49 protein-coding genes and 3 pseudogenes (1 of these 52 running past the window's edge) are annotated in these 57,671 nt (G+C 60.8%); 25 read left to right on the forward strand and 27 right to left on the reverse strand.

Features of this window, described 5'->3' with window-relative positions; all coding sequences use genetic code 11:
- The first annotated feature begins 264 nt into the window (after positions 1-264).
- Positions 265-2,859: a DEAD/DEAH box helicase gene (locus tag U1737_RS18650; protein WP_332797814.1), complete on the forward strand. Its 2,595-nt coding sequence runs from the start codon at positions 265-267 to the stop codon at positions 2,857-2,859.
- A 50-nt stretch (positions 2,860-2,909) separates the two neighbouring features.
- Here U1737_RS18650 and U1737_RS18655 read toward each other — a convergent pair whose 3' ends face one another.
- A complete protein-coding gene (locus U1737_RS18655) occupies positions 2,910-3,245 on the reverse strand; it encodes a hypothetical protein (protein ID WP_332797815.1) in 336 nt (111 codons plus the stop codon).
- A gap of 139 nt (positions 3,246-3,384) precedes the next feature.
- Between U1737_RS18655 and U1737_RS18660 the strand changes: the two genes are divergently transcribed.
- Positions 3,385-4,746, forward strand: coding sequence for a hypothetical protein (locus U1737_RS18660; protein ID WP_332797816.1), 1,362 nt, complete (start codon positions 3,385-3,387; stop codon positions 4,744-4,746).
- A gap of 79 nt (positions 4,747-4,825) precedes the next feature.
- Here U1737_RS18660 and U1737_RS18665 read toward each other — a convergent pair whose 3' ends face one another.
- Both U1737_RS18665 and U1737_RS18670 read right to left on the reverse strand, forming a co-directional pair.
- Complete coding sequence (locus tag U1737_RS18665) at positions 4,826-5,647, reverse strand: hypothetical protein (RefSeq protein WP_332797873.1); 822 nt, start codon at positions 5,645-5,647, stop codon at positions 4,826-4,828.
- An 80-nt stretch (positions 5,648-5,727) separates the two neighbouring features.
- Positions 5,728-8,721: a RelA/SpoT-related domain-containing protein gene (locus U1737_RS18670; protein WP_332797817.1), complete on the reverse strand. Its 2,994-nt coding sequence runs from the start codon at positions 8,719-8,721 to the stop codon at positions 5,728-5,730.
- 105 nt (positions 8,722-8,826) lie between these two features.
- On the opposite strand from U1737_RS18670, the gene U1737_RS18675 reads away from it, so the two are divergent.
- The 4 genes from U1737_RS18675 (at position 8,827) to U1737_RS18690 (ending at position 13,639) form a co-directional block, all read left to right on the forward strand.
- A complete protein-coding gene (locus tag U1737_RS18675; protein ID WP_332797818.1) occupies positions 8,827-10,401 on the forward strand; it encodes a hypothetical protein in 1,575 nt (524 codons plus the stop codon).
- Between the two features lie 406 nt (positions 10,402-10,807).
- On the forward strand, positions 10,808-11,278 hold the full coding sequence (locus U1737_RS18680) for a J domain-containing protein (protein WP_332797819.1): 471 nt from the start codon (positions 10,808-10,810) through the stop codon (positions 11,276-11,278).
- 346 nt (positions 11,279-11,624) lie between these two features.
- The gene (locus tag U1737_RS18685; RefSeq protein WP_332797820.1) at positions 11,625-12,854 is read left to right on the forward strand and encodes a diguanylate cyclase domain-containing protein; all 1,230 of its coding nucleotides are present in this window, start codon (positions 11,625-11,627) and stop codon (positions 12,852-12,854) included.
- Positions 12,851-13,639: a putative bifunctional diguanylate cyclase/phosphodiesterase gene (locus U1737_RS18690; protein WP_332797821.1), complete on the forward strand. Its 789-nt coding sequence runs from the start codon at positions 12,851-12,853 to the stop codon at positions 13,637-13,639. Before U1737_RS18685 ends, U1737_RS18690 begins: the two co-directional genes overlap by 4 nt.
- Positions 13,640-13,870: 231 nt before the next feature.
- Here U1737_RS18690 and U1737_RS18695 read toward each other — a convergent pair whose 3' ends face one another.
- Together U1737_RS18695 and hmuQ are read right to left on the reverse strand one after the other, a co-directional pair.
- A complete protein-coding gene (locus U1737_RS18695) occupies positions 13,871-15,337 on the reverse strand; it encodes an 8'-apo-carotenoid 13,14-cleaving dioxygenase (protein ID WP_332797822.1) in 1,467 nt (488 codons plus the stop codon).
- Positions 15,334-15,651, reverse strand: coding sequence for a heme-degrading protein HmuQ (gene hmuQ, locus U1737_RS18700; RefSeq protein ID WP_248525152.1), 318 nt, complete (start codon positions 15,649-15,651; stop codon positions 15,334-15,336). The genes U1737_RS18695 and hmuQ overlap by 4 nt, the downstream gene beginning before the upstream one ends.
- 651 nt (positions 15,652-16,302) lie before the next feature.
- Here hmuQ and U1737_RS18705 point away from each other — a divergent pair.
- Positions 16,303-18,183: a sensor domain-containing phosphodiesterase gene (locus tag U1737_RS18705; protein WP_332797823.1), complete on the forward strand. Its 1,881-nt coding sequence runs from the start codon at positions 16,303-16,305 to the stop codon at positions 18,181-18,183.
- Between the two features lie 757 nt (positions 18,184-18,940).
- On the opposite strand, the gene U1737_RS18710 is transcribed toward U1737_RS18705, so the two are convergent.
- The 4 genes from U1737_RS18710 to U1737_RS18725 all read right to left on the reverse strand — a co-directional run bounded on the left by U1737_RS18710 (position 18,941) and on the right by U1737_RS18725 (position 23,333).
- Complete coding sequence (locus tag U1737_RS18710) at positions 18,941-21,094, reverse strand: xanthine dehydrogenase family protein molybdopterin-binding subunit (RefSeq protein WP_332797824.1); 2,154 nt, start codon at positions 21,092-21,094, stop codon at positions 18,941-18,943.
- On the reverse strand, positions 21,091-22,110 hold the full coding sequence (locus U1737_RS18715) for an FAD binding domain-containing protein (protein WP_332797825.1): 1,020 nt from the start codon (positions 22,108-22,110) through the stop codon (positions 21,091-21,093). Before U1737_RS18715 ends, U1737_RS18710 begins: the two co-directional genes overlap by 4 nt.
- Positions 22,110-22,718: a (2Fe-2S)-binding protein gene (locus tag U1737_RS18720; protein WP_332797826.1), complete on the reverse strand. Its 609-nt coding sequence runs from the start codon at positions 22,716-22,718 to the stop codon at positions 22,110-22,112. The genes U1737_RS18715 and U1737_RS18720 overlap by 1 nt, the downstream gene beginning before the upstream one ends.
- A gap of 228 nt (positions 22,719-22,946) precedes the next feature.
- The gene (locus U1737_RS18725) at positions 22,947-23,333 is read right to left on the reverse strand and encodes a transposase (protein WP_332797874.1); all 387 of its coding nucleotides are present in this window, start codon (positions 23,331-23,333) and stop codon (positions 22,947-22,949) included.
- A gap of 221 nt (positions 23,334-23,554) precedes the next feature.
- Here U1737_RS18725 and U1737_RS18730 point away from each other — a divergent pair, with 221 nt between their 5' ends.
- From U1737_RS18730 to U1737_RS18745, 4 genes and pseudogenes are all read left to right on the forward strand, one after another.
- A complete protein-coding gene (locus U1737_RS18730) occupies positions 23,555-24,532 on the forward strand; it encodes a bifunctional methionine sulfoxide reductase B/A protein (protein WP_332797827.1) in 978 nt (325 codons plus the stop codon).
- 406 nt (positions 24,533-24,938) lie between these two features.
- Positions 24,939-25,429 (forward strand): annotated as a pseudogene (locus tag U1737_RS18735) (nucleoside deaminase).
- 282 nt (positions 25,430-25,711) lie between these two features.
- Positions 25,712-26,227, forward strand: coding sequence for a YciE/YciF ferroxidase family protein (locus U1737_RS18740; protein ID WP_248525143.1), 516 nt, complete (start codon positions 25,712-25,714; stop codon positions 26,225-26,227).
- A 65-nt stretch (positions 26,228-26,292) separates the two neighbouring features.
- Positions 26,293-26,559, forward strand: coding sequence for a hypothetical protein (locus U1737_RS18745; RefSeq protein ID WP_332797828.1), 267 nt, complete (start codon positions 26,293-26,295; stop codon positions 26,557-26,559).
- 623 nt (positions 26,560-27,182) lie between these two features.
- Here the strand turns inward: U1737_RS18745 and katG are convergent.
- The 6 genes from katG to U1737_RS18775 all read right to left on the reverse strand — a co-directional run bounded on the left by katG (position 27,183) and on the right by U1737_RS18775 (position 34,508).
- A complete protein-coding gene (gene katG, locus U1737_RS18750; protein ID WP_443027159.1) occupies positions 27,183-29,408 on the reverse strand; it encodes a catalase/peroxidase HPI in 2,226 nt (741 codons plus the stop codon).
- Positions 29,409-29,722: 314 nt separating this feature from the next.
- A complete protein-coding gene (locus U1737_RS18755; RefSeq protein WP_332797829.1) occupies positions 29,723-30,613 on the reverse strand; it encodes a hydrogen peroxide-inducible genes activator in 891 nt (296 codons plus the stop codon).
- Between the two features lie 287 nt (positions 30,614-30,900).
- Positions 30,901-32,580 (reverse strand): recombinase family protein, encoded by a 1,680-nt coding sequence (locus U1737_RS18760; RefSeq protein ID WP_332797830.1) that lies wholly within the window; start codon positions 32,578-32,580, stop codon positions 30,901-30,903.
- Positions 32,577-32,990 (reverse strand): DUF2924 domain-containing protein, encoded by a 414-nt coding sequence (locus tag U1737_RS18765; protein WP_332797831.1) that lies wholly within the window; start codon positions 32,988-32,990, stop codon positions 32,577-32,579. Before U1737_RS18765 ends, U1737_RS18760 begins: the two co-directional genes overlap by 4 nt.
- The gene (locus U1737_RS18770; RefSeq protein WP_332797832.1) at positions 32,987-33,502 is read right to left on the reverse strand and encodes a DUF3489 domain-containing protein; all 516 of its coding nucleotides are present in this window, start codon (positions 33,500-33,502) and stop codon (positions 32,987-32,989) included. Before U1737_RS18770 ends, U1737_RS18765 begins: the two co-directional genes overlap by 4 nt.
- 439 nt (positions 33,503-33,941) lie before the next feature.
- Complete coding sequence (locus U1737_RS18775) at positions 33,942-34,508, reverse strand: hypothetical protein (RefSeq protein ID WP_332797833.1); 567 nt, start codon at positions 34,506-34,508, stop codon at positions 33,942-33,944.
- Between U1737_RS18775 and U1737_RS18780 the strand changes: the two genes are divergently transcribed.
- Complete coding sequence (locus U1737_RS18780) at positions 34,493-35,152, forward strand: SOS response-associated peptidase family protein (RefSeq protein ID WP_248525130.1); 660 nt, start codon at positions 34,493-34,495, stop codon at positions 35,150-35,152. The genes U1737_RS18775 and U1737_RS18780 overlap by 16 nt on opposite strands.
- 64 nt (positions 35,153-35,216) lie before the next feature.
- On the opposite strand, the gene U1737_RS18785 is transcribed toward U1737_RS18780, so the two are convergent.
- Genes U1737_RS18785 through U1737_RS18795 form a run of 3 tightly spaced genes read right to left on the reverse strand, consistent with a single transcriptional unit; the run spans position 35,217 to position 37,165 of the window.
- Positions 35,217-36,485: a Y-family DNA polymerase gene (locus U1737_RS18785; protein ID WP_332797834.1), complete on the reverse strand. Its 1,269-nt coding sequence runs from the start codon at positions 36,483-36,485 to the stop codon at positions 35,217-35,219.
- Positions 36,482-36,958, reverse strand: coding sequence for a LexA family protein (locus U1737_RS18790; RefSeq protein WP_248525126.1), 477 nt, complete (start codon positions 36,956-36,958; stop codon positions 36,482-36,484). The genes U1737_RS18785 and U1737_RS18790 overlap by 4 nt, the downstream gene beginning before the upstream one ends.
- Before the next feature lie 3 nt (positions 36,959-36,961).
- A complete protein-coding gene (locus tag U1737_RS18795; RefSeq protein ID WP_332797835.1) occupies positions 36,962-37,165 on the reverse strand; it encodes a hypothetical protein in 204 nt (67 codons plus the stop codon).
- Between the two features lie 135 nt (positions 37,166-37,300).
- Between U1737_RS18795 and U1737_RS18800 the strand changes: the two genes are divergently transcribed.
- The 5 genes from U1737_RS18800 to U1737_RS18820 all read left to right on the forward strand — a co-directional run bounded on the left by U1737_RS18800 (position 37,301) and on the right by U1737_RS18820 (position 40,115).
- Entirely contained in the window at positions 37,301-37,537 is a 237-nt protein-coding gene (locus U1737_RS18800) for a YozE family protein (protein ID WP_332797836.1), read from the forward strand.
- 626 nt (positions 37,538-38,163) lie between these two features.
- The gene (locus U1737_RS18805; RefSeq protein WP_332797837.1) at positions 38,164-38,736 is read left to right on the forward strand and encodes a hypothetical protein; all 573 of its coding nucleotides are present in this window, start codon (positions 38,164-38,166) and stop codon (positions 38,734-38,736) included.
- 60 nt (positions 38,737-38,796) lie between these two features.
- Entirely contained in the window at positions 38,797-39,354 is a 558-nt protein-coding gene (locus U1737_RS18810) for a GDSL-type esterase/lipase family protein (RefSeq protein ID WP_332797838.1), read from the forward strand.
- 127 nt (positions 39,355-39,481) lie between these two features.
- Positions 39,482-39,667, forward strand: a complete 186-nt coding sequence (locus U1737_RS18815; RefSeq protein ID WP_248525116.1) for a hypothetical protein — start codon at positions 39,482-39,484, stop codon at positions 39,665-39,667.
- Between the two features lie 112 nt (positions 39,668-39,779).
- Complete coding sequence (locus tag U1737_RS18820) at positions 39,780-40,115, forward strand: PilZ domain-containing protein (protein ID WP_332797839.1); 336 nt, start codon at positions 39,780-39,782, stop codon at positions 40,113-40,115.
- 283 nt (positions 40,116-40,398) lie between these two features.
- Here the strand turns inward: U1737_RS18820 and U1737_RS18825 are convergent, their stop codons facing one another.
- Together U1737_RS18825 and U1737_RS18830 are read right to left on the reverse strand one after the other, a co-directional pair.
- Positions 40,399-40,848 (reverse strand): GNAT family N-acetyltransferase, encoded by a 450-nt coding sequence (locus U1737_RS18825; protein ID WP_332797840.1) that lies wholly within the window; start codon positions 40,846-40,848, stop codon positions 40,399-40,401.
- A 108-nt stretch (positions 40,849-40,956) separates the two neighbouring features.
- A complete protein-coding gene (locus tag U1737_RS18830) occupies positions 40,957-41,175 on the reverse strand; it encodes a hypothetical protein (RefSeq protein ID WP_248525112.1) in 219 nt (72 codons plus the stop codon).
- A gap of 304 nt (positions 41,176-41,479) precedes the next feature.
- On the opposite strand from U1737_RS18830, the gene U1737_RS18835 reads away from it, so the two are divergent.
- From U1737_RS18835 to U1737_RS18860, 6 genes and pseudogenes are all read left to right on the forward strand, one after another.
- Complete coding sequence (locus tag U1737_RS18835; RefSeq protein WP_332797841.1) at positions 41,480-41,983, forward strand: TIGR02594 family protein; 504 nt, start codon at positions 41,480-41,482, stop codon at positions 41,981-41,983.
- Positions 41,984-42,046: 63 nt separating this feature from the next.
- Complete coding sequence (locus U1737_RS18840) at positions 42,047-42,856, forward strand: hypothetical protein (RefSeq protein ID WP_332797842.1); 810 nt, start codon at positions 42,047-42,049, stop codon at positions 42,854-42,856.
- A gap of 146 nt (positions 42,857-43,002) precedes the next feature.
- Positions 43,003-43,161: pseudogene (locus tag U1737_RS20785) on the forward strand (IS6 family transposase); the annotation flags it as partial.
- A gap of 195 nt (positions 43,162-43,356) precedes the next feature.
- The gene (locus U1737_RS18850; RefSeq protein WP_248525107.1) at positions 43,357-43,584 is read left to right on the forward strand and encodes a hypothetical protein; all 228 of its coding nucleotides are present in this window, start codon (positions 43,357-43,359) and stop codon (positions 43,582-43,584) included.
- 14 nt (positions 43,585-43,598) lie between these two features.
- Positions 43,599-43,784, forward strand: a complete 186-nt coding sequence (locus U1737_RS18855; RefSeq protein WP_332797843.1) for a hypothetical protein — start codon at positions 43,599-43,601, stop codon at positions 43,782-43,784.
- 151 nt (positions 43,785-43,935) lie between these two features.
- A complete protein-coding gene (locus tag U1737_RS18860; RefSeq protein WP_332797844.1) occupies positions 43,936-44,205 on the forward strand; it encodes a hypothetical protein in 270 nt (89 codons plus the stop codon).
- Positions 44,206-44,377: 172 nt separating this feature from the next.
- On the opposite strand, the gene U1737_RS18865 is transcribed toward U1737_RS18860, so the two are convergent.
- The 4 genes from U1737_RS18865 to U1737_RS18880 all read right to left on the reverse strand — a co-directional run bounded on the left by U1737_RS18865 (position 44,378) and on the right by U1737_RS18880 (position 50,463).
- A complete protein-coding gene (locus U1737_RS18865) occupies positions 44,378-44,809 on the reverse strand; it encodes a response regulator transcription factor (protein WP_332797845.1) in 432 nt (143 codons plus the stop codon).
- Between the two features lie 54 nt (positions 44,810-44,863).
- Positions 44,864-45,259, reverse strand: a complete 396-nt coding sequence (locus U1737_RS18870) for a response regulator transcription factor (RefSeq protein WP_248525103.1) — start codon at positions 45,257-45,259, stop codon at positions 44,864-44,866.
- Positions 45,260-45,409: 150 nt separating this feature from the next.
- Positions 45,410-49,267 carry a PAS domain S-box protein gene (locus tag U1737_RS18875; RefSeq protein WP_332797846.1) on the reverse strand — a complete coding sequence of 1,286 codons (3,858 nt, stop codon included), beginning with the start codon at positions 49,265-49,267 and terminating at the stop codon, positions 45,410-45,412.
- Between the two features lie 452 nt (positions 49,268-49,719).
- Complete coding sequence (locus U1737_RS18880; protein WP_332797847.1) at positions 49,720-50,463, reverse strand: hypothetical protein; 744 nt, start codon at positions 50,461-50,463, stop codon at positions 49,720-49,722.
- A gap of 934 nt (positions 50,464-51,397) precedes the next feature.
- Between U1737_RS18880 and U1737_RS18885 the strand changes: the two are divergent.
- Positions 51,398-51,762: pseudogene (locus U1737_RS18885) on the forward strand (DDE-type integrase/transposase/recombinase); the annotation flags it as partial.
- Between the two features lie 782 nt (positions 51,763-52,544).
- Positions 52,545-53,375: a 23S rRNA (adenine(2030)-N(6))-methyltransferase RlmJ gene (locus U1737_RS18890; RefSeq protein WP_332797876.1), complete on the forward strand. Its 831-nt coding sequence runs from the start codon at positions 52,545-52,547 to the stop codon at positions 53,373-53,375.
- A 203-nt stretch (positions 53,376-53,578) separates the two neighbouring features.
- Here the strand turns inward: U1737_RS18890 and U1737_RS18895 are convergent, their stop codons facing one another.
- The 3 genes from U1737_RS18895 to U1737_RS18905 all read right to left on the reverse strand — a co-directional run.
- A complete protein-coding gene (locus U1737_RS18895) occupies positions 53,579-54,529 on the reverse strand; it encodes a PepSY-associated TM helix domain-containing protein (protein ID WP_332797849.1) in 951 nt (316 codons plus the stop codon).
- Between the two features lie 109 nt (positions 54,530-54,638).
- Positions 54,639-56,771, reverse strand: a complete 2,133-nt coding sequence (locus U1737_RS18900) for a TonB-dependent receptor (RefSeq protein WP_332797850.1) — start codon at positions 56,769-56,771, stop codon at positions 54,639-54,641.
- Positions 56,772-56,930: 159 nt separating this feature from the next.
- Positions 56,931-57,671, reverse strand: the 3' portion of a protein-coding gene (locus U1737_RS18905) for a LuxR C-terminal-related transcriptional regulator (RefSeq protein ID WP_332797851.1). 357 nt of this gene lie beyond the right edge of the window; only the last 741 of its 1,098 coding nucleotides appear in the window; its start codon lies beyond the right edge, outside the window; it ends in the stop codon at positions 56,931-56,933.

The raw sequence follows: 57,671 nt of genomic DNA on the forward strand, positions 1-57,671 counted from the left end.
CGAAAACCATCCGTACCGCCCGCTCGCGGACTTCGGGCGCAAACTTGTTCGTCGTCTTGCTCGTCATGGCTCCACCTTCTCAGGAGTTGGAGCCTCCGACAAACCCGGCGCGGTTCACGCAATCTGCCGCCATGAGCCGCCTTTCTCCTGCTCAAAAGTCTCCTCGGCCACTTCATTCCGGTCTGTTCTCTGCCGATGTTCAAATTGCGGGTGGTCGGTACCGTCTATAGAAGATGCTGGGAACCAATCAGGATGTTGCGGCGGATGGCTTTTAAGAAAAACACTCCAACTCTCAGCGCGCCGGATTCGCCCGCCAAACTGTTCCACACCCTCACTCGGCGCAAGCTTCCAGACGTCATGACCCATCAGCGTGATATGCTGACCGCCTATGGCGAAGACATGGTAGATGAGACGGACGTCGCTCTCCAGCTCCCCACCGGCAGCGGGAAAACCTTGGTCGGTCTGCTGATCGCGGAATGGCGTCGGCGCAAGTTCAAGGAGCGCGTCGTCTACCTTTGCCCGACGCGACAGCTCGTCAACCAGACCGTCGACCAAGCGCAGAACCGTTACGGCATTGACGTCGTAGGCTTCACCAGCTCGAAACGCGGTTACTCCGCCGCCGCCAAGTCGGACTACACAACCGGCAGCAAGGTCGCCGTCACGACCTATTCCAGCCTCTTCAATGTCAGCCCTTTCTTCACTAATCCGGACGTGGTCATTATCGACGACGCCCATGCCGCTGAGAACTACATCGCCAAGATGTGGTCGCTCGAAATACCGGCCGGCGACGAGGATCATGCCGCGCTTCATGCCGCGATCAGCGGCCTGCTGCGCCCTTATCTCACCAGCCAATCGCACGCGCGGCTGACCGGCGAGTGGCGCGACCCTTCCGATGCGAACTGGGTGGATAAGCTGCCCTCCACCGTCCTCCAGCAGATCGCGCCGCAGCTCACCGCCATTCTGGACGCTAACTCCGACGCCAGCGATGATGTGACCTTTCGCTGGCGGTTGCTGCGCGACCATCTGCAGGCGTGCCATGTGTATCTGGCATCCCGCGAAATCCTCATTCGTCCTCTAATCCCGCCGGTTTGGACGCATGCTCCCTTCGCCGCTGCGAAGCAGCGCATCTACATGTCGGCGACGCTGGGCGCTGGCGGCGACCTCGAAAGGCTGACCGGCACCGCATCGATTGAACGGGTGCCTGCACCGGAAGGCTTTCGGTCGACCGGCGTCGGACGCCGCTTCTTCATCTTTCCGGGCCTGTCGCTGGAGCCGGCCGAATGCGAAAAACAGCGCCTCAAAATGCAGAAGCTCGCCGGACGATCCGTCGTCCTGACGCCGAACGAAGCCGCGGCTGCCGCCATTCGCGCGCAAGTCGAAGAGTTGGACGGCTTCGAAATCTTCAACGCGGCCGACATTGAGGATTCCAAGGAGGCTTTCGTGAATGCCGACAAGGCGGCCGCGATCATGGCCGGCCGCTTCGACGGTATCGACTTCCCGAACGACGAATGCCGCCTGTTATGCCTGGATGGCCTTCCGAAGGCGACCAACGCGCAGGAACGCTTTCTGATGACCAAGATGAGCGCCTCGGCGCTCTTCAACGAACGGCTTCAGACGCGCGTGCTGCAGGCCGCCGGCCGCTGCACCCGCGCGCTGCAGGATCGCTCGGCCGTGTTCGTCACCGGCCATGAGCTACTGGAATATCTCGCCGACGACCGGAACTGGGAACACTTCCATCCCGAGCTTCAGGCCGAACTCGCCTTCGGCGTCGAGCAATCGAAGGACGTCGAAACCGGCGACCTCATCGCGAACTTCAAGAGCTTTCTCGCCAACAAGAATGACTGGGCGGAGGCAAACGCGGCGATCCTCGACGACGCGCAGAACTACACGCAAACTCCTTATCCCGCGATGGACATTCTGGAAGACGTAGTCGCCCACGAAATCCGTTACCAGAAAGCGCTGTGGATGGGCGACGCCGGTACGGCGTTGATTGAAGCGCGCGCCATCACGGCGAAGCTAACCGCGCCTGAGCTGCGCGGCTATCGTGCCTTGTGGCATTATCTCGCCGGTGCGGCCGCTTGGTCGATGTCCAAAGCACCCAATGATGCGCACCAGCAGGCTGCACGCGAGCAATTCAGTGAAGCCATGAAAGCAGCGCCCCAAGTCGGCTGGCTATCGCGGCTCGCCAAGGCGGAGTCAGCCGATGAGGCCGCCGAAGCCGAAATCGTCGATCAGGATGCCATAACTCAGGTCGAGCGGCTCGAAACGGTGCTGCTCGCGATGGGAACGGCGAACGATCGTGCGTTCGAGAAGAAGGCCAAGCGCATCCTCAAGAATCTCGGTAAGCCTGAAACCTTCGAGGAGGGGCAGCGCGAATTGGGCGAGCTTCTCGGATTTACGGCGGGAAATGAAGAGTCCGACGCGGCCCCCGACCCATGGTGGCTTGGGGAAACCAAGGGAATTGTGTTCGAGGATCATGCAGGCGGTAGCGCGACGACAGTCTTCGGTGCCGAGAAGGCCAAACAGGCGGCGTTGCACCCCGACTGGATCAAGGAGAACGTGCCGGGAGCCGATGAATTGGCGATTGCCACGATCCTCATCACACCCTGCATCAAGGCCGGCATCGGCGCGAAACCCGCCTTGAAGAAGGTTCTCTACTGGTCCCTCAACGACTTCCAGACTTGGGCGAAGGGCGCCATCAACACGGTCCGGGAACTCAAAGCCAAGCTGCCGCCGCATAGCGATCTGTTCTGGAAAGAAGAGGCTAAAGATCGTCTCCATAAGGACGGACTGACCCAGACAACGATCGTTGATCACCTAGAAACAGCCTATGACGCAATGGAATTTATCGGCAAATAACCTGCGCGCCTCCGTAGTTCCGGCATCGGCCCACGGCCTCTATCTAGAAATTACCTCTTCGCATCGCCTGGAATCGTGACCACGGGGAAGAGCTGGCCGTCCCGTTGCGCGACGACATGCACCGCACAGTGGAATGCCGGATGGGCATAGCTTTGGACGATCCCGTTGATAAAGTCCTGGCTGCAGCCGTCCAGCGTCGCCGGCCGGCCTTCCGCCGCAACGCACCCCCGTTCGGTTTCGGTCAAACCCAGGATGATGAAACCACCGCCGTGATTGGCCAGCGCCAGCGCGGCCTTCGCGAACGTCGCTTTCGCCTCGTTGTCACCGCGCAGATCGAGCCAGTTCTTAATCTCGAGATCAAGATCTTCGCGTGGATCGATCAGCAAGTCGGCGAGGCGCTCGGGGGAAAATCGGATCGGCATCAAAACCGTTCATAGCATGCGATTTGCGATTGCAGGCATGACCTATCAGATTGGGCCGTCAATATGATTGGCCAAGCATCCTCCAAAGGGCATGGTCGGAGCCATGACCATCGTGTTTTTCGACCCTGCATCGTTACATCCTGGCGCGGCGAGTGCAATCGACCGTGAGGGACAAGCGCTGATCGATGCACGCGAGGTCGGGACGCTGACCCATGGCTCGCCGTCCTTCAGAAGCCGGCGGGAAGTCAAAGGCGCGATCACCGACGATGATCTCGTCGGCGAACCGCTGTTCACCTGGTCGAATCTGGCGGGGCAAACCGTCGGGCGCTATTTCCCGAGGAACGGCCAACTCGTTGCGCTGCGCGAGAACGGATACCGCCTGCTCCGTCGCCTCGTCGAGAAAGTCGCCGCCGCCAAGCCCTTTTCGAGCGGCCTGTCCGATCAGTTCCTTGAAGTCGAGATCTTCAAATGGTGGCGCGCGACGGTCAGGGAAGAGGCAAGGAATCCTCTATCCGCCCATTTGCTGACGGTATGCGCGGAAGCAGTCGCGCCGCGCAGGCTACTGATTCCGCTCTCCAACCTCGAGATCGAACGTCCCTTTCAGCTTGGCGATGTGCTGGTCACCCCCCTCGGTTCGCGCCTTTTCGATGACTTTGGCGCCGATGGCGTAGCGCGCTTTCCCGAGGCAGCATCGGAAATCCGTGCCGAAGCACTTAGGATGCGGCAGGAATATGGTCATCTGACCGCTGTCTGTGTCGATGTCATTGGAGAGCGAGAATTCGCCAACCAGCGCGCCCGTGCCGTCGCTTTCGACATGGCCGACTTCTTCCGGTTCATGTCGCCGGCCGCCGCCTCGCGAAACATCGTCTTCGCCTGCTTTCCTTATGGTTGCGAGCATGAGCCCTCTACGACCGTGATCGAGGTGGCTGACGACAAGATGGCGCACTTTTCGGAAGGGGCACTCAATCAAGGTTTCTTCCGGTGGAAGCTGAGCTTCAACGAACTCGACGGCCATATGAAGGATGGCTTCCGAAACTGCGCGGTCTTTTTTGGCGAGGCTCCGCCGACGGGATTCGAGCGCCGCGTGAAAACCGCGATCTCGGCTTATGCGCAGGGCATTGCCGCGACCGACATTCGCAATCGCCTCATCTATGCCATGTCGGCTGCCGAGCATCTTCTGTTGCGGGACGATAATGAGCCGATCCAATCGAATGTGGGCGAACGCATGGCGTTCCTGATTGCCAGCGAAGCCGATAAACGGCGCGAGATCGTCGCAAATTTCAAGAAGGCTTACGGCTTTCGCTCACGGCAGGTCCATCACCTCGCGATGATCAATGATGAGGATGTGCTGGATCGCTTTTTCGAGCACATGTTCATGCTGCTAACTGCCGCGATGGACAATATGCCGCGCTACAGAGAGCATGCAGATTTCCTCGATGCCTTGGACCGCATCAAGTTCAGCTGAAGGCTGATGCCATAACCGGTCCGATGACTAGTGAAAGTCCCGACCCTCGATGATGGACGCACTCATTGCAGCGCTAGCATTATCCACCGCCTTGAAAGTGGGCCTGTATGTCGATGCGCGGTCTCCCCACAACGACAAGGTGAGGAGGTGACCCGAGATCGGCCCAGAATTGCATGAACACGACAATCAAACCCGCCGCCGTCCCCAAGGACGATGGTGTCTCCCCCATCGTAATCTTGAAGGAGTGTCCAGTCGCACCTTCGAGGCTGGCAACGCCCGCCATGTCACCGATAAATTCACCCAAATCATCGGACCGATTGAGAATGAGGTCTGTCAGGAAAGGTTCGAAGGCGTCCGGACCGAGCTCGGCAGCGACAAAGGCATGCGCCGTTTTGGCGAGAACGCGCAGGTAGTGACGTCGATTAACGTCGGCCGGTTTGAAACCAACGTGAGCGACGCCAAGCTCCGCCGCAGCTGCTTTCAAGATCGGATCAGCTCGGTTGGCCTCCACGTAGCGCCACGGGCGGCCCTCGGCATCGGCCGGCTTGATCCGTTCGCCGATAATGCGAGGTGGCGGGGACTGCCATAAATTGAGGATCAACGGTCCATCTTCGATGGCAATCTCCCGATTGCCGAGGTCGCGGACGTACCGCCCGGCCTCATCATGTTCCACTAGTGGCAGGGTGATGGATTTTGGGCCGTCCCGCTTATTTCGTGTCGGGGCTTCGACCATTGCCCGGAATACCCCAAGCTGCTTCTTGAGGACTTCCTGTTCGTAGCGCTGAATGACCTTCTGGCATTCATCGCAGCACGCGCCTTCCAGGATCGTGGCGTTCTTGCCGATCGCGTAAGGAATGACGTGCTCTTCGGTGAGCACCACGCCCGCGGCGCCGCAATAGATGCACTTTCAGGGGGACGGCAAACGACGCGCCGGGGTGTGGTCGATATCGTGTCGCGCAAGATCATGGCTTCGCGTGCGCCTCATTCTTCAAAAGCGATTTTGCGCAACGCGACGGAGCGGTCGGCGCGGCGTCGTTCCATAGCGAGCTGGTTGTCTGCCGACTTGATGAAGCGAGCCGCGAACGCACGAACTGCCTCATTTTCATCGGTGGCCCATTCGGCGACCAGCGCCTTGCGCGCTTCCTGCGCTTCAACGCTGCCATATTCGCCCGTGAGGACGCCGCTTGAATCGATGACGATATCGACGATGTGGAGGAGCCCGTCGTCGGCGGGCAAACGCCCGACGATCGCGCGCAATAGCGGGTGCAGAAACTGTTCACCCTTGAACGCACGCAGCACGGACAGGACGAACTCGATCCCCTCGCGGTTGTCTTCGATTTGACTGTAGAGCAGCGGATAGAGCGGATGCTCGAGATTAGGAAATAACTCAGCGATGAGACGGCCACCGCGGAACTGAGCCAAGCTCGGATCGGCATCGAACCAGCGTCGCGCCGCCGCGACGATTTCAGCCGGTGCGGAAGCCAGCGGCTCCCGGAGATAGTGCAGGCCGTAAGGTAGATCTTCGTACTGAAAATCATCGCTATCACGTTCACGAACGAACCGCTCGCCAATGAGATCGATTACGGCCTGAACGTGCTCACGCGCGACCACGGCCAGGAGCGCTTCCCCGTTCGTCCCAAGTCGCGGCAATTCGACCAGCAGTTTCAACAGCGGCACGACTTGTTGTGCCGACAGGCCCTTGAGCAGCCCGAGCTGATTCCAGTTGAACAGGCCGCCCGCCCACCCAAACAAGCGACGGCTCGAAAGCGATTGGGCGGCCGGCAGGAAAATGTGATCGAACAACCCGTCCGGATGGTTCGCCGATTGGCGCGCGGCAGCGATCGTGGCGTTGTGAAGAACCTGATCGTCCTCCGCAGCAATAGCCTTTACCGTAATCGTCGCAAGCAGATCAAACCGAAACGCCTCGGCAAACTGAAGATACCAAGCAATTGACGAAAGATGCCTGTCCTCCTCGACCCATGCCTCGATTAACGGCAGCACCACGTTGCTATGCCCCGCGTCCGACAGCCCATGCAGCATGCCCGGAAGCCAATCGGCGAGCCGGTCGCTCAACCGCGGCAACCAGGCGAGCAATATCTCCGGTTGCGCCGCGGCGAGCTTCTTGATGAATTCCTGCAAGCCCAAGAACGTCGCCATGTCGTCGCTATGTGTTTCGACAAACCGTTCGAGCCGCCCAAGCCACGCGTCGGCGGTCTCCGCGCCAACGCTAGCAACTAGCGCATCGATCTTGGCGGAGCGCTCTTTCGCTGCCGCCTGATAATCGAACCCGGGATTTGCCCACATGATCGGCATTACGCTGTCGTGCCCGACGAGCGCCCGATATCGATCGAGGTCGGCATCTCCGTCGAGCACCGCGCGACACGCGGCGATGGCGTCGAGGAGGCGGTGTTGCGCCGCCGTCAATACGGGGTTGTCCGCCATCGCCGGCGGCAAGGCGTTATAGGAATAATATCGATGGTGTAGATCGACTTCGACCCGTCGCTTCGCTTCCAAACCAAGGTCGGGCAGGATCGAGGTAAAAAACCCGACTACTCGCGCGAGGTCGTCCATGATGACCTCGCCGAGCGAGTCGGTATAGCCGGCGTGGTTTGGCGTATTGCCGGCCGCCAGCATGGCATAGCGGACGTCTCGGCTCTCTCGCCCCTCGCCGAGTAGACCGTGCAGGCGTTCGAGCTGTTGAAGGGCGTCGCGCCGCACCGCCTTGAGGCTTTCGGTCACGGCCACCGACCTGGTGTGCAGCGTCATCGATTCAGCCTGCCAGCTTGTCCCGGTTACGGTGCTCGATAGTGCCTCGCGCAATATGATAGTGACCGTCGGCGTCGCTGCGACGAACGCGGCATCGTCGAGGTCCGCGATGCGGTCGACCAAGAGCCGCTGGAGCCCCGGCCCGCCCTGTTTCCAAGCGCGACAGTCATGCTGCGCGAAGCGCCGAGTGAGATCGTCGATAGGCTTGCGTTCGTCTTCGCTGGACATGGCTTGGCGCATCTTGACCAACGCGTCGAACATGCGTTCGGGACACGCATACAGCAAGTAGCCGCTCTCTAGGATGCGGCTGATTTTAGTTATCACAGCATCACTTTTCACCCCTGGGTATTCGCGATGGAAGGCGATGTTCGGGACATCGGGCATCGCGGGCGACCGGATGACCGCGTCCGATAAGGTGACGATGATTTCGGGAGCGGCGGCGATATAGTCGTCGTAATTGGGCAGCACGTAATTCGAGAACTTCTCGACGGTGTCGTCGAGACAGTTCCGATCGGTGCAGGCGCGGATCGCACCCAGCGCGTCGGCGTCGAAGATCGCCTTGCCGTCGCGCAGCAGAGCGTAATCGCCTGCTATCTTGTCGAACGCGTAACCCGCTGGCTGTAGAAATTCCTGCATGACCTTGCGAAGCCGCTTGCGCATCGCCTCGACCTTGGCACCGCCGAAGCCGACATCGGTCATCGGCTTGTAGATGGTGTCATGCGCCATCTCTGCCCAAGCGTGGTCGAGAATGGTCTGCACCTGAATCTCGCAGCGCAGGCCCGCGAACCGGCGGTACTCGGGCAGCGCGCAGCGAGCATCGCTATGCGTCACGACCCAATTCTCCGAGATGAAGAACTCCGCGCCGCCTTCTTTGCTGTCGGGATAGTGAATCTTCGAGCGTTCGTAATCGACCGTGAAATTTTCCCGAAGAATACGACTCTGCCCAAAGCGGCTAACGTCGCCATTCGTGTAAAATATTAATCGGCACCCGGAGACGTCCTTGGCGATGTCGCCAATCGCCGCGTCCGCCGTCGCTGCGGCCTTAGCCAGTTTGGAACGCAGTGATGCCACGGATTTGGCGCGGTGCTGGATGTTCTGGAGCCGCAGGTCGTCATGCTCCGCAACAGCAGCTTGGAGGATTGCCGCCACGGCCTCGGCGAAATCCACGTAGAGTGCGCGTCCGCCATTTTCATATTCAGCGAAGATCATCAGACGGTTCTAGCCCCCCCCGCTCGCCCATACTATCTCGATCGATCATCGCGTCTGCTCCTGCGGCGTTGGCTTAGCGCCGTCGTATGACTACCTATCCACAATATGCAGCACGCGCCGATCATCGACATCGCGGAATGGGCCGAGGATGACTTTTCGGCTCGCTGCGCCCGCGCCGGCGTGACGCGCAACAAGTCGCGGCAGGACCGGACCGGCTGGGACTATCTTGTAGAATTTCCCGCCAGCGAGGTGGCGGGCGTTCCCGCGGATCTGCAACCTGTCGAGACTCCGGCTAGCGTCCAAGTCAAGTCCAAGCGAAAGGGCCGGCCCTTCGTCGATCTGAAACTCAGTAACGCGCTGCGTTTTGCGAAGAACGCAGTCCCGTGCTTCCTCGTCCTCTACCAAGCCACCGAGGGTAGCGAACCTATTCGCGTTTTCTCGCGGCATTTCTGGACGGACGAGATTGCGCTCGCGCTAAAGCGCGGGCGTCAAGCGGATGTCGATAACCGCTCGGATCTTCACAAACTCACGGTTCGCTATAGCTTCTCAGAGAGCGACGACCACACCCACGACCTGGTTGAGTGGCTCGCGTCTACCGTCGCGGGACGGACCCGTTATGCCGAAGAAAAGCTGGCGCTCGTTGCAACGCTCGGCTTCGAGGACGGCGCGATCCACGGCAGTCTGAGCTTTGCGGCCGACGACTTAGCGGCCCTGATCGACCATCAGATCGGACTCTTGGACTCCGCACCGACCGTCAATGTGACGCTCGTGCAGCGCCGTTTCGGAATGGACGCGAAAACGCCGCTGTTCTCTGGAACCCCAGACATCGCTCACCTACGGTCCCGTCCGCACCCGGCGCGTGTGCGAGTCAGGCCGCGCGAGGGCGACGACATCTGGCTGGATGGCGAGCTGCTTCTGCCCGCCGTGCAGGCGCCGCAAGAACTTATGAAGCTGCGCGTCGTCACCGACTTCCTGGAAATAGTGATCGACGGAAAGAACCGGGGGCAGGTCACGCTCAATCGAGACCCTGATCGCCAACGCGGGCTCGCCGCGCATCGAGCCATGATCGAAGTCATGCGGATTGCCGCGGCTGGGCCGCTGAGGTTGTTGGTGACGTGCCCAGGCTATCCAAACATCCCGGCCGAAGTCGCGATTCCTGACGCCAACGTGGACGACGCGCTTCAGCAGTTTTCGAACGTCATCGCGTGTCTCGAAAAGGCGAGCGCAGGCATCTTGCCTCCCGATCTCGCTGTTTCTCAACGCGAAATCGATATCGCCTGGAACGCCATCGTTGATTTTAACGGCATGGTCACTGGCACGGACTTCGACGGACAATTCGAACTTGCCGAGACGCCGGCGAAGACTTTGAGCGCGCCGACCGCCACCTTCTTCTTTGACTATGTCGAAATTGGCGACTGGGTGTTCGGCGCAGTCGTGCGGCGTAACGTCGACCAGTTCGAGCTGGATGGGGCCACGGGTAGAATCGCGCTTGGTCCAGCGCGCGTGGTCGAGGCCTTAGCGCGGCGCGCCGGCGGTGACGAGATTCTGGGCGAACTCTACGCCCTTTATCAACAAGCGCTTCTGCCTGAGAAAAAGACTGCGCTCGAAGTGTGCGGAGGAAGCTATCAGGGGCTCCTCGCGATGAGCGGGAAGAGCGCGGCACCGGTTGAGGTAATTTAGGCTCTACGGTTAGAGATGGAACGGCGGAAGACGCGGGCGGTAGGCGGTCGGAGGCGCCTTTCGGCGGCACTAGAGTAGTGCGACAGCGTAGGTATATTGCTCATCATCATCGGGCGTGGCCCGCCAGTTCGCCAGCGCGCCACCCCGATCGAGGCGGTTGAGGGGGGTGGGAAGCTGAGCCTGATCGCCGGCTGAATGGCGTTGGAGATTTCATGATCGACAAGTGTAGCGGGCTGGGCTTCACCGCTTCGCGACCGACATGAACGAACGGCGGGTTCCGGGAAGCGACGAGAAGTGGCTGAATGTCGCATTGTGGGTCGTGGAGACGCGGTAGCTCACGACCAGGTTAAGATCACGCTCCAAGCGGACTTTCCTTTTTCGCGTTTTAGCCGCAAGTATCGGCTCGATGGCTCTCTCACCCGACTATTATTCTGTTTTAGGGGTGCCTTCGACGGCAAGTCACGAGACTATCCACGCCGCGTGGAAAGCGCTGCTCCGTCAATATCACCCCGATGCCAATCATGGTGTGGATGTTTCTGCTCGTGCGAAAGAGATCAACGAGGCGTATTCCGTTTTGGGAAAGAAGGAAGCACGCGCCGCCTATGATCGGTCGCAGATCAGGCCGTCTGCGCCCCGAGCGACCGCAGACCGCCCGTTTCACCCCAGGAAAGCCGGCAGGCGCCCGATGCGACCTAGCCCGTCGATGCAGCCCAGCGGTAGCTTCTCGCAGCCGCTAGAGACCAACGAATGGCTGATGGGCCTTTTCCTGCTGATCCTCACCGCCGCACCGATCGCTACAATCCTGGTTCTGTATAACGAGGAATCCGGATTGGCACCTACGGTTCGACGTAGCGTCGCCGCTCATCCCGTGCCTTAGCCTCCTGCAAAAGCCGTCCGCAGCTCATCGGCCACAAAACTCGGACTTGGACAGCCTGCTTCCTAAACTATTGCCCAGTCGCTACATTCGAGTTCGCAGGGTCAGGCGCCGAAAGCGGTCGTAACGCGGGGATGAACGAGCGGCCGAAGCTGGGAAGCTAGGAAGGGGGCAGGAACGCCTGATTATGGGTCGTGATAAGCGTTTGGCAGACCGTGTCCGTGCGTCTTCTAACCATAATGTAACGCATTGGCGTCATGCAGGGTTTGGGGAGAAGCCTGTGCGGTTATCAATATCAGCGCGCGTATCCATAGCCTGCGCGTCTGTCATCGTGATGGCGCTAGCAGTATTGGCAGTCGGTCTTTCGGTTAGCAATAAAATCCATCAAGCCGATCTGCGCATCACATTTCTCACTTTCGCACTCGGCCGGGAGGACCGGCTGGAGCAGACACAACGTCAATTGCGCCAGGAAATTGGTCGCCTGACCCGCGACGCCGAACGCGGCACGAAGGTACCTGATGCAAGCTGGAAGGACCTGCACAAGCGCATCGCGGAGTTTAAAAACCGTTCGCGACAAACGGCCCGATCACCCGACTACAGGTCGGAACTGGGATCGGAGGCTGCCCAGGACGAGCAGCGAGCCTCCGCAGTTTTTGTCATGGCCTCCTACCAACTGATCGAAACGAGCCGGTCCAACCCCTCCGGCATTAAGGCTGCCATGCCGCGTTTCTTGGGCGCGCTAACGGTCTTGGAGACGAGCCGTAGTCAAGCGCGTCAGGAACTGACCTTGGCGATTTGGAAGGCGGCGGACAAAAATCGACGTGAGAGCCGACGGGATATCATTTCGGTGCTGCTTGGCGGGCTGGTCATCGTGGCGATCGTATTCGGCATGACCATCTGGCTTCATCGAAGGCTGGTGTTACCGATAAGCACCATGGCCGCTCGCCTACGCGAATTCCATGTCGGCGAAAACCACGGGGACATACCTGGGCTGAAGCGGGCCGACGAACTTGGCGACTTGGCTCGGGGCTTGAACGAATACCGCAATGCCGTGGAGAGCCGCCGTGCCGCCGAGCGCCGCGCCGAGTTCCTTGCCAACCACGACATGTTGACCGGTTTAGCTAACCGCCTTCTGTTCGAAAATCGTCTCTCGCACGAGCTCGCTCGTAGCGCGCGAACAGGTGACGTCGTAGCGGTGCTTGCCATTGATCTGGACGCGTTCAAGGCCATCAATGATCGACTGGGTCATGCGGGCGGAGATCGTGTCCTGAAGCGTACGGCGCAGCTTCTGTCCTCCTGCGTGCGCAGCGATGATCTTGTGGCGCGCATCGGCGGTGACGAATTCGCTGTCATCCAGGTAGCGCGCTCCCAACCCGCAGCTACAGAAGCGCTAATCTCGCGCATCTTTAAGATGGCTTCGACACCGTCGGACGAGGGCGTGGCGATCAAAATGAGCGTTGGAGTTGCCCTCTCGGAACCCGGGAAGAGCGGAGACGAACTTCACGAACTCGCGGACCTCGCATTGTATCGCGCCAAGGCCGATGGGAAAATACGGCAAGGATCTACAACAAGCATTTGAAGGACGAGGAAAGTCAGCGCGTCCGGCTGGCCAGGGACCTCGAGAATGCCGTTTCGGCGAAAGAGCTTCGTCTGGTGTTCCAGCCGATCGCCGATACGGTGTCGCTGAAAATCGTCGCGTACGAGGCTCTACTTCGCTGGCGGCATCCCGGCCTGGGCGAAATACCACCGGACGTGTTCATACCTATAGCCGAGTCCAGCGGACTCATCGGAACTATTGGATCGTGGATGATCGATCGGGCTCTTCGCGCGGCATCGATCTGGGACTCGAAGGTATCACTGGCGATAAACCTGTCGCCGATACAGTTTCGCTCGGTCAGCCTCGCGACTGAGATATGCGATGCAGCACTGCACTGGCATGTCGCGTTCGACCGATTAGAACTCGAAGTCACCGAGAGCGCGACGCTGCTCGGTTTTCAACGGGACGACGTTCTGGCAACGCTGGAGAAGCTCCGCGAGTACGGCGCCAAGGTTGTGATGGACGATTTCGGAACAGGGCATTCTTCGCTCAGCAATCTGAAAGATTTTACCTTCGACAAGATCAAGATCGATCGAAGTTTCGTGGCCACGATGCACAGTCACGCGTCGTCGGCATCGATCGTTAAGGCTACGATCGGTCTAGGCAAGAGCCTTGGTTTAACCATCGTTGCTGAAGGAGTTGAGACCGAGGAGCAACTGTCAGCTTTACGTCGATGGGGTTGCGATCAGGTTCAAGGGTTTCTGATCGGAAAACCAGCTGAGTATCTGGAAAAGGCTGACTCTTTCCTTGAGTTTGGTAAAGAATAAGATTTATAACATAGTTATTGGGTAAATCTGCAATACATAACGCTTCATTGTGTGAGGATGTTATTTACCTGTCGATGAAACACAAAAGGCAAGCATCGAGGCTCCAGGACGCTCAATAATATATTTGAACCGAACGAGCGCCCAAAACTGGGAAAGGGGCCTAGTGTCCCACACGGCTGCAACTGGGTCGAGTGTCGGGCTGGAAAATGCACGGCTGCTGCGTGAACGAGTTTACTTCAGCCATGCGCCATGGATGCCGGGCGGCACGCGATGCGGGATGCGGACGGATGCCACGGGCGGTGCCTCAAAGTCCCGGGCATCCAGTATCTCCAGCGCGGTGGTTTGCCCCCCGGCGTCGATCACGAGCCCAATGAGCCAGCCATCATCCTCGCCAGCATCCAACGAGCGCGGCACGAACACGAACTCGCCCGCGATGCGTCCCGGTCCGAATTCGTGCAATCGTCGCGTGTCTCCTTCCAAATCGTGCTTGATGAGCGGCGCCTCGCCAACCAGCGTTTCCGTCATCTGTTCGGGCAACCCGAGCGCATAGATATGGCGGTAGGGGCGGCCGGTGCGACGCTCGTCTATCGTCGGCAGTTCCTGCGGCGAGGGGTCGATCGCGCGCTGTTCCACCGATCCAGTCAAAGGGTCGATCGTCCATCGCTCGAGGCCGCGCGGCTGCTCGTCCGGTGCCAGGTTGTCGCCGGCGAACATGCGGTCGTACGCGACCACATCGAGCGCCACGCTCCCGTTCGGCAGATCATGAGCGTTGGCTGTGTGGAACACGAAGCAGGGATCGAGCGGGAACCACCGGATATCCTCCGCCTCGCCGTCGCGCGGCAGCAGCCCGATCCGGGCCGGATGCTTCTCGTTCCACCGATAGGGAAACCCATGCCCCGCCAGCACGGTGCGCATCGACAGGGTAAGCGGCAGGTCCATGACGACGACGTAGCGCTGCGTGATCGCGCAGTCGTGGATCAGCGGCCCGTGCGACACTGGGATCGTCACCGATCGTCGTACCCGGCCGGCGACATCGACGACGTTGTAGCGAATGCGCTTGGGATCGGTCGCCTCGTAACACAGCGCGTGCAACTCGCCGGTCGTCGGGTCGCGGCGCGGATGGGCGGTGAACGAGCCGGGCAGGGTGCCGCGGAAATGGTCGTAACGCTGCGTCTCTAAATGCTCGTCGAAGCGGACCGGCGTGCTGCCGGCTTCGACCAGCGCCCAGCCACTGCCTGCATGGTCCAGTACGCTAGTGTTGACGGTGTCGAAGATGTGCCGTGGCCCTGGAGCCGCCGGCACATGCCTGGCCGCCGCGACATCGGTCGAGCGGATCCAGCGATTCCGGTACCACCGGGCTTGCCCGTCCTGGAGGCGGATGCCGTGCAGCATCCCATCGCCCGTGAAGAAGTGGTAAGAGCGCGGGTCGGCGTCGGCGGGGTTTGGTCCGATGCGAACGTAGCGGCCGTCGAGCTCGGGCGGGATGACGCCCTCAACGGCGAGGTCGGTGAGAGTCAGCTCCTCAGTCATCGGCTCGTGGATGCCGGTAAGCAGCGGGTGAGGCGCATCGCGGGGCGGCAGGCGGCGCTTGTTGAACGCGGCGATGCCGGTGACGATCGGCGAAGCGATTGCGCCGACGACGTTGTCGATCGACTGCTCGACCCGGCTGGCGAACGTCGGACGTCGATTGACCGTCACGATGGCGTCACGGTCTGGATGACGTCGAAGCCTTCGAAGCGAGGCGGCGCCAGGTACAACGGCTTGTGGTTGCCCGCGCCGCGATGGGCTGCGCGAAACTCCTCGGACCTGGTCCAATTCTCGAAGTCCCCGCGCGACAGCCACACAGTATGCGACGAATAGAGGACGTGATCGTCGGCCGCCGGCCCGCGCAGCATGTGGAACTCGACGAACCCCGGGACGCCGGCAAGGTAAGAGTCGCGCGACAGCCAGGCCTGCTCGAACGCCTCCTCCGCACCGGGGATCACCTGAAATCGGTTCATGGCGATGAACATGGGGCAAGCTCCTGCTTCGACTAGGCAGGCCTAAGGTGGGGTGGAGCAGGACGGGATGCGAGGGCGATGACGCCCTATAAAAGTTGAAAGTCTGATCTGAACGAATGTCCGAAAGGGGGATGGTGATCAAGTTGAGCTGAACGGCGGATTGAGTCGAGTATCTAGCCCGCAGAGCGTCAACGGTATCTATCGGCGGATGGCGCTGAGTGCGTTCGATTCGGGGCGGGTGTAGATGCCGATCGCCAAGGTTGAAGAGGAAGCGAGGGCACGATCGAGACGCGCGCTACGGGCAGGACTCACGCAAAAATCTGTTTGCGGCCAGCAAGGACGGTCTCGAGACTGCGCTGGCGCTGTGCGGGTTTTCTCCCCCGTAGCGCTGCGCTTTGTGCGTAAGCGGACAGCCAGAAGCAATCGCGGCGCGCGTATTGTTTCTTGACGACATATTTGGCACGCTGTTTCATTCGTCAAATTTCGTAAGTGTGCCACTTGAGATTCGATAAGAAAATTGGTGCTTATTGATTAAAATGCTGACCGCATGTTGATAAAGAATCGAACTAAAACCAACTTGAAATCAAAATGGATTATTAAAAATCTTGCTTATATTTGAGTTTTAAAGGAATCTAAACCAGCTATTTGATAGGCATCCTTCCTATGGAATCTGCTGAAACACATCAAAATGAAGGAGGTGATGATACAGTAAGCGTCCTGCTTCATCTGCAGAATGCTATTTTGAAGATGATCGCTAGGGGCGCCGGCCTAGCGCCAACGTGCACTGCGCTGTGTGCAGAAGTAGAGCGGATTCTCCCTGAGGTGATCTGTTCAGTTCTAACTGTCGATTTCGCAGGCCTGCTCCATCCGCTAGCTGGCCCGAGCCTTCCGGAAGCATATTCCAAAGCACTAGATGGATTGTCCGTCGGCCCGCTCGCCGGTTCTTGCGGAACTGCTGCATATCTGAAAACAGATATTGCGGTCGTTGATATCGAGACCGATGCCCGCTGGGCGCAGTTCAAACACCTTGCACTTCCGCACGGGCTCCGCGCATGCTGGTCCAGTCCGATATGTGATGCAGAAGGTCGCGCAATCGCTACATTTGCTTTCTACTATCGCAGCGCCCGAGGACCTACGGCCTTCGAACGCGAGGTGGTGGCTAACTGCGTTCACCTCACACAAATCGCTATCGAGCGACATGAGCGTGTCCTCGAGCACCAGCGCCGAGCTTTTACTGACGCCTTGACCGGTTGCCCCAATCGGGCGGCCTATCATGCCGCACTTTCGAAACTCGAAGGTGCTGCGGTCGGTAGTTGGGCACTGTTCGTGTTGGATCTCGATAATCTCAAGGTCGTGAATGACACTTTCGGCCATCATGCGGGTGACGAACTTCTGCAGATTGCCAGCGACAGGATTTCGGCAGCGGTCAGCCCCGGGCGAACATTTCGCGTCGGGGGCGACGAGTTTGCCGTAATTCTCCAGGCTTCTGAAGCTCTTCGTGATCTGGAAAAGATCGCTGATGAGGTTCTAGCCACGCTCTCCGTTGCTGCCGACTGCGGCGGGCATAGCATCGTCCCTCGCGCTACCATCGGAGGCGCTACGTTCTTATCGGACGACGCCGGGGTGGGGAGTGTTCGGCAGAATGCCGACTTTGCCCTCTACCACGCCAAGGAAACCGGTCGTGGTGGTTTTGTACGATACTGGGCAGGGCTCCGCTCGAACATGACGCGGCGCATGGGCGCGATCAGGGACCTTAGCGCGGCTTTGCGAGAAGATCGGATCGAGGCGCATTATCAACCGATCTTCCGACTGGACACGCGGGAGATCGTAGGACTGGAAGCGCTTTGCCGCATGCGCATTGGCAACAATATGGTCTCGGCCGCCTCTTTTCACGAGGCAACTGCCGACGCGCAGGTTGCAACCTCGCTTACTGCAAGAATGATGAGCCTTGTCGCTGCTGACCTGCGCCGGTGGCTAGATTTGGGTATTCCGTTCCAACACGTCGGTATCAACGTCTCATCTGCTGATTTGAGTGGCGGCGCCGTCGGGCAGGTCCTGGCTGCAGCACTGGAACGCGAACGGGTCCCTCTCGATCACGTCATTCTCGAGGTCACTGAAACGGTGTACATGGGACGTGGCGACCAAGCGATCCAGCAAGCGATCAGGGCACTACGCGCTGATGGCATACGTGTCGCGCTGGACGATTTCGGAACGGGCTTTGCGTCGCTGACGCACCTGCTCACTGTTCCCGTTGATATTATCAAGATCGACAAGTTGTTCGTTGATCATCTGGAACCCGATGGTGTCAGCGTGACCATCGTTGAAGGCCTTATCCGTACCGCAAAAAAGATGGGCATCAGGATCGTAGCCGAGGGGATAGAAACCGAAGAACAAGTCGAGCAGCTTCGCACGATCGGTTGTACGTTAGGGCAGGGGTACATCTTCTCGCCCGCAGTCAATCGCGAGACGACAACCGCCCTTCTCCTTGGGCATGCGCAGGGCATCTCACGACCGCCGATTACGACGCGCTCGGGCGTGGCCTGATTGCCGATCCAGCGCTGAAAGGAATGGAGCGCTCACCGGCAGTATGTCGGATCGATTCATTGCTGCAGTGGCGTATTGTCGCGGATCGTCGGCTGATGATCACCGTGTTTATCAGGACTCATGGAACAGACCGCGGTCCCGGCAACTGCCGAGGGAACCACGTCAGGAGGGCATCCGACAGCGCCGTAGCGACAACGGAGGGATCGCCTGTTCGTGTGCCGCTAGCGCGCACCGTGGTCGCCTGCCCCGTCCACACGACGTGATTGTCTCGGCGCAGCGACACGGTCACCTCGAGACTGGTCACTATCAGACCGTGCAACTGATCCTTCCCCGAGGGCAAACTCAGCGACAGACCTCCAAGTTCAGCCGTCATGCCCGGCCGATCCGATCGGTCGTTGCCGGACCGGACAACGCCACGCTGTGTCTGCGATACCTTAACCTTGGCAACGTAAAGGCTGTGGCTCGGGTCGGGCAGGGGGAGGAAAGGTGTTCGAAGGAGGGTACGCTGAACGGCGTCCGTGAACATTTTCGTGATAGCGGGAGACGTGGTCGGATTATCAGCAGCTACGATCGCTATCGTGCCGGGCCCGACCGCGGTCGTGGCAGCCGGCGATTGCATGAGGGCTGCGACCGCAGCGAGAGGAAGAGCGTACATCCGACAAGATCCGATGCTTTTTTAAAAGGCTATTTGATGTAGCTCGGCACGTCGGAGGTATACGATTTCCCGTCTCAGCTCCGGTATTCCGCGTTGGTTCGATTACAGAAGGTCTTCGATCCTGAACGGCATCTCGCGCAGCCGCTTACCCGTCGCATGATGAATGGCATTGGCAATAGCGCCGGCACAGCCCGTCATGGCAACTTCGCCAAGCCCCTTCGCGCCAAGGGCATTTATGAGAGGATCCGGTCGATCGATGAAGCCAACATCTATCGAACCGATGTCGGCATTCACGGGCACGACATAGTCAGCAAGATCGTTGTTCAGCCACCCGCCATAGCGCGGGTCCACTTCGGTCGCTTCGCGGAGCGCCGCACCAATGCCCCAGATCACGCCACCCCGAACCTGACTCTCGGCCGTGCGCGGCGAGATCACCCGCCCGCAATCCGCAATGCTGACGACGCGTGGCACGCGGACGCGGCGCGTGCCGGGTTCGACATGAACTTCAACGAAGTGAGCAATGTAGCTGTAGGTCGTGAAGGTCGAATAATCCGGCCCGACCAGCGCCATGCCGCCCTTGCGCAGTGTCGCCAGATCCTTCGGGCCCTGATCGACCGCGACATGCTCGACCTCAACCTGAAGCGAGGGACGTCGCACGGTCGCAAGCTGTCTGTGTAGGTTTCCTGCCACCTGACGCCCGGCCAACAGCTCCGCCATGGCAGCGTTGAGGTTTGCGGCCGCCTCTGCCGCTGCTGGCACGACGCTTGCAGTTCCCCAGGATCCCGCCGTCGTATGCTGAGGCGCTACGCTGGTGTCGCCGATCGCAATCTCCAGTTTCAAAGGATCGATCGCCAGTTCGCGTACGAGAACCTGTTCGATGGTCGAGCGAATACCTTGGCCCATCTCATGCCCCGCAGCCGCAAATCGGGTCGTACCGTCTGCATTCACGCGCAGAGTGACGATGTTAGGATGGGCGGAGCCCGGATAGGCGCCCGATGCTACGCCCCAGCCGACCTGCGTGCCGTCGGGCAGCGTCATCGATCCCGGCTGGAGATTGCGCCGTTCCCAACCAAACCGACGTGCGCCCTCCGTCAGGCATTCCGACAGATAGCAGGACGAGAGTTTGTGGCCGTGGATCGGGTCGGTCGTCGCGCGGTGGCGTAGTCGGAAGGCGACCGGATCGACGCCGAGCTTGAGGGCAAGTTCGTCCACCGCGCTTTCGAAGGCGAAGCACGACGGATGCGGTGTCGGCGACCGCATATAGCCTGGCGCCTGCGTGTCGATCCGCAGATTGGCGGCGGTCCCGTGGTAATTCTCGATGCCGTACAGCATGGGTACGGACTCATGGTAGTCAGGCGGAAACTGGCCTTCGCGCGACTGCTGCTGATCGGCATCGTAGCGCACGGCGATCATCTTGCCGCTGGCGTCCGCACCGATCTCGATCCGGTGACGGTTCTTTGGCCGGAAGGTCGCGTTATGGAAGATCTGCCCGCGCGGCAGGACGAGTTTGACCGGTCGGCCGAGCAGCATCGCGGCGCGGGCGACAAGGGCAGTCTGGCGCTGTGCCCCACCACGCTGGCCGAAGCCCCCGCCAATCTGTGGGCTTTTTACCGTCACCTGCTCGGGCGTTAGGCGCATGTTACGCATTACGGCACCCTTCGTATTGCTGCTGCTCTGCGTGCTTTCGAAGATGGTGAGTTGCCCGTTCTCCCATACTGCCGTCGTCGACAGCATCTCGATCGGGTTATGATGCTGTGGCGGTGAAACATAGTCCGCCTTGTGTCGAGTGACAGCGCGCGCCATCGCCCGCGTCGCATCGCCCGCCGTCACCGACTTGACGGCTTCGCGCACCATCCCCGGCTGCTCGATGAGCGAGGTGAACGCGGGTGCGACTGTGTAGGTCGGACGAATGGCCTCGGCGCCCTCGATCGCGGCCTCGAGCGTCTCGGCAACGACAAGTGCGACCGGCTGGCCGCGATAGGCAATGTCTGTCGTGAGCGTTGCAGGCGGGGGCGGTGCGCCAGGGGCCGCAGGTGGGGGCGGCAGAAAGTCGGTTGAAGTCAGCACGCGAATAACGCCTGGTACCTGCATCGCTGCATTGACCGACAGCGAGGCAATCCGCCCCTTCGCAATGGTTGCCGGGACCTGCATGGCGTACAGCAGTCCAGCGACCTGATGGTCGGCTCCATAGCGCGCAGCGCCCATCACCTTCTCGCGGGCATCGGCACGGGGACGGTTGGGGAAGGGGGCGGTCATGACCGGTTCCTCGCTGCGGCAATAGTCAGGGCGTCGGCCACGGTTCGCGCACCAAGATCGATCTTGAAGCCGTTCTGTTTGCCAGCTTTGGCATCGGCAAACGCAGCATGCCCTGCCGCCAGTGCGGTCGCCGGGGTCAGAGGCTTTCCAGCCAGCAGCGCTTCTGCCGTGGTCGCCCGCCATGGCTTGGTCGCCACCCCGCCAAGTGCGATCCGGGCGCGCGTCACGGTGTCACCATCCATCTCCAACGCGACCGCTGCTGACGCGAGCGCGAAGGCGTAGCTCTCGCGGTCGCGAATCTTGTGATACGTCGAATGCCGGCCGGCCTTCGTCTTTGGTACGACGATCGCCGTGATCATCTCGCCCGGTTGCAGCGTGAACTCCAGGTTCGGCGTGCTACCCGGTAGGCGATAGAGTTCGGCAATCGGGATCGCGCGGCTACCGCTGGCGCCCAGCACTTCGACATAAGCGTCGAGCGCGACAAGCGCGACAGGCCAGTCGCCAGGCGAGACGGCGGTGCACGACGAACTCTGGCCTAGCACCGCCTGACCGCGGTCGAGCCCGCCGATCGCCGCGCAGCCCGAACCCGGTTCCCGCTTGTTGCACGGGTAGGTGTTGCCAACCGACGTTCCGCCCGCACCGTTTCGGAAATACAGACAGCGGGTCCGCTGGAGCAGATTACCACCGACCGTCGCCATGTTGCGCAACTGCTGCGAGGCAGCCTTCCACAACGCCTCGGCAAGGACCGGGTAATCGCGTAGAACGACCTTGTCGGTGGCGACCGCGCTCATCGGTGCTAGCGCCTCGAAGCGGAGCCGCTCGCCTCCTGTTTCGATCGCGTCGAGCCCTCGGATCGCGGTGACGTCGATAAGATGCTGAGGCTTCTCGATGTCGAGCTTCATCAGGTCATAGAGTGAAGTGCCGCCAGCGATGTAACGCGCACCGGCTCCCGCTGCTGTGAAGGCCTGGACTGCCGCTACGGCGCTTTTGGGTCGTGCATAGGTGAAGGGGCGCATCAGGCTTTCCCCCTTCCCGCAACCTGCTCGATCGCCGCGACGATGCCGACATAGGCGCCGCAGCGGCAGATGTTGCCGCTCATATATTCGCGAATGCGGTCCTTCGATGTGGCGTTGCCTTCGCGAACGCACGCGACTGCCGCCATGATCTGCCCCGGCGTACAATAGCCGCATTGCAGTGCGTCGTGGTCGATGAAGGCCTGCTGCATTGGATGCAGCGTCTCGCCATCGGCAAGCCCTTCGATCGTCGTCACCGCACGTCCGTCGACCTTGGCCGCTAGCGTTAGGCAGGATGCTACGCGCTGACCGTCGACGTGAACGGTACACGCGCCGCATTGGCCATGGTCACAGCCTTTCTTGGCGCCAGTCAGGTGCAGTTGCTCCCGCAACAGGTCAAGCAACGATGTCCGCACATCGATCTCTACCGGTACCGCCTTGCCGTTGACCGTTGTCCGGATCGCCAATCGGGTGCCCGCAGGCTTGCGGAGCGGTGCGGCAACCGCCGGATCGCTCTCAGAAATAAGGCCGGACGCTGTAAGCGCGGCGGTACCCCCGAGCGCGGTGCGCCGTGTCAAAGGCACGCTCAGCAAGTGCTCCATATCAGGCATCAGAAAGTCTCCGGACGGGCACTCGCCGTATTAGACATTTGTAGCCGAAACAGATGCTTAGCCAAAGCACTTAGATCGGCCAATAAGCGGTTGCCGTCTTCAAAGCGCGTAGACGCCGCAAGGTTGAACTTTTCATCGGTCCCTGATCGGCAAGCGGAGGCTCTATTCGGTCAGCTATCATCCCGAACAGGGGCCTGAACCCCTTCAAATAGTGGGCTTGCCCCGGTGTCAGGATGAAACATAGCGGTCTTCCTTAGCTATCGCAGCGCGCGTGCGGCTGGGTCGCAAAGTCGCCTCGCCAGCGAACGAGTCCCTCCAATTCCTGATCGCTTTTTTTATTCCGGCAGCGCAATGACAGGCCCGGACTACAGTTTTATCGATCATGTCCACACTGGCATCCCGCTCGACGAAAGCGGCGAGGGTATCCAGAATGGCCCCGAACACACCCGTCACGATCCAGCGACTATACCGCCGGAACACGATGTTCCACTTGCGGTATTCATCCGGCAAATGCCGCCACTGCGTGCCTATTCGCGCCATCCACACGATGCCCTCCAAGTAGGGTCGGTTGTCGCCTGCGGGTCGGCATGCGGGTCGGCAACCGACGAGTCTCAGGCACGCAGCGGCGCCTTAACGAGTGTCCGATCTTGGATGGTGACATTGGCGCCGGGAATGACCGACTATGGGTCTTTTAAGCAAGACGGCGTGCGTTCTGAAGCCCGCCCAAAAGGTGTCAGAGTCCGCGGGTCATCGAGAGCCGGAATCTCGGACCATCGCTGTTGTTGAAGGGGCGGGCCGCCCTCGACAGCTGCCTGGCAGCGCACCACATCAGACTCATGAACAGCTATGCAAAGACCGATGAGGCCGTCGCCGCCCTAACGCCCGAGCAGTTCCGGGTCACCCAGCAGAATGGAACGGAGCGCCCGGGCACCGGCCCGCTGCTGAAGAACAAGGAAGCGGGAGTCTATGTCGACATCGTCTCTGGCGAGCCACTGTTCGCCAGCGCCGACAAGTACGAGTCCGGCTGCGGATGGCCCAGCTTCACCAGGCCGATCGACACTGCAAGCGTGAAAACGAAACGGGACTGGTCTATGCTCATTCCCCGCACCGAGGTGCGCTCGGCTCACGGTGATAGCCATCTCGGCCATGTCTTCAACGATGGACCGCGTTACCGGGGCGGCCTGCGCTACTGCATCAACTCGGCGGCGCTGCGCTTCGTGCCACGCGTGGAGATGGCCGAGCAGGGCTATGGCGACTATCTGGACAAGATCGAGACGCCCCCCGCGACCACGCAGCGCGCGGTCCTAGCCGGCGGCTGCTTCTGGGGCATGCAGGACCTGATGCGGAAGCTGCCCGGTGTCGTCTCAACGCGGGTCGGCTATTCGGGCGGCAACGTGGCGAAAGCTACGTACCGCAGACACGGCAGTCATGCAGAGGCGATCGAGATCGTCTTCGACCCCGCCCGCACGAATTTCCGAACGCTGCTCGAGTTTTTCTTTCAGATCCATGATCCGACTACAGTCGATCGCCAAGGGAACGATCACGGCGCAAGTTACCGGTCTGCCATCTTCTATACGAACGACGCGCAGAAGGCGATTGCCGAGGACACCATTGCGGACATCCAAGCGTCCGGGCTCTGGCCGGGCAAAGTCGTCTCCGAACTGGCTCCCGTGGGCGAGTTCTGGGAAGCGGAGCCGGAGCATCAAGATTATTTGGAGAGACGGCCCAACGGATACACCTGTCACTTCGTGAGGCCGAACTGGAAGCTGCCGAGGCGGGCGCCGGCGCCCGGCAACGAGGTCGCGGCGACCTGATTTCGATATCAGGCGTCCGCTATCAAGCCCCCCCGCGCGGGACGCAGCGATCCAAGGGTAGCGAACGCGACGCAACTCGAAGCGACGGCCAGCGCCACTGCTAGGAATCGCCGCCCACCGGAACCTCTCGACAAGAGCCGCACCGGTCTGCGCGATCACCGCTCCTGCAAGCGCGGTCACGATCACCCCGGCCGTCCGCGCTATCGCGCTGTTGAACCCTGAGGCGGTTCCGGTTTGTGCTTGTCGACCGAGGACAGGACCGCGGTGGTCAACGACGTGGGCTCGTCTTCACGACCCGTAGCAATGAACGGTAGCGTTCGGCTATCCATGGTATTCGAGGACGAGCGCGCCGAACGATCCGTTGTGTCTGCTACGCGTTGTGCGACCGTAACCGGGAGCCATGACGATGACCCAAGATGACGAACACTGGATGCACGAAGCCATCGCGATCGCCCGATCGAAGGGATCCGATCCCTCGACCTCGCCGCTGGGGTGCGTGATTGTGCTCGACGGCAAGGTTATCGCGGGCGAGCGCAACCAGAGAAGGAATTGCCGGACGCGACGGCGCATGCGGAAATGATGGCAATCCGACGGGCGTGTGAAAGCACTGGGGAATTGGAACTGCGTGGTGCGACGCTCTATTCTACGCTGCAGCCCTGCGGCATGTGCACGATGGCGTCGATCTGGTCGAAGGTCGGCCGCGTCGTTTACGGGGCAGGTCGTGATGATGTTCACGAGATGTATTTCAAAGCACAGCACGTCGACACGCTGGCGTTCACCGGCGACGCCTGCCGTGACGACATAGTCATCGAGGGAGGGTGCCTCCGCGACGGCTGCGCCAAGCTCTATTATGGTCCGGACGCAGAGCTGCCGGTCGCCGAGCAGGCAAATCTATAGCCCGCTGACTTCTCTGCAAGCGAGTGCATAGCCGGCAGGGGATACTCGCCACCACTTCTGCAAACAGTGAAGCGCGTGATCGCTGTGATCTGCACCTGTTTCGAATGCCGGTCTGGTCAAGCTGATCCATGACCGGATCGGCATCAAGAATAGTGAAGCCGGCACCGATCGGACGTGCATAAAGGCTGCACTGAACCGAACGAAACTTACCTTATAGTCGGCGCGTTGCGGCGGTGCCGGAGCAGTCTGTTTCGGCGCTATCCGCTCAGCGAGGACACAATCATGGGCCTGTTTTCCAAAGACATCGTGACGTTCGACGACCTGTTCCTGCACCAGCTGCAGGACGTATATTACGCGGAAAACCAGATCACCAAGGCGTTGCCGAAGATGGTCGACAAGGCAACGGCGCCAGCCCTGAAGCAGGGTTTCGAAACCCATCTGCGTGAGACGGAAGGGCAAATCACGCGCCTCGAGAGCATCTTCGACCTGCTCGGCGAGAAGGCGAAGGCTGTGACCTGCCCTGCGATCGACGGCATCATCAAGGAAGCCAACGAAGTCGCCGGTGAGATCGAGGACAAGGCAGTGCTCGACGCCGCGCTGATCGCGTCGGCACAGGCGGTCGAGCATTACGAGATCACCCGGTACGGTACGCTAATCGCTTGGGCGAACCAGCTCGGCCGCACCGATATCGCAGCGATCCTGAAAGAGACGCTCGATGAGGAATATGCGACCGACGACAAGCTGACGGCGATGGCAACGTCGAGCGTGAACGCCAAGGCGGAAGCAGTTACCGCCTAAGCGTTTCGGCGTCGGGGGGCCGATGCTCCCCGACCATTATCCAGCTTCTATGAAAGGCACGTTCAATGGCTAACGATATCGCGTTCACGCTTCCCGAAGCCTTACGTGCTCAAAAGCACATGCGCGACGCACGGGGCCTAGGCGAGGAACGGTTCCCGGTGCCCGCCTTCATCAACATGGTAAGCGACGAGATCGAGCAGTTGCGCGACGCTGGCAGGACCGATGGCGAAATCGCCGCGCTTGTCGAAGAATCGAGCGGTCATACGCTAACCGAAGCAGATATCGCGCGCTACTACACGCCGGCCGAAGACCGACACTCCAACGAGCATTGAAGCAGCTCCTACCAGATCGATGATTGCGCCCCCTGCCATGGGGAGGGGGCATAGGTTGCTGTCGTAAGCGCTCCCACTGAGCTCGCGTCGAGCGTCCGACCGGTCCTGATAATATTCGCAATACGCTGGCGCGGCTTTCCATCACGCCTTGTCACTGCGCGTACCGTCGCCACTTTCCTACGGTATCGCTTTAAGAAGCTTTAATAGCTTCCGACACACCGGTCGCTTGGAACAGTCACGACAGCGCAGGTACTGCTCGACGCCTGCCTCTGCTCAGTTCAGGGGAACAGACGCTATGCCATTCAGACGATCCCAAGCCGAAACGGACGCTGAACAGATGGCAGGTTTTCAGCAGCGCTAGAGGCCGGGTCAACGTTACCAAGTGGGTCATATACCCTGCCCGGCGGGGTATGTGCACGTATCTTAAGGTCTTTCTGTATTGCTTAGGACGTAACCCAGCACTGACCGTAGCAATATTTACTCGGGCAGGGACGTTGAAGCCAATGGCACCAGACATTGAGGCGATTAGAGCTTATATCGTGTAACTGAGGTCAGGGCGGATAAGCCGTGGTTTTCTGAGTCCTTGGCCAGATGACCACGGCCTATCCGCACACCAACATAGTTTAAGTCGCCTGGTTGGACGATACCGGCTTGGCCGTAACGTCAAAGCGGTCGGCATTCATGACCTTGACCCAGGCACGAACGAAGTCGCGAACGAACTTCTGTTCGTGACCGTTCTCGGCATAGACTTCGGCGGTAGCACGCAGCTGCGAGTTCGAGCCGAAGATCAGGTCGGTGCGGGTCGCCTCCCACTTCTTTTCGCGACCGCTACGATCGTAGCCGATGAACTTCTCATCGCTCGACGTGTCGACGAGATCCCAGAACGTGTCGTTATCGAGCAGGTTGACGAAGAAGTCGTTGGTCAGTTGGCCCTTACGCTCGGTGAGTGCGCCGTCGGGCGCATCGCCGAAGTTCGCGCCGAGTACCCGCAGCCCACCGACCAGCACGGTCATCTCCGGAGCGGAAAGGCCGAGCAGCGAAGCCTTGTCGAGCAACAGCTCTTCGGTCTTCACCGGGTGACGCGTCTTCAGGTAGTTGCGGAAGCCGTCGGCCTGCGGCTCCATCCAGACGAAGCTGTCGACGTCGGTCCAGTCCTGCGTCGCATCGCCGCGTCCGCCGAGGAACGGCACCGATACGTCATGACCGGCATCGCGTGCCGCCTTCTCAACCGCTGCCGAACCCGCCAGCACGATCGCGTCGGCCAGCGACATGTCGCCGCGCAGCTCGTTCAGCTTGGCCAAGACCTTGCTCAGCTGCTCTGGCTCGTTGACCGGCCAGTCCTTCTGCGGTGCGAGCGCGATGCGTGCGCCGTTGGCACCACCGCGGTGATCCGACCGGCGATAGGTCGATGCCGACGCCCAGGCGGTCTTGACCAGCTGGCCGATGGTCAGCCCACTCGACAATACGGCGTCCTTGAACGCAGCGACGGCCGCGTCCGAGGGCACGGGGCCCTCGGGAACCGGATCCTGCCAGATCAGCGTCTCTTCCGGAACCTCAGGCCCGAGGTAGCGAACCCGTGGCCCCATGTCGCGGTGCGTCAGCTTGAACCAGGCGCGGGCGAACGCGTCGTCGAGCGCCGACTGATCGTCACGGAAACGCAGCGCGATCTCGCGGAACTCGGGGTCCATCTTCAGCGCCATGTCGGCGGTGGTCATCATCGTCGGCACACGCCTGCTGGGGTCGCGCGCGTCGGGGGCCATGTCCTCCGGCTCAGGGTTGACCGGCTGCCACTGCTTTGCACCGGCCGGGCTCTCGGTCAGCTCATAGTCGTACTTGAACAGCAGGCGCAGATAATCGCCGGTCCACTTGGTCGGATTGTTCGACCATGCGCCCTCGACACCCGAGGTGGTGATATGGCCTTGGCCAATCTCCTCGCTGTCGGTCAGCCAGCCGAGGCCCTGCATGTGCACGGCCTCCGAAGACGGGGCTTTGAAATGCGGCGCCGGCTTCGCACCGTGCGCTTTTCCGAAGGCATGACCGCCCGCGGTCAGCGCCACAGTTTCCTCAGAGTTCATCGCCATCCGCAGGAACGTCGCCTTCATATCGCGCGCGGACAGGAGGGGGTTCGGATCACCACCCGGGCCTTCGGGATTGACGTAGATCAGACCCATCTGAATTGCGGCTAGCGGTCCTTCAAGCTCAGGCATATCCTCGCTGATGCGCGTCTGCGCGCCCTCGTTGACCCAGATTTCTTCGGCACCCCAGAACGTGTCGCCCTCGGAGGCAAAGACATCCTTGCGACCGCCGGCGAATCCGAAAACGGGTCCGCCCATGCTTTCGATCGCGACGTTGCCGGCGAGGATGAACAAATCAGCCCAGCTGATGTTTTTGCCGTACTTCTGCTTCAGCGGCCACAACAGGCGACGTGCCTTGTCGAGGTTGCCGTTGTCCGGCCACGAATTGAGCGGCTCGAAGCGCTGCTGACCCGACGACGACCCACCACGGCCGTCGGTGACCCGGTATGTACCGGCGGCATGCCACGCCATGCGGATCATGAACGGGCCGTAGTGACCATAGTCGGCAGGCCACCACGCCTTGCTATCGGTCATCAACGCCGTCAGGTCCGCCTTCAGCGCGGCATAGTCGAGTTGCTTGAACGACGCAGCATAGTCGAACTCTTCGCCCATCGGGTCAGGAGAGACTCCGTGCTGGTGCAGCATGTCGATCGGCAGAGCATCGGGCCACCAATCCTTGTTCGTACGACCGAGCAGCGAGCGGGCCTTCACCTCTCCGCCGCCTTGGGGGCCCATTGGGCAACCGCTGCTCTTGGGCTGTTCATAATCGGCCATTTTGGCGTCCTCGTTTGATAGGGGCGATCGTATTGCGATTATGATGCCGGATCTGAAGGACATTTGTCCAATCGATTATTCGGGAAATATCGATCACTTCGGTCGATCACAGGCGGCTGTCTGACGATTTCTCGGACAGCGCGTGCATACGCCATGATATCGGCGGTGATACCAGTTACGCCGATGGATGTTGCGGTTACAGCGTACGAGACACCTTCGACGAGATACTGCCTCGGAACCACATCATAAACTACCGCGGTACCAAGGCACGGTGTCGTGGATTTTCTGCTATTATGGCCATTCCGGAGGCGAGCCTATCGGTCGTTATCGAGGGGAGGGCTATTCTGGATCGTCTGCGCCAGGGCGCGCATGTCGTCCCCGCGGCCGCTGCCAAGACGCCATGCCAGCACGACCTTCCGGTCCGCCCTTGATGGCAGTGGCGTCGTGTCAATGCGTCGACCGTCTATCAGTCCGGCGTCTATGGCCATTTGGGGCAGGAAGGTCGTCCCCAAGCCTGCTTCTACAAGCTCCACTAGCGTATGAAGGGATGTCGCTACCATCGCCGACGGGCGGGCCTTTGGCAGGCCGCAGCCAATCAAGCCGTGATCGTTCAGGCAGTGCCCGTCTTCCAGCAACAGGAGAGTTTGTGGGTCGAGCAATGGTGAGACCCCCTGCCGCGGGGTAGCGAGTAACAATGGGTCTTGCATGATCTCGACATAGTCCACCTTGCCGCAATCATACGGCAGCGCGAGAATCACCGCGTCGAGAACACCGCGATACAGCTCGGCACACGCACGTTCGCTCGTCATCTCCCGGACCCGTAGCTCCAACTGCGGGAACTCCACCCGCAACGCGCCAAGTGCGCGCGGCAGAAGAAATGGCGCGACCGTTGGAATGATACCGACGCGAAGGGTGCCAGTAAGCGGCTTTGCCGCGGCAATGGCGAAATCGGTCAGCGCTGATGTAGCGTCAAGAACGCTACGCGCTCTCAGGACGAAAGCCTCACCAATATCGGTGAACCGCAGCGAGCGTTGCGTTCTCTCGACGAGCTGCATTCCGATTAGCCGTTCGAGTTCGGCGATGCCCGACGACAAGGTCGATTGCCCGACACCTAAGGCCGCCGCGGCTCGACCAAAATGGCCGGTCTCACGAAGCTCTACCAGGTAGCGCAGTTGGCGCAGCGACGGGGTTACGACATTAGGCACGAGGACAGTCTTAGAGCAATTTGCGCAGGAATGCTTGGAGATTTGCCCGAACATCACGATAGCGCGTAGTGGTTTGGCGCCCGACCGGCTTGAGATTGAGATTACGAAGTCAGTCTTTTTCGACGGCGACCTGAAGAAGCATGCTGGTCATCTGCGTCTTCTAGCGCGTCCGCACTTCCCGCACGGGCAGCACCTAAAGTCGGTCCGCATAAAGATGCATGAATGTCTCATTTCGGGAAGCGCGAGCATGTCGCTGAATGACCGTAATTGGGTCTTCTGGTCGTCATCTACCTAGCCGGCAGCAACATCCGCACCTGGTCCGGCCATAGCGCCGGAACGGCTCCGGTGGCGGTGAGCGATGTTCCATCGATCGCGACCCGGCATCGCCCCGCCAGAATCGCCTCGACCACCTCCGGCGCGAGAAACGCCAGCCGCACGATGCGCGTGACATAAGACGGATTGACGCCCTCTTGTTCGGCCAGCCGCTTGATATCGATCTCGCCGTTACGGAGCTGCGCCCACCAGCCGCGGGCTTTGAGGAGGAGCTTGAAAAGTGACCCGTCCGGCGCCGCCGTCGCGAGCGGTGCGCCATTGTCGTGGACCAGTCGCATGGCATGCCCGGACCGCGTCAGCCGGACGTCGGAGATGACGGAAACGGTTGGCGGCGCATCTTGAGCGGTAGGGATCCCGAGCAGGATGGCTAGCGCAACCGGGCGGCAGACGATCTCGATGCGCGCGTCATGCACCCGGACACGCTCGACAAACTCAGGGAGCAGCATGCGAGCGTTGCCTTGAAAAATTGTGCCAAGGTCGGTGCAACGCTCGGCGTACGCGGCGATCTCAGTAGCAGCAACATCGAACCATGCGGTGGCGGCAAGCGCCAGCGGATCGACGAATAGCGCGGTGATGCGACTGGTGACCGCCGTCTCGATCTCCCGTGCCGGAATTCGCATGCCCGCACTCGCCGTGCCGGTCTGAAGAGCACGGCTGATATAGTAGCGGTAGCGGACCTTGCCCTTGACCGCATGGGTGGCAACGAGCGGTGCGCCAGCGCCGTCCTCGAGAAGCCCGGCTAGCAGGCTCGGGCGTGCTGCGCAGATGCGGGTCTTCACGCCCTGTCGGTTGTCGGTGAGCAGCGCTTGCACCTTGTCCCACGTCTCGCGTTCGATGATCGCAGGCTGGAGCCCGGCATAGATGTGGCCCCGGTGGACGACGTCGCCGACATAGGTCGCGCATTTGAGGATCGAGTAGATCTGCCCCCGCCCGAAAGGCACGCCACCGAAGATGCGCCCGGTCGTGGTCATGGTCCGCACAGGCGTGCGAATGCCCTCGGCCTCGAGCGCCTGCTGAACGCTTCGGACATTGCCGAGGTCGAGATAGCGCCGGTAGATGTCACGAATGACGGCGGCATGGTCGTCGATGATGCTAAGGCTGCGGCCATCGGGTGCATAGCCAAGCGGCGGCGTACCGCCCATCCACATGCCCTTGGCCTTGGACGCCGCGATCTTGTCGCGGATCCGCTCGGCGGTAACCTCGCGCTCGAACTGCGCGAACGATAGCAGCATGTTGAGGGTCAGCCGTCCCATGCTGGTCGTCGTGTTGAACGACTGGGTGACCGAGACGAACGAGGTGTTCGACGCATCGAACGCCTCGACCAGCTTCGAGAAGTCGAGCAGCGAGCGGGTCAGTCGGTCGACCTTGTACACGACGATAATGTCGACACGGCCGGCCCCGACTTCGGCGAGCAGGCGCTGCACGGCAGGGCGCTGAAGCGTACCGCCTGACAGGCCGCCATCGTCATAAATTTCCGGCAGCGCGGTCCACCCTTCCGACGTCTGGCTGAGGATATAGGCGGCACAGGCCTCACGCTGCGCGTCCAGGCTGCTGAATGCCTGCTCCAGTCCCTCGTCGCTCGATTTGCGCGTGTAGATTGCACAGCGAACGCGTGCCGACGGATCGGTCCTCATGCCGCGACCTTCTTCTTTAATCCGAAGAAGGCAGGACCCGACCAGCGCGTGCCGGTGATCGCTCGGGCAACTTCGCTCAGACTAGTCCAGGTCCGGCCATCCCATGAAATCACACCATCTTCACCAACGGTGACGACATGGGCGCCGCCCTGCCATTCGCGGACCAGCCGCATGCCGGGTTTTGCCGCGGTCGTCCTGGTAATGCCCCGGGCGAGCTGGTCCAGCGAGCGTGTCACGGTCCGTGACATGCCGCCGAACGCCGTTGCTTGGATCTCCCAGGCAAGAGCCAAACGCAGCAGTTTCGGGCTGACTTGGGGTACGGGCGAGCCGGTCAGCCGGGACCAGCGTTCGCGCAATGCAGCCGATGACATCGCCCCCAGACTCACAATCTGGTCTTCGACCGTGCTCACGCGGCCGCCTCGATGCGGTAGCAGGTCGCTCCGTCGCGCGACGTGCGCAGGATCGCATGTCCCTTCTTGCGCAGGCCGGTGAGTGCCGCCCGTGTCGTATGGGGCAGCCAGCCGGTTGCGGTAATCATCTCGGGCAGCGTAGCGCCGGTGTCGCGCTGCAGGAGCGCCACGACCTGCGCCGACTTGGTCGCCGGGCGCGGGGATGCCGCCAGCTCGTTGATCACGTCGCCAGAGGCGACGACCGGGGCGGGGCCATCGTCAATGCCGATGGCCTGCAAGCCAGCGGGCGTAATGAACAAGCCGGTACGCGAATCCTCTTCACCGCGCCACGTGCTGGCGAGATCGGTAATTTCGCGCTCTTCGATGAGCTTGTTGCGACGCAGCGCGGCGAGCGGCTTCTCAAGACGAGCGTCGTCCAGGTCATAGCCGTCTGGTAGAGGAATGAGGCTACCGCTGTCTCGCTGCGAGGCAGCCGAGAGCAGAAGGCACTGTGTGTCGGATAGCTTGGGCATGGTGGTGTCTCCGTGCAGAGCAGCACCATGCCGCTCCCACCACCTGCGGCCCGGTCAGTCGCGCTGACCGGGCATCCGCGTAGGCTCATCGGCCAGCGGCTCCGTGACCCGGTGTTCGCTCCGACAGCAGCACAAGTCGAGTGGTTTTGTGAGCGCAATGCGAACTCGCAGGATGACCCAGTGGTGACGACGACCACCGAGTCGATGTCATTAATCGCCAAATCCGGGCCATTGCCTCATCCAAGGCGCCTAAACCCGGTGTCCACGAAAACGGAGGCAGCTCAAATCGCGGAACCGACAATGCATCCGTATTTTGCGGAATTCGCTAAGAAGCACGCGGCTTAAGGCCGTTAGTACCGAACGTGGAGCGCTGCATCGGCCGTGACAAGCGGACCGGAACGCACCGTGACCCAACGTGCGTTCCGTTTAGGACGTACGGCTATTGCTGCGTTTCGTCCGACGCGACCGCACCTATCGTCATTGCCAGCAGCGACGCGCCGCGTTGTTCGTGATCCAGCTTTAAGAGCCGGACCCAGTGCGAGATATGTTTCCCAGCGGCCTCTACGCCTTTGCGCTGCTGCTGTGGGGTCGTCAGGTTTGTGTCGTTCTGGATCACCGACGCGATCGACAGAGCGAAGAAGTCGATGATGTCGTCGGCGATCAGCTCTTGGTCTGCCGAGTTTGCGGCCAGGTACTTCATCACGATCGGCATGATTTCCTGAAACAGGTCGATCTTGGCCTGATCGTCTACCTTCATAATGTCCGCGGGCATGCTGGCGTCCTCCGTTCGTGACATGTATTGCTTGGGGTCACGAAGCGGAAGGCAGCGCCGACCATTCTCGCCAGTTTCGTAGCCATCATGAATCATCCGCGCGAATGGTTTCAGCCAAAGGTTGTAGGGATTGGCTGGTCCCCTCGAACCTGGGAAGGCTGGGTGATCATTGGCTTCGTAATCGCGATTGGCGCGCTTGTCGGTCGGGTGAACCTCTAATGTGTAATCGAGCAAGGTTCGACGGCGAGCCGGAGACCATCACCGAACGATTCGGTGCGGAATGGCTTGCCGACAAGCCGATGGACAACCGTTTCGACCCGAAGGAGTTGCGTCCGTTCGGCCGGACGTATGTCGTGCGAAACGAAGGCGATCGGCGTGGTCTCGACGTGATGGAATGGGACGTCCTAGCGGGGCAGGCGAAGCAGGCCGGACGCAAAGTTGCGCAGACCAATGTCCGCACTCTCCATCTCCCCCAGTGGCGCTCGCTCGTCAGCGACCCGGTCAACCGATGCCTGATCCCGCTGACGGAATTCTGCGAATGGGCGCGCGAGCCTACCGACCTAGGCGACGGCAAAAAGCCGCTTAAGGGCGAGATGTGGTTCGCGGTGAAGGACCAACCTGTGTTCGCGATCGCCGGCTTCTGGCGGCAGGTCGGCGATCAACGCTACTTCGCCATGGTCACTTGCGACGCGAACGAACTGGTGACGCCGATCCACCCCAAGGCGATGATCACAATCCTGCAGCCTGATGATCACGAGCAGTGGCTGACCGGTAGCTACGACGACATCCTGTCCTTGCAGCGGCCATATCCGGCCGACCGGATGACGGTACGCGGGCCAGTGTTTCCGACACGCACGCCGACGCCCCGGTTGATCTAAAGCGTATCGCTGTTTGCGTCATTGATCCACCGATGTCGTGGACGCGCGCTTGGGGGGAATGCGATTAGGCCCGAACCGACGGCACTTCGGCTATGACCGTCGTCCATGCCGGCGACCGCATCTCCGACCGCATTTTCCACTCGCGCTTGAACCCCTGCGTGGCCGTGACCGCTGTCCATGTGCCGAATTTGCCATTGATCGCATCGAGCGCGCCCATCAACCGGTCCCGCTTGGCCGTGTCGGCTTCGAACAGCGTGCGCGGTCGATCCTCCTCGGGCAGCAGATCGTCGAGTATGATGCCCGCCTTCGTGTAGGCGTAACCATCGCGCCACGCCTTCTCCGCGCCGCGCCTGGCCGCCGCGATCAGCTCGAGGCTGTCGTTCGTCATCGGATGGAGCGCCACCATGCGTGATGCGCCGTACTGAGGCCGGTCGGACTTATGCTTGTTCGTGTGGAAGAACGTGGTCAGCTGGGCAGCGACCAGTCCGTGCACTCGCAGCTTCTCACCAGCCCGCAGCGCATATTGCGACAGCGCGCCCATCATCTGCTCGAAGTCGCAGATCGGCGTTCCAAACGACCGGGTAACGGCCATGCCTTTCCGCCGCGGCTCGACCGCCTCCACAGCATTCGACGGGATGCCGCGTAGCTCGGCAACCAATCGTTCGAGCACGACGGTCCCGACGGCGCGGGCCTGCTTCATAGGCATGTCGCGCAACGCCCCCGCGGTATGTATTCCCAGGTCGGTCAGCTTACGCGCAGTGGCACCGCCTACGCCCCACACGTCGCGGACGGCGAACGCATGCATCACATCGCGCCGTACGCCGTCGTCACGAAGATCGGCCACCCCGTCGAACTGCGGGTTCTTCTTCGCCGCAGCGTTTGCCAGCTTCGCCAGCGTCTTTGTTTCCGCGATGCCGACGCACGTGGGTATCGTCGTCCATAGCTGGACCTGGGCACGCATCGCGTTTGCGTGCGCCACCAGATCACGCCCCTCGAAGCCTGCGAGATCGAGGAATGTCTCGTCGATCGAGTAGATCTCAAAGTCGCGGGCGAAGGACTCGCAAGCGGCAATCACCCTGCGCTGCATGTCGCCGTAGAGCGCATAGTTCGACGACCGGACCTGGATGCCGTGCTGTTTTACCTTGTCGCGCAGGTGGTGAATCGGATCGCCCATCTTGATCCCGAGCGCCTTGGCTTCCGCGGATCGTGCGATTGCACAGCCGTCATTGTTCGAAAGGACGATGACCGGCACGCCGACAAGAGTGGAGTCGAAGGCGCGTTCGCAGGATACGTAGTAGTTGTTGCAGTCGATGAGGGCGATCGGTGCGCTCATGCCATTTTGCGCGCAACGCCGACGACCGTACCCCAGATCTCGACATGTTCGTCCATGAGGATGTCCGAAAACCCTTCGGCCTCGGGGACGAGCCAGTGTCGGCCATCGATATAGCGCAGCCGCTTCAAAGTCCGATCGCCATGCACTAGCGCCACGACTATCGCGCCGGTCTTCGGCTTCTTGGCACGATTAACGACGATCAGATCGCCATCGTTGATCCCAGCGCCAGACATTGATTGGCCATCGACCCGCATGATGTAGCTCGCGGCTGGATGCTCGACGAGCCAAGCCCCCAGATCGATCGGTTCCTGCATGTCGTCCTGCGCCGGCGAGGGAAACCCGGCCTGCGTATGGACGAGGAAGAAAGGCACCTCGCACGGCACCAGTTCGAACGGGACATCGTGAAGCCGTAGCGCATCGTTAGGGCGGTTCAGCGGCACGACGACCGGGCGATCTCGATTTGTCGCAGACACGGTCTAAAGGATTGCCGCGAAGAGGAGCTGATCATGCTGGGCAGCTAGAACCGACCGAGCATCCTGGGCTGCGCCAACGGCTTGGCGGTACTCTACGGTCTCGAACCGCTCGGCCTCGTCGAAGCTGAATTGCACCGCATCAACAGGCGAATAGACGTTGTCGTATATCACGCGGGCAGCCGCCCTCAGCCGCAGATCGTGCTGCATTTCGTTGCTCCGTCAGTATCGAGTCGCCGGTCGTGGCGTGTCCCTAGCTAGGCCTGATCCAGATTGATTCGCAAGAACATTGCAGGAACATAAATCTGATGCGATGAGCGGGCCGACGATTCGAAGGACACGATGATGGCCTATTACGACGACGACCAGCAGGAGCCGAAGCCCGCGTTTGGCCAGTGGCTTATCACGCAGAAAGACCGGACCGATCTGGTCGGTCAGCTCGCGGCCGGAGCCGTCGCCGATCGCCGCTTTCCCCGCAACGGGAATCCGGAAGCGGTGCGTAAGCATCTCAGCGCCATGCAGGCGGAGGGGGATATGTTCGCCGCTGTCAACGATGCCGAGTCCGACTGGTTGTCTGCTTGATGCAGGACGCTTGGCAGCAGGTTTTCGTGCTGATGGCTAATCATGGGCAGCTGGGTGCCTGCCAGTTGGTCGTGTCCGGTATGCAGAAGACGCCGCCAGGGCAGCCAGAGCAGTACCGACAGTGGAAAGTTTTAGCCGACTGCCTGAACGCTGTGGCAGACGCCAGCCGGACGACGCACTGATGCGAGTGGTTCGATGATCGCGCTTGCACCAGCGTCGACGTTCTCCTGCACGGTCACGCGCGTACATGACGGCGACGGACCGCTATGGTGCTCGAACGGCGTCAGGGTCCGGATTGCCGGCGTCCAGGCGCCCGACTTCGAAAGCGCGTCGCCTTGTCGCGCGGCAGACCCGAGGCGGGTAAACTATCGTTGTGACAACGCGGCGGCGCAGCGAAGCCAGCAGATCACCGAACGTCTGGTCCTCCGCAGAACGTTGACATGTGAGGCGACCGGTAAGAGCTACAGCCGCGTTGTTGCCCGATGCACGCTCCCGGACGTACGGTCGTTGTCTTGTGCTGCGATCGCGTCCGGGGCGGCGGTGCGTTGGGATCGATACTGGCGTCAGTATCGCATGGGTGAGTGCCGCTAACTTCCCCTCTTCATGACACCGCGGTATCGATCGTTATGGCACGTGCGCAAAAGCTGAAAGTCTATCGGACGGTTGCAGGCTTCAACGACGCGTATGTCGCTGCCCCCAGTCAGAAAGCTGCCTTGGAGGCTTGGGGCAGCGAGCGGGACCTGTTCGCGCGAGGAATAGCAGAGCTCGTCACAGACCCCGCACTGACCGCAGAGCCATTGGCGTCGCCAGGCGTGGTCGTGAAGCATTCCCGGGGCACGACTGCCGAGCAGATTAAGGCTATGCCGGCCCCCGAACCGAGAACAACGCATCGAGGTGACTCGGATTACACCGAAGCGTCCGAGCAGCCGCGGAAACCAAAGCCTGCACCGAAGCCGAAGCCGAAGCCAAGCAGCGCTAAGCTCGAGGCGGCGGAGACTGCGCTGGAAGCAGTGTCGGCCGATTACAACCGCAGGATGAAGGCGTTGGCGGATCGGGAGGCGAAGCTGGCGCGGGAGCGGCTTGATCTCGAAAAGCAGGAACACGACGAGGTGGGTGCGGCAGAGGCGGCCGTCACAGAGGCGCGTCAGGCATATGACGGAGCATTGCGACAATGGCGAAAGGCGAAAACCGAAACCTAGGTCGTTGCCGCCGATGCCCATCTTACAATCCTTAAACGGCGTCCTAACTGGCGACGTTCAATGATAGAATCCCCTCTAATCCTCGCTATCGGTGACAGTCTGGTTGCAGGCTATGGCCTCCACGCCGCTGATAGCTTCCCTGCCCAGCTGCAGGCGTCGTTGCAGCATCGATACCCCGGCGCGTCGGTAATCAACGCTGGTGTTTCGGGTGACACGACTACTGACGTCCTACGGCGCTTACCGCGGCTACTGTCCAGCCTCGACCGTCGCCCGGCACTCGCGATCGTTCAGGTAGGGCCGAACGACGTCCTGAGGCAGACGTCGGCGGGCAGGACCCGCGCACAACTCGAGCAGATCCTGCTGAGCTTGAACAATTGCAGCATCCCCGTGCTGCTGACGACCGTCGACCCGCCTGCGTTCATTCGAGATCGCGCCGCCGCATATCTCGGCATCCATGCTGAAGTGGCTGCCGACCACGGTGCGACCGTTTGGCCGTTCTTCCCGCCTGGTGTGCTGGGGCATGCTGACATGGTACTAGCGGATAGGGTGCATCCGAATGCGAAGGCGATCAGTTCGGTAACCGCGGCGATGCGGCCGATTGTGGAGCGAATGTTGTAGCGTCGTACGTTTGAGTATTACGCGACCGAAGCGCTCTTCACTTGTCGAGAGCAACGCCAGCGGCAAAAGGGGATCGCCACGCACATGTCGATTTTTCCGCTACTGCACCGATGCTGGAATTGTTTAGATGACCCCTGCTGAAACCTACCGCGCGAATGCCGCCGCTCAACGCGAAGCCGCCGAAGCGGCATCGCTCGCAAACCGCCGCGAGATGCACGTGCGGGCCGCAGAAACTTGGGACGCAATGGCCGAGGCAACCGAAGACACGAGCGCTCGAGCGCTCGTCAACGCGGCGGCCAAGGCGGGCCGTTGATGCAACGCTAATGCATGTCGGCCAAGGCGCTAGTCACGGTCGACGGGATCGGGGCGCGGATCAACGCAGGTTCGTAACCAGATGTTGAGGGCGGTCGGCTATCTCCCCGCCTATGGCGAGTCGATCATCAAAACCCGAATACCCCTCTTGGCTGGCCGAGGACGAGCGAAAAGCCTTCCGCATTCCCGTTAGTTGGGCAGCGACGGTTGCTGCGGACAAGTTTGAAACGCAGGCCGTGCGGATTACCGACTGCACGCGATTGGGCTGCAGGATCGAGACGCGCCTTGCGGTGACTATCGGGACGTTCGTTCACGTCGCCATCCCCAACTTTGCCGACGTGCCCGGCTGGGTCGCCTGGAGCAGTTCGGAAGCGATCGGGATCGACTTCAGCCATCCGCTTCCGAACCGCGTTCTCGAATATATCATCGAGCAGAACGACGCGATCTGACGGAGCACGACGATACCTGGACCGTCCCGCTCCGGGATTGACGCAAACCTTTCCCGTTGTCGCCTCGCTAGGCATCAGCAACACTGCACATAGAGCTTCGCGAATCCACAACAGCGAATGCTCGGTATCCCGCCCGCGGCATCTGAGGTGTCACACGGAGCGGGCGGGATGCTTCACCGTGAATTAACCAAGCCGCGGTATTAGACGCTCGAGGCCTTCGCTTCCAGTATCGCGTGCCCTCAGCGCCCCGCAAAGTTCAGTCACACGGACATGCGGGGCGCTTTCATGTTCGCTGGTCCTCTGCCGGTTCCAGCGTTGCTGGCGATGTCGGCCATATGTTTTGATGGAAGAAAAGCTCCGGCTCATCCAACGGCAATAGGCCCAGGATCTGCCCCGCTGGCGTCCAACCAGTCCGTTGGAGAAACGAGACGGCGGCAACGTTGCGCGCCCCGATCGAGATGAACACCCTGCCGCTCAAGACAGTATTTAGAGTCCGCATCAACGCCTGCGCGATGCCGCGACGGCGGTGCGCATCGTCAACCACCAGCTTGTTCACATAATCCTTGCCGATGCAGCCGCCCTGCTGCCAGGCAACATAACCAACGACGACGTCGCCTATCTCCGCCACCAGCATGCGACGCTCGACGATCTCCGCGATCCGGTCACCGGGGAAAGAATCGAATGCCATCAACCGGGACAGATCGTACGGTTCCGCAATTCGTATGGCTATCATGCGAATCCTTTGAAACAGTTCGCGGTCTTTCTGCACAGGCACCAAGGAGCGGCAAGTGCGATCATTTACAATCGGTTCGCGCGAGTTGTTCGAGCAGCGGGCAGGTAGCTACCGTACGCCGAACCCCGCCCTGCTGTTCTCGCCATCGTCAGTCCGCTCGCGACCAGCCAGCACGTTCTCCAGCTCGGACAGCGAATGCGGTACGTCAATGTGCTGCGCTCCCAGGAACAGTCGCGATCCCTGCCCCTCGGGTATCGCGTGGGTCAGCTTGTCGATGTCTATAAGCGCCTTGCCAGCGGGCAACATCTCGATCTGAATAAATCGCATAATCATCTCCAATATCGCGTCCGGTTTCACGAACGCTCTAGCGGGTAACGAGCCGTCGCACCCGAAAGCTGCGCCGCGCGTTGAACTGGCGAGGAGATGATCATGATCGACTATCCGAAAACCGACGACGCGACCCCGGCTGAGGAGGCAGAGGAAATGGAAAAGGTACAGGAAGACGCCGCCAAAGAGCGCGAAGAAAACGGCGGTTATCAGTAGGCTGAGCTGCTTAGTCAGCAGCCGCGCTGCCACCGCTGCGGTGCGGCTGCTGATACTACGACCGATGTAGAATTAAGGCGACATCAGAGTGGCGAACGAGCCGAAGTGGTTGAAAGCGGCACGGGCCAAGCTGGGTACCAAGGAAGCGGCGGGATCGGCGAACAGCCCGACAATCCTCGGTTGGGCGAAGCGGCTTGGTACGAAAGTGCTAGGTATGATCTACAACGCAGACAGTGTCCCGTGGTGCGGTGTGTTCGTCGCGTACTGCTTGCAGGAAGACGGTCTAGATCCCGCACCGATCGCCGTACGCGCGACATCATGGTCTACATGGGGTCAAGCGCTACGTCCTGAACGTCTCGCACCTGGTGCCATTCTTGTCTTCGAACGTCCCGGCGGCGGCCATGTCGGCTTCTATGTGGGTGAGGATCTGAAAGCGTATCATGTCTTGGGCGGCAATCAGGGGGATGCGGTCACGATCGCAAGGGTTGCCAAGGACCGATGCATCGCACGTCGATGGCCAATAGGTCGCGCTGTGATTGGTAAGCCGGTGCAGATGGCGGCGAGCAAGCCGATCTCCACCGACGAGGCATAGCCGAGGCAACCGTACCTTAACCATCGGCGGCTACCGCGCGGAGATCCGTCGAAAGGATCTGCGATGAAGCGCTTCTTGTCTCACTTCGCCCTGTTGGCAATCGCTCAGCCTGCGCTGGCGGGTGGCGACGACGCACCATACTATGGTCCGATGAAGCGCTGGCACGGTATCGGCTTTCAAACCGGCTATAGAGATCGAACTGAAAAGGACGGCTCATGGCGGGTCGATGCCGCAATACATGGTCGGACGGATGCGATCGATATGGCCCTGTATCGCGCCGCACAGCGTGCCCATGAGCTCGGCTACCGTTATCTATTTCTGTTAGGCGGCAACGGATCGAAGACGCCAGGCCAAGATATGGCAACGGTCTATGCCCGTCCAAGCCATGAAGCTGTGCCGCCGACCGGCTGCCGGTCTAAGAAGTTGACGACCTGCTACACTGCAGACGTTCTCGAAATTATGCGGATCCTCGGCGGCCCCAACGGATCGCAGCCAGGAGTGCCTATCTTAGCAGGTCGAGACGAGTTCGGCCGAGATGTGTTCTCGTCAGGTTATGGGACCGGGGGTGTAACATCGTTGGTCCCAGGCATGGTGCGCAGTCAGGTGACGACGATTGTCGACGGCAGGCTGCGCATTCGCGGCGGGCGCCCTCCGGAAGTTCGGCCTGGGTTCGTCCCGGTCGCTCTTCCCACGGTTTCTGCGCAAGTGGTGACTCGGCCGGTGCCTCCTCCGGCGTTGAAGTATGGGCAGCCCGCTGTTCAACATTCCCTTTCCACCGACGCGCAGATTAGCAAGCGTTTCGAGCGGGCATTGAAGGCGGCCCAGCCAGTGCGTGGCGGCGAGTCCAACCTTGGGTGGACGATCAGCGATTGATGACTTGCGCTTTCTTCGCCGCTGCTGACACTTCGCAGTCTCCGCTACCGAACGTGGCTATGCTAAGCGGCGCGCGGAATCGTTTGGGCTGGCTTTGTCAGACCAAATTGGCAGGTGGGGCGGGGGGATGATACCGGCGGTTGATGATGCGAAAATCGAGGGCCCTACTGCCTAGCCCGTTCCGCCGTTTCAATTCGTCGCCAGAGGTGATCCGGCTCGTGGTCATGATGTACGTCCGCTTTCCGCTCTCGCTGCGCAACGTTGAGGATTTGCTGTTCGAGCGCGGCATCGACGTCTGTCATGAGCATTGCTCGACAGGCTGTACGCAGCATGCGCGCTGACCCGCGAGTGTTTGCGGGCGGTAATTTGCTCGCTGCGTGCGGTCATGTCGCCATATTGAAGGGCGGGCTTCGGGCGCGGGCGGGAATATAATCAATTTGAAACGCATGGTGATCAGGCGGCGGCTGAGTTAGAAACCTCACTCAATGGGAGACAATTCAATGCGCTATGTGATCCGTAAAGACGGCGATCTGTCCACGGTGGGTATTCATCGGAACAGCTTCGACGAGGCACTCGCCACCGCCGCCGAGATGATCGCGATGCGCGACGACGAAAAGTCGATTGCGGTGGAAGACACGTGGGAAAACCGAACGATCGACGAAGCCGAGATTGCCTCGCTTATCGCCGCGCGATCGCCGGACCCAGCCGCCACCTCCCAAGACGGTTGAATCGGAAGATACGTATGAACGGCTATGTCGAATTTGAGAGCCCGGAAGGCGACCCGGTCGTTGTGAACGTGGACAGGGTGAACTTCGTGCGTCGCTTCAAAGGTGGGAACGAAGCCAGTGCATTGAACTCCGAGAAGGGTAATTACGTCGTCGTCAAAGGAAACCTTGGCGCGGTAACAAAGGCGCTTGTCGAAGGGTAGCGTTCGCTTTGAAGGGCAAGCGACGAGACCACTCGATCGTCGCGGTCTGATCGAGGCGTTGTCTGATTGACACGTTCTCGCGACCTGGAACGATTTGACCCACGGGCGATTGAACGTTTTCTAGATCAGAGAGAATGGCAGGGAGACGAACATGAAAAAGGCATTTGTTATCGCCATGGCGGCTGGGCTCGTCTCGCTGTCGGCATGCAACTCTAGCCCAAGCGAGCGGGCGGCCGACAACATCGAGTCCAATACCGAAGCAGTCGCCGATAATTTGGACGACGCTGCCGACAACGTCAGCAACCCAGCCGCGGAAGCGAGCCTCGAGAACGAGGCTGATGCGGTTCGTGCAACTGGCCAGAACCAGGCTGAAGACATGCGGACGAATGATCCGGATACCAACCTGTCGAACGGTATGTAATTTCACGAGACAGAACGAGCCGCTCCCAAGCACAGCTCGAACTGGAAGGGCGCCCGAGGACAACTTGGGCGCCCTTTTCGTTACATGCCCGAATGGCGAATCCATTCTGCGAGTTCGCGCAGTTCGCTGAACCAGAACAAGCACATTGCGATGGCAGCCGGAAAAGTCGCTCCTAAGGCCGGGGAGCTGGACGTTTGAACAGACTATTGGCGATAATGCGTTCAACCTTTCGTATCAGCACATCGGGCTCGAATGGCTTGACGAGATAGCCGTCCGCACCGGCACCAAGCCCCTCATCGATCTGCTCATGCCCTCCCGTCGCAGTAAGCATCAGCACGGGTATGAGGTATGTATCCGGGGTCGCCCGAAGTCGCCGAAGTATCTCAATCCCCTGCATGCCTGGCAGCGACCGATCAAGAATTACCAGATCGGGCTTTTTGAACGCGATCGTTTCATAGGCGAGCGTGCCATGACTGATAACGCCGATGAGATATCCAGCATCGGTCAACAAGGATTTAACGATATCCGCGATTAGATCGTCATCCTCGACGTAGATGATCCGGAAAAGCGGCTTGGGCGGCAAGTCATTATTAGACTGGTTCATCTGGGGCCTAGCACATTAGTATATTTTGATCTCAGAGGCCCGCCGTAAGGCGCGTCACCGGGAAGGGCGTGCCATCGCAATACGTCTTTTTTCAAGCATTTCAGAAACGCGAAAAACCAGTTCGTCGGGATCAAAGGGCTTTTTCATATAGTCATTCGCACCTTCATACATAGCGAGTTCGACATCTCGATCGCCACGTCTGCCGGTTAACATGAGGACTGGCGTATCGTAAAACTCGGGTGTGTTGCGCATTTCACGAAGGACCAGAATACCGCTTTTTTCCGGCATGTTGCAGTCGAGTATCACCAAATCGGGCTTTCTAGCCCGAATGACCTTCATCATGTCCTTACCGTCGGCCAAAAGGCCTACGGCATGCCCCGCCGCATTGAGGGCCTCGATAGCAATCTCGGCGACTATCTCGTCATCGTCTGCCATGATGATCCGAGCCATTTCAGTCTCCCTGCAACGTACTTCCTGCCCGATAATCGCCTTGATTATGAATGGGTAAGTGGGCGTGCGCAATTGCCCGTGTGAACGTCCGACGCATCGCTGGATCGACGTAGCGCATTACGGATGGAGGATCCGAACCGTGGCCGGTCATCACGCCGCCTGTCGCAGCGCGCTGGCCGCGGCTTTGCCGAACGACGCCTGCTGCCCGGCGGGGCAGGTGAGAAGGCTATCTTCCAGCCGCTTGGCGCACTCTCCCAGTTCGGCCTCTCCGAACATCGCCGCGACGCCCGCCAGCTTATGGAGAAGGTCCGCAACTTCCATGATAGTTTTCTCGGTTGGGGCATCAGCCATGGATAGATCTTCGAGCGCGCGAAGCGTGTCAGCCTTCCGCGCTCGATAGCGGTCGATGAGCTTTGTACTTTCCGTTGGCGGGTCGCTCGGCACGGCAGGATCCGGAACCAAGAACCTGGCGAGAATGTCCGTCAAATCGCGGACGCGGACAGGCTTGGCAATGTGAGCTTGCATGCCTGCTGCAAGGCAGGATTGAATATCCTCGGCATACGCGTTGGCTGTGAGAGCTACGATCGGCAGCGCTTCAGGGGTATAGCCTGCTTCGCGCAACCGACGGGTGGCCTCCAACCCATCGATCTCTGGCATTTGCATGTCCATCAGGACCAGCTCGAACGGCTGCCCCGACATTGCCGCAGCCTCGACCATCGCAATTGCCTCCGCCCCGTTTACGGCGAGCATCGCGTCCATCCCGGCGCGATAGGCCATGGCCATGACCAGCTCCTGATTGATGTCATGATCCTCCGCAATCAGTACGCGCGGTTTCCGTACTGCTTTTGCAGCAACGGGTATTGCTGTTGGATCCGCTTCAACCTTGGCCGCTTCACCCTCGACGACCCGAAGGGGCAGGCGGACGGTGAAGGTCGTGCCCTCGCCAACGACACTCCGCACCGTGATGGCGCCACCCATCAAAGCGGTAAGCTCGCCGCTGATGCTGAGCCCAAGACCCGTCCCGCCATACAGTCTGGCGGTCGAATCGTCGGCTTGGGTGAACTGGTCGAAAATCATCGCCAGTCGCTCGGCAGGAATGCCGATCCCTGTATCCGCCACGTCTATGCGTAGCATGTCGTGCTCGACCAGAACCTCGACCGTCACGGCGCCTCGCTCGGTGAACTTCGCTGCGTTGCCGATCAGGTTAAGCACGATCTGCCGCACCCTTAACGGATCGCCGGAAATATGCCGTGGAACAGCGGGATCGATCCTCGTGGACAGCACCACGCCCTTGGAGCTGACCACGGGCCTTATCAGGTCTGCGCAACGCCGGACGACATGGCGAATATCGACCGGCTCTTGCGTTACGTGCATCTTGCCGGAGTCGATTTTGGACACGTCGAGAATATCGTTGAGTAGCCGCATCATCGAGCGGCCTGACTCCGCAATCAACTCTACGTGGCGGCGCTGTTCGGCTTCCAGGTTGCCGGATAACACAAGCTCGGTGAAGCCCAGCACCCCGTTCATAGGGGTGCGTATCTCGTGGCTCATATTGGCTAGAAAGCCAGCCTTGGTGCGAGCGGCGCTTTCGGCCTTGTCGCGAGCCCCGACCAGTTCGCTTTCGAGTTCTTTTCTAAGGCCGATATCGCGAATGGCCGAGATTACCCCACCTTTCGCTCCCGTGTCGCCGTCCGGTGTGCGCCAGGGCTTCATGTGTGACTCCAGCCATCGCCAGTCGTCATCTCTATGACGAAGGCGATATTCGACGGTCTGAGCCATCTGCGCGCCCGTAATCAGAGCGACGTGTGCGGAATGGACAGCGTGCAAATCGTCCGGATGGATGAAGTCGCCACAATGTCGACCGGTCAGCTCTTCGGGAGTGTAGCCCGAAAGCTCGATACAGGAGGGCGAGGCATAGACGACGCAACCGTCGTCGCCGGTACGTAATACCACGTCGGTCGAATTGTCGGCCAGCAGGCGGTACTGCTGTTCGCTGCGACGAATGGCCTGTTCGGCGGCGGCCTGACCGCTAATGTCCTGAATGACGCCAAATATGCCGATTACCGAATCGTCGGGCGCGCGCTCGGCCTGGCCCTGCGATGTGACGCGCTTGGTACTGCCATCCGCAAGTAACAGCGTGGCAGTGAATTCAAAGCCATCACCGGTTTCAACGGTGTGCGCGACGATATCGGCTATGCGCTGTCTGTCGTCGGGGTGATACGCGTCGATTGCTGCGTCCAGCGCTGGCGAATAGCCGTTGTCAACGCCGTGAATTCGGCAAACCTCATCTGACCAAATGACGTGACTGTGCACCAGGTCGACTCGCCAATGACCAATCTGCGTCAAAGCAGACGCCATCGCGAAGAGCCTGTTATTCTCTTGCAGGCGAGCCGACGCCTCCGCGGCTGCCAATTCCACCGCCCGCCGCTGGCTCACATCGCGCACGCTCGCCACGAACTCGATCGGCTCACCGGCGTCGTTCCGGACAAGTCGGTACGCTGCCTCCAGCCAGACATAGTGACCATCGCGGTGCTGTTGCCGATATGTGCAGATCGGGTTGGTCGCGCCGGCCAGCAGTGTCCGGCACACATCCAGCACCCGCATGCGGTCCTCGACATGGATCGCCGAAACCGGGGCTCCCCCGACCATTTCCTCGGGCGTATAGCCCAACAGGTGCTCGCATGCCGGAGACACGTACCTGCGGATACCGTCCGGACCGATGCGGACGATCATATCGCTCGAATGGTCGGCGAGCAGACGATGCATCCGCTCACTGGCGAGCAGCGCCTCCTGCTGGAGGACACTCGACGTCACATCCCGGATGTTGCCGGTCGTACCCAGGAATTCGCCATTGGCTCCTGCAAGACGTCGGATCACGACTTCGATGTATCGGCAATCGTCAGCCGCCGTCGAAAAGCGCTGACGAAGCGTGCAGGCTTCGATCTCACCCGACACGATCTTGGGGTAGGTTTCAGTCGCGGCGGTAAGGTCGTCCGGGTGGAGTAACTTGGTTGTCGGCCACCCCAGGCTATGCTCGACCGGGTAGCCCGTTAGCTGCTCCCAGGCCGGATTCAGAAAGGTCCAACAGCCCTTCGCGTCGGTCTTGAAGATGACTTCGCCGACGTTGTCGAGGATGGATTGCGCAAAGTCGTGGCTGTCCTTCAGTTCGCGCCGCAACGCTTCACGGGTAGCGAGCGTCGAGGCGACCGGCAGTCCCATGGCGAAGCTTACCGCCAAAAACAGTTGAAGCGCGATGAGCTGGTCGCCGCTGCCGCCCTTGACCAACGTGATCGGACCGAGGTCCGCCATGGTGAAACCGGATGCGACGACGCAGATGATTGCGATCGCAGCGGCGGTGCCGGCGACCCCTTTCCGAAAGGCGGCCAGGATAACGATTGGGCACGCGAGGAATAGAAACGGAAAACGGCTCTGGCAGAATATCAGTGCCGTGACCCCCGTCGCGAGCGCCAAGAATAGCAACCATTCCAACCAGTCTCGGCGGGACGGCCGGGCCCTGTTTCGCCATTCCTGCACTGCGATCATTATTAACGGAGTGACGATCAGGAGGCTCAATCCGTCGGCGAGCATCTTCGTCAGCCAGATCGAAAGGTCGACGTACCTGTCAGCCGGCGCAAGGACGACGGCATCCAGCGTCGCGGCAGCAGAAGGAGCGATCACGCATACCAACAGAAGCCAGCCCAACGCCCGGATCTCTTTGATCGCTGGGCGAGGTCCGCATAACCGGCGCATGCTTGCGACAAGGATTGCAACTTCAATCCCATTGGCGGCTGACAGAACGACAGCCCTCGAAACCGTGTCGCCCACGATCAGATTTACTAAAACGTTCGCGACGAAACATGCCAAAAGATGCAGCGCTGAGCGTTGCTCCGGTCGGCTGAGCAGCACACCCGCCAGTACCGCATTGGGCAGCCACAACGCTGCGATGCGCCCGGTACCGCGGGTCAACTCGATCCCGAGTAATGCCAAACTCCCGAACAGGAGTGCCATTGCCGTTAGGCTCAGCAACAGCCGACCCGATCTGGTAAATCGGAGCATGGGCGAATGTCCGACGATAGGGGCAGCGAGTGACATTATGCAGGCGTAGCAACGGACCCGTTAAATTATCGTCGCGCCTGCTAGGGCGCTAACGCGTGATCACGAACCCCATGCAATATTGGCCACGTGGGTCGACGGTCCCCGGCGCAAACCGATCGTGCCGCGCAGAATCAGATATCGCCAGCCGCCTTGCCGAGCGCGAGCAGTTCGCACTCCTCCGGGCTCGCGACATTGCTAGCAGGAGTTGGAGATTGAAGCGGTCCTATCGCCCACGTGAGCGAACGCCTGAATTTGAGAGACGGGAGGGCGCGCCAGAACTTCTGGACGTGAGCCTGTCCGGACGTTCTGGCGCTAACCGCTACAAGCTTCAGTTCCAGTCCTTGCGTGCGAAACGACCGCGGGGATTACATCGGCGGGGTAAGGCCATTTCTGCCGACTGCGACAGACTTGGCGCCCGAGGAATCGGTCGAGACGACTGCAAATAGCTTCTGGCCCTTGGTGAGGACCGATCGCGTGGCCGGCTCGAAGCGGACGATCGGCGTGCCGACGGGGACAACGACCTGCGCCTTGCCGCCCTTGTATGAGATGCTCAGTTTGGTCTCGCCGGACGTGCCTGCGCCACGGGTCACTGTGCCGTTGGTCATCGCACTTTGGCCGTCGACGGTCCCGTTGGTCATCGCGCTTTGCCCGTCGACGGTACCATTGGTCATCGCGCTCGAATCGTTCGCGCCGCCGCCGGCGGCCGCGACTGCACCGGGAACGTCCCAGGGATAATGGCCCTCGCCGGTGCCGCGCATCGCCTCCGGGAAAATGACGAGTTCGACCGCGCGTAGCGCGTTGTCGGGGCCGGTCGTTGCGGTGCCGATGAAGTCGCCATCTTTGAGGGTCGAGAGGTTCGAGGCGACCACCCAAGCGTATTTGGTGCCGGCGCCGAGCGGCACGTTCACCGATTTGCCGTCATAGGTCTGGACCGTCAGGGCGTCGGCGCCGACCGTCGTGATCACGCCACGGACCCGGTTGACGGATGGGGTGGCGCTTGCGGTGGTGTTCGTCGTCGCTGCTGTCGTGTTGCCCGCCGTTTGGTTGTCGCCGCAGGCACTGAGGACCGCGACCACGCCGCTCAGTAGCACCAGTTTCTTCGTCAACATTGCGTCAGGTCCTTCAGATTATCACCGGTGCGAGACGCCGAGAAGGCGTCGTCGATTGGGTTGCGGACGGCCACGATTGCCGTGGTCGATGCTGATCAACGTCGAACGGGGGCAACCGGGGGCATTGGATTGATCCGTGTCGCGCATACTCGAACTCTGTCTCCGCTGAGTGGGCATGGCGGCCATCTAGGATGTGCGGATGTAGGCGCGCTTTCTGAAAAACGGTATTGTCCCGGTACCCAACCTCAACACCCACACCGGTAGGTAGCTCAAGTGATCTGAGGTGCGTAGCTAAGTTCAACAGAAAGCAAGATAATTAACCGAATCGTGCGCAGATGGTCACATGAGGTTCGTCAGGTATCTTGGCAGGCGGGGATCCGCGATGTGGGCTGATTGGTTCGGGGCCAGCCGCGATCTTCCATCGATCGACGTGGAACGCGTGCTTGAGTTGGCGCGCGTACTGCACGAGAAAAACCGGACTCCGTATTTGCTCGAGACTAATGCTGTTTTAAAAACGAGCGGGACGAGAGTGTGAGTGCCAAACCTGATCAGACGGCGCTGAACAAGTACTTCGCGCAGTGCGGCGTGAAGGATCGAGCGCGTTACTTCTTGCTGTTTAGCCAATGGGCTGGCGGCCATGCCGGCGCAGGCGAACCTAATTTTCCCGGCCGGCACGATGACACCGAGGAACCAACTATGCTATCCCGTGAGCGATAAGGTAAACGGCACCACCATTTTGCGACACTCGTGCAGGGAAACGGCGGCGGCGGAGTTTTATCTGTGTCTCTGCGTTCGCTGGACTGGTGGCTGTGGCCCCCGCATCGTCCCAAAAAGTGCCTGTGCCCAATCGGCAGCTTCTGGTGGGCAAGTACCACTTCGAGGAAACAGGCTTAAAGGTGGACGTCGATCTCAATGCAGACGGGGGCAGCTCATCAAAACCAGGGACAAGGATGCAGCGCTTACATTCATGAAAAGGCGCTGAAGCGTCACGGCAGGCCCGAGACGATCACCACTGACGGACTGCGCTCGTACGGTACCGCGATGAAGGAACTGGGCAATGCCGATAAGCAGGAGATTGGACGCTGGGCCAACAACCGGGTCGAGAACATCCACCTGTCGTTCCGGGGAAGGGAGCGCTCGATGTTGCGTTTCAGGCGAATGAAGACCCTGCAAAAGTTCGCTTCGGTCCATGCCAACGTCCACAACCACTTCAATCTCGAAAGCCACCTCGTCGACCGCCGGACCTACAAGGAACGACGTTCCGCCGCCCTGGCGGAGTGGCAGATCCTCGCGAGCTAGGCCGCTGCGCTCAAAGCCCGGACTGCATCGTGTGGAGGGCGGTTCGCGTTAGACTGACAGCACCGCCACACCGTCCCGCGGTGCTTGCAGTAAGCAAGAAAATATCGTTTGATAGGAGTGCGTTACCGCACGCCGAGCGCGTCTATGACGCTGCTGTCGGCGCAAGATGGTGTCGCTGCGTCTCATTGCGTCTGCACTCATCATTTCGCCCTCCGCTGCACAATCGCACTGGCCTGCCGCATCGTGGCATTGGGATGTGCTCGATATAGGATTCAGATCGAAATGCCGCGAAACTGTCCGGCCCTCCAGAAACGGGCTTATCAAAGCTGCGACTGGAGCCGGCTTATCGGTGAGCGATCTTCCCGAGGGATAAACCTCGTCGGGAGGCGTTCAATGGATACAAGACCACATATACTAGCATTGCACCACAGATAGCGATGTGTCCGTCTCTCTAAAGCCGAGTTGTTTCGTGCGACCGCTGCCATCGAACGGTCTGAAATCGCGCAGTCTACGTTACCTCTTGTTCGCGCGCGGCGGGCGCATCGTGGGAATGCCAGTCGCGTCCTGCTCGTCGATGATCGAACATTCCCATGTACCCGAACCCGTCGGTCTCCGCGGCTGACGACGAGCGCCAACGCGCGCTTGGCGCCTTGCGCAGAACGGCGTTGAAGGTTTCCGCCCGACTTTATACCAGCACCGGGTTTATGCCTTTAATCGCCTCGCGCTCGGCAACCGCGCCCAGCGCCAGGTACGAAGGTAGATCGTCGGGATTTTGCGTCGCAATGAATTATCGCCATTCCTTCCATGCCGGCAACAGCGCCGATGTCGTGAAGCACAGCCTATTGATCGCCCTCGTCCGGGCGTTGCAGCAAAAGCAGGGCGCGCTGACCCTGATCGACACCCATGCCGGCTGCGGGCTGTACGATCTTGATGGCGAGGACGCCCAACGCACCGGCGAGTCCACGCAGGGCGTGCTGCGGGCCTTTGTCGACCCGAACCCCTTGCTGAACGACTACCGTGACATCGTACAAGCGGTGAATGCGGGGGCCGAGCCGCTCTTCTACCCCGGCTCGCCGCGGATCCTGGCGCATCTTCTGCGCCCGCAGGATTGTCTGATCCTGAACGAAAAACATCCCGAGGACGCCTATACCCTGCGCGGCGTGATGCGCGACACATCCGCTGCCGTGCACGAGCGCGACGCCTACGAGCTTTGGCTGGCGATGGTGCCGCCCCGAACCGCGCGCGGCGTGGTGGTGGTCGACCCGCCGTACGAGCAGCCCGACGACCGCGCACGTATCACGGCCACCCTCGCGGCTGCTTACCGTAAATGGGCGCATGGCGTGACGGTGATCTGGTATCCGCTGAAAGACCGCGCGACGCATTGGCGGTGGAAGGAGCAGTTACGTAAGCTCGGCATCTCGAAATTGCTGGTGGTGGAGCATTGGTTGTACGATGACGATCAACTCGGCATCTATAATGGCGCGGGCCTTTATATCGTCAACCCGCCCTACGCCTTCATACAGGCGCTACCGCCTTTGCTGGAAGCCCTGCGCGCCGTGCTGGCGCCGGAGGGGCATAGGGGCGAAATCACAACCGATTGGTTGGGGGACTAAAGTAAAGCCGCACCGCCCAGCCAGCCGACACGCCGTATCGGTCGCGCCACGCCATCTTCGTTCGCGAGGGCGCAAAGGTCGCGCTGGACGTAGTCGATGCCATTCCCGCGGTGGTCGGCATTCCTGGAATGTCCGGCTATGGGTCTCTAGCGCCGTAACCGGCCGGTCATTCGAGCCTCGAACATTCTGATGAACGTCAGGGTTTAAACGAACTTTCGCTTTCTCCGCTTGCTCTGTCCCATGTTCCACTTCGTCCGCCAAAAGCCGTACACCGCTAGGCTGCCAAGCAACGTCAGTACGATGCCCGACACGGCCATGGCGAGCTTCCATGCAATGCCGCCCGTTTTGGCAGCGTGCACGGGATAGAGTTTCTCGCGGATCGATGCCGCCTTTCCCCGGGCCGCCGGATCGTCATAGCCCATGATCGTCAGCGTAACCGGATCGGCGTACACGAACGTCCGTCCGTTCGGGGTCCATTCGAAAGATTGGCGGAGGCGCAGGACGATGGGAGTGCCGGCCTTCCGCGGCATTTGCAGACGGCGAAATTCGGCACCCGGAAACATTGTGGCAGCAGCCTTGAAAAGCGGCTTCAGGTCATGCGCGGATCGCGTTTCTCTGACACTGTGAACTTTGGGTGTGACCGCGCGTGTTTCGGCAAGCAAGGGACCACCCAACGCGGGAAAAATCATCAGAATGCCCGTTACCAGTGACACGAGCAGCAACGGCGCCGTCACGACGCCCATGTCCCGGTGGTGATGGACGATTGCGCCGGGCCTCATCGTAGCGGGCCATAACCGCAGCCGAAAGCGGCTGCGCATCCGCCACCACAGTATCATCCCCGTAATGAGGAAAAACAGGCCTATAAGCCCGGCGCCCCCGGTAATTGTCTCGCCGGCATCGCCCACCAGAAGGCGATGATGAAGGTCGAACACCCACAATTCCGGTCGCTGCCATGACGAGGACCAGCGGTCGACCGTCACGCCGGCCTGGCTAATATAGGCACCGCTGCCGTCTGCGAAGATGGCCTGATGAACGCCCAGACCGTCGCCTGCGAAGGTGATGCGGTCGATCGGGGACGACGCGTCCGCTACTGCGCCGACCGCCAAGGCCAGCGATACCGGATCGGCCCGTACTGGATCGCCGACGTGCGCCACGAAGGTCAGCTCGTTGCGCCAGACGAGCAGCGTACCGTGAGCCCCAGTACCGCGAGCAACAGACCGCCGATCGCGCCGATCCAGCGATGCAGCAGGGACAGGATGCGCATCAGAAGCCGGCCTGCCAGCTCAACGTGAAATTGCGGCCCCGCCCGGTATAAAAGCGCGCATTGTCGGTCGGGCCCTGCGTATCGCTGTAGTAGGTAACGTAATCGGTATTGCCGACGTTCTGAACGCTCAGCATCACGCGGCCTACCGATAGCTCATAGGCGACATACGCGTCGAACAGCCGATAACCGACGAAGTCGTTGGCGATCGGCTGTCCCTCGAAGCGGCGGGACAGGTAATAGCGGCCCTGGACACGCGCACTGAAACGGCCGCGGCTGTAATCCAGGTTGAGGTTCAGGCGATCCGGCGAGATGTTGGCGCCGTCCAGATCGGCATCGAGAATGCCATCGGCGTTGGTGTCGGTGCGCCCGTTGAGATGGCTGAAACCGGTGCCGACCTTCAGGCCGGGCAGCGGGGTGCGAACAGCGAGGTTCAGTTCCAGACCCTCGATGTCGATCGGCTGTCGTGCAACGTTGAAGAAGCCATCGCTGCTGCGGACGAGCACCTGACCCAGATCGCTCGACGACCAATAATAGGTCGCGCTGGCGTCCAGCGGCCCTTGGTTCACTTCGACGCCGATCTCGCGGTTGTTCGAGATCACGGGGGTCAGATCGAGAAAGTCGGCGATCCGGACATTAGGCTGGCTGATACCGCGCAGGACACGACCAATATCGGCGATCGTGTAGCCCTCGGCATAGCTGCCATAGGTGCGGATACCCTTGACCGGCTCCAGCACGAAACCGCCGTTCCACAGCGCGCGGTTGAAGGATGGCTTGCCGCCGATAACGGCCCGAGAACCGGCACTCGCAAGCGTCGTATAGTCGGGGATATCGAGCCGCACGGTCTCGTACCGCACCCCTCCTGCGACCCTGACGATGCCGTCGAACAGTTTGAGGTTGGCCTGGCCGAACGGCGCGAGGCTGCGAAAATCCGTCCGCGGCACCCAGGTGCGGCCGGTCTGCATCAGATCCTGCTTGGTGCGATCGATCAGCGCGTCGAATCCGGCGGTCAGCGTCAGCGCCTCGAGCCCCGATACCGCGCGTTCATAGCTGATCTTGCCACCGAGCTTGCGCGAGACGTTGCGCGACTGGTCGAACAGCGTGCCGACCGGAGCGATCCTTGCATCCTGGAAGGTCGCGAGGATACCGCCGGCGAACGTGTCGCTGGTCCGGTTGTAGAAGCCCTGGAGCGTGAACGCCCCGCCCATCAGATTGCCGTCGGTCAGCGATGCCGATACCATCTCCGCCAGGCCGGTAGAGGGTTGGCCGGGCGTCTCCCCTTTCCGGCTGGTGGCAGGGATGCCCAGCGTCCGGTTGCCATCGACCGCGACATAGTGGGTGTTGCCTGCCAGCTTGAAGCGGTTGGCGATCACCTCGAACCGGGCGGTGTCGGACAGATCGACGCCGACCCGGCCAAAGAAGGCCAGGCTGTCCGTATCCTGAATTTCGCTCTGATTGCCGTCGAGGCCGATGCGCCGTCCGCGGCCATCGACGAAGACGCCACGCCGCTCGAAGGCGATGCCGCCGGTCGCGTCGAACCGGCCGCTGCGCATGTTGACCAGGCCGGCGACCTTCCCGCCGAGCGATGATCCTGCGAAATCGCCGCCGCTGTTACCCTGAAGCAGCGTGCGGCCGCTCCAGCCGTTTTGCGTCGGTGCGCTCGCGGTGACCTGGTTCACGACGCCGCCGGTCGCGCCAATGCCCTGCAGCGCGTTGGAGCCGTAGATCACTTCGATCCGGTCGATGAAGAAGGGGTCGATGGTATAGCCGTCGCGCGCGCCGTCGCGGATCGGCGTGCTCTGCGGAATGCCGTTGATCGCATAGAGTGGCGAGCGACCACGCAGCGTTTCGCCGAAGCCGGTGATCTTTTCACGTGTGGGCGAGAAGGCCGGCAGCAGCGCCGATATCGCGTCGACGACCGAGCCGGAGACCGCGACCTGACGCGACAGTGTCTCGCGGTCGATCACGTCCACGGTCAGGGGCAGGGCGCTGGCCGGCAGGTTCGTGCGCGCAGCCGTGACTACGATATCTTTCCGCCGGGGGTCGTCCGCGCCATCGCCGGCCTGTATCTCCTGTGCGCTCGCTATGCCTGTCGCCATGACACTGGCGGCGATCATGCCCAATGCGATCTTCATTCTATTCCCCTTTGCGGAGGCGGTAGAAGCAGATCTCCATAATTGCAATCGGTTCGCAATAGCAGATGACTTGCGCAGTTAGGGCCTGATCATCGCCGGCACCACAGTAATGAACATCTTTTCGAACGCGTCGAGCCACCGAAGCGGAGGGCGGCTTACCTACGGTAGCGCAGGACGAGCCGCCCCACCGTCAAACCCGCGGGCACGGCCCCAGGCGGCCGCGGCCACCCTTCGGTTTACGCCAATCTTGCTATAGACGCGGGCAACGTGATTGCGGACGGTGTTGCCGCTGACGTTCAGCGCACGGGCCATCGTCTTGTCGTCCATTCCCTCACAGATCAGTGTGAGTACCTCGCGCTCGCGCGCCGTGAGGTCGTTCAGTCCGGATCGAGCGCTGCCGTGCGATGGTTCGGACCGAAGCGTCAGATTGTCCAATATCGCATGGCTGAGCCACTTGGATTCCGACATCGTAGCTTCGATCGCGGCAGCCAGATTGCGTTCGTCAATCCGACGATTGGTGACGTCCTGAAACGTCCATAGGGTATAGGTCTGATGGGCAAGCGTGACGTTGGCGTGTGAGACGTGGCATTCCAAGAGTTTTCCGCTCTTGGCGCGGACGAAGCCGGACGCGATCCCCGATGGCCAGATATCGATGTCGTCGATCGAACGACCGACCAAATCGTCCGACAGACACCCGATCAGCGAGCAGAGGCTTTCGTTTGCCATGCTCACCGAGTTATCGGCCGCATCGACGATCATCATACACGCCGACGAGTTCGCGAATGCAGCTTCGACGCTCGTTCGATATTGATCGTGGCGTCGTTCGGTCTCCTGCCACGCGTCTATATCGGTAAGGGCGAACAGCATACAGGGTTGGCCGGCGACGGTCACGGGCTGGCC

The sequence above is a fragment of the Sphingomonas fucosidasi genome, assembly GCF_036663855.1.
Lineage (GTDB): Bacteria > Pseudomonadota > Alphaproteobacteria > Sphingomonadales > Sphingomonadaceae > Sphingomonas > Sphingomonas faeni_B.

Coding starts and splice junctions, on each gene's coding strand:
- U1737_RS18650 (WP_332797814.1), top strand. CDS start 265: ATGGCTTTTAAGAAAAACACTCCAACTCTCAGCGCGCCGGATTCGCCC.
- U1737_RS18660 (WP_332797816.1), top strand. CDS start 3,385: ATGACCATCGTGTTTTTCGACCCTGCATCGTTACATCCTGGCGCGGCG.
- U1737_RS18670 (WP_332797817.1), bottom strand. CDS start 8,721: ATGATCTTCGCTGAATATGAAAATGGCGGACGCGCACTCTACGTGGAT.
- U1737_RS18675 (WP_332797818.1), top strand. CDS start 8,827: ATGCAGCACGCGCCGATCATCGACATCGCGGAATGGGCCGAGGATGAC.
- U1737_RS18680 (WP_332797819.1), top strand. CDS start 10,808: ATGGCTCTCTCACCCGACTATTATTCTGTTTTAGGGGTGCCTTCGACG.
- hmuQ (WP_248525152.1), bottom strand. CDS start 15,651: ATGTTCATCGCCATGAACCGATTTCAGGTGATCCCCGGTGCGGAGGAG.
- U1737_RS18705 (WP_332797823.1), top strand. CDS start 16,303: ATGGAATCTGCTGAAACACATCAAAATGAAGGAGGTGATGATACAGTA.
- U1737_RS18710 (WP_332797824.1), bottom strand. CDS start 21,094: ATGACCGCCCCCTTCCCCAACCGTCCCCGTGCCGATGCCCGCGAGAAG.
- U1737_RS18715 (WP_332797825.1), bottom strand. CDS start 22,110: ATGCGCCCCTTCACCTATGCACGACCCAAAAGCGCCGTAGCGGCAGTC.
- U1737_RS18720 (WP_332797826.1), bottom strand. CDS start 22,718: ATGCCTGATATGGAGCACTTGCTGAGCGTGCCTTTGACACGGCGCACC.
- U1737_RS18730 (WP_332797827.1), top strand. CDS start 23,555: ATGAACAGCTATGCAAAGACCGATGAGGCCGTCGCCGCCCTAACGCCC.
- U1737_RS18740 (WP_248525143.1), top strand. CDS start 25,712: ATGGGCCTGTTTTCCAAAGACATCGTGACGTTCGACGACCTGTTCCTG.
- U1737_RS18745 (WP_332797828.1), top strand. CDS start 26,293: ATGGCTAACGATATCGCGTTCACGCTTCCCGAAGCCTTACGTGCTCAA.
- katG (WP_443027159.1), bottom strand. CDS start 29,408: ATGGCCGATTATGAACAGCCCAAGAGCAGCGGTTGCCCAATGGGCCCC.
- U1737_RS18760 (WP_332797830.1), bottom strand. CDS start 32,580: ATGAGGACCGATCCGTCGGCACGCGTTCGCTGTGCAATCTACACGCGC.
- U1737_RS18770 (WP_332797832.1), bottom strand. CDS start 33,502: ATGCCCAAGCTATCCGACACACAGTGCCTTCTGCTCTCGGCTGCCTCG.
- U1737_RS18780 (WP_248525130.1), top strand. CDS start 34,493: ATGTGTAATCGAGCAAGGTTCGACGGCGAGCCGGAGACCATCACCGAA.
- U1737_RS18785 (WP_332797834.1), bottom strand. CDS start 36,485: ATGAGCGCACCGATCGCCCTCATCGACTGCAACAACTACTACGTATCC.
- U1737_RS18795 (WP_332797835.1), bottom strand. CDS start 37,165: ATGCAGCACGATCTGCGGCTGAGGGCGGCTGCCCGCGTGATATACGAC.
- U1737_RS18800 (WP_332797836.1), top strand. CDS start 37,301: ATGGCCTATTACGACGACGACCAGCAGGAGCCGAAGCCCGCGTTTGGC.
- U1737_RS18805 (WP_332797837.1), top strand. CDS start 38,164: ATGGCACGTGCGCAAAAGCTGAAAGTCTATCGGACGGTTGCAGGCTTC.
- U1737_RS18810 (WP_332797838.1), top strand. CDS start 38,797: ATGATAGAATCCCCTCTAATCCTCGCTATCGGTGACAGTCTGGTTGCA.
- U1737_RS18815 (WP_248525116.1), top strand. CDS start 39,482: ATGACCCCTGCTGAAACCTACCGCGCGAATGCCGCCGCTCAACGCGAA.
- U1737_RS18820 (WP_332797839.1), top strand. CDS start 39,780: ATGGCGAGTCGATCATCAAAACCCGAATACCCCTCTTGGCTGGCCGAG.
- U1737_RS18825 (WP_332797840.1), bottom strand. CDS start 40,848: ATGATAGCCATACGAATTGCGGAACCGTACGATCTGTCCCGGTTGATG.
- U1737_RS18830 (WP_248525112.1), bottom strand. CDS start 41,175: ATGCGATTTATTCAGATCGAGATGTTGCCCGCTGGCAAGGCGCTTATA.
- U1737_RS18840 (WP_332797842.1), top strand. CDS start 42,047: ATGAAGCGCTTCTTGTCTCACTTCGCCCTGTTGGCAATCGCTCAGCCT.
- U1737_RS18850 (WP_248525107.1), top strand. CDS start 43,357: ATGCGCTATGTGATCCGTAAAGACGGCGATCTGTCCACGGTGGGTATT.
- U1737_RS18855 (WP_332797843.1), top strand. CDS start 43,599: ATGAACGGCTATGTCGAATTTGAGAGCCCGGAAGGCGACCCGGTCGTT.
- U1737_RS18860 (WP_332797844.1), top strand. CDS start 43,936: ATGAAAAAGGCATTTGTTATCGCCATGGCGGCTGGGCTCGTCTCGCTG.
- U1737_RS18865 (WP_332797845.1), bottom strand. CDS start 44,809: ATGAACCAGTCTAATAATGACTTGCCGCCCAAGCCGCTTTTCCGGATC.
- U1737_RS18870 (WP_248525103.1), bottom strand. CDS start 45,259: ATGGCTCGGATCATCATGGCAGACGATGACGAGATAGTCGCCGAGATT.
- U1737_RS18875 (WP_332797846.1), bottom strand. CDS start 49,267: ATGGCACTCCTGTTCGGGAGTTTGGCATTACTCGGGATCGAGTTGACC.
- U1737_RS18880 (WP_332797847.1), bottom strand. CDS start 50,463: ATGTTGACGAAGAAACTGGTGCTACTGAGCGGCGTGGTCGCGGTCCTC.
- U1737_RS18890 (WP_332797876.1), top strand. CDS start 52,545: ATGAATTATCGCCATTCCTTCCATGCCGGCAACAGCGCCGATGTCGTG.
- U1737_RS18900 (WP_332797850.1), bottom strand. CDS start 56,771: ATGAAGATCGCATTGGGCATGATCGCCGCCAGTGTCATGGCGACAGGC.